A 42,681-nucleotide genomic window follows, 5' to 3' on the forward strand; every position below is an offset into this window, starting at 1 on the left:
CGATGATGACGTCATCGCGCGACAGCCCGAGCGGATTGCCGGGAATCTGCAATGCGATGCGATCGTAGCTGCCGAGGCTGAGCTTGGCGGCGGCGTCGAGCGCGCGCTTCGGAAGCTCCGGCGCGAACTTGATGTTGCCGCTCGCAAGCACGTTGCTCGACACGGTGACGATGGCGGCGCGCGCGGTGATCTTGCCGGAGGGCGTCTCGACCATCACGTCGCGATTGCTCCACAGGATGCGCTGCGCCGGCGTCGACAGCGCCAGCGGCAGTCCCTCGCCGAGCTTTGCGATCAGCGCGCCGAGCCCCTGCCGGCAGGCGATCGCGGTGTTGCGATCCTGCGCGCGCACCTTGTCGACGGCCGAAAGATCCTTCAGATCCTTGCCGCAGAAATTGGGCCCGAGCAGGAATTCCGCGGTGCCGGCCCAATCGCCGAGGTCCTTCGGCATGACCGCGGCGCAGGCGATATCGGCCTTGCGCGCAGCGTCGTCGATGGCGCGGTTGGCGCGCACCAGCGCCGCCAAAAACTCCTCGGTCTCGCCGGGGCGGGCATAGCGCCGGCCGATCCGGATCTTCTGGCCTGCGGGGGCCGTGACGATGTCGAGGCCTGCGGAGCGGGCCAGCCGGATCATCGGGTTGGTTTCGGGATTGTGCATCCAGCGCGCGCCGCGCTCGAACGGCACGCCGAATGTCGATGCGTCGGTCTGGCAGCGACCGCCGAGCTGGCCGGCCGCCTCCACCACGATCACCTTGCGATTTGCGGCAACGATCCGTCGCGCCGCGGCGATGCCTGCGGCACCCGCGCCGATCACGACGATGTCGGCCTCGCGCGGCGGCGGCTGCGCAGCAAGAACCCGGCCGCCCAGCGCAGGCACCAGCGCGAAAGCTGCGGACGCCGACAGGAAATCGCGGCGGGTCACTGTCATGACATAGCTTCTGGCATGGTTTCCGGGGACTTGCGGAGAACGGGAACGCTTCGCGAACTGTGCCGCATCTCACCGACCGCAGCAACCATCATGGTAAATCAATCATGATTGATCCGCCGATGGCATGAACTAAATTGCAACGGCTTGCGACCATGATTAAGTCAGCACAAGCGGTCGTAGAACCGCTGGGGGGAATCCATGGGCGTAATGCTCGATACCGTCGGTAAATGGATCGCGGGGTACCTTCAAAAAGAAGTTCCCGGTTACGAGCCGTTCACGCCGAGCGACCCGGACCATCTGCGGAGCATCATGCAGCCCGGCGATGTGCTGCTGGTCGAAGGCAACAACCGGATTTCCGGCATCATCAAATACCTCACGCAGTCGACCTGGTCGCACGCCGCGCTGTTTGTCGGACCGATCGACGGCGCGTTCGAGCCTGACGGCGAACAGCATGTGCTGATCGAGGCCAATATCGGCGAAGGCGTGACCTCCGCGCCGCTGTCGAAATATCTCGCCTACCACACCCGCCTCTGCCGTCCGGTCGGACTGTCGTTCGAGGACCGCACCACGGTGTGCCGCTACGCCATCAACCGCATCGGCTTCGGCTACGACACCAAGAACATCGTCGATCTCGCGCGCTATCTGTTTCCGCTGCCGATCCCGCAGCGCTGGCGCCGCCGCATGATCGCGTTCGGCTCCGGCGATCCGACCAAGATCATCTGCTCGGCGCTGATCGCGCAGGCGTTCGACGCCGTGCGCTATCCGATCCTGCCCAAGATCACGCGCGCTGCCAGCCGCAAGGCGCGCCGCGACATCCTGCATATCCGCGATTCCTCGCTTTACATGCCGCGCGACTTCGACATCTCGCCCTATTTCGAAGTCGTCAAACCCACCATCGTGCACGGTTTCGACTACACGGCCCTGCACTGGGCCGACAAGCAGAAGCCGCTCCAGGAGGTAGCCGGCGAATTCGGTGTGTTTCCAAAATCGCCGCCGCTCGTTCCTGAAGCGACTGACGAAGAGGCGGCGCTTCCGGCTGCGGAAATGACCGCGGAAGATCGCGCGCCGGTGTGACGATCAGAACGTCGCCGCCAACGTCAGGCGGACGGCGAGCGGCTCGGCGGGATGCACATGGCGGTCGGCGACGCCGTCGATCGGTTCGCCCGGCAGCCGCGACAGATAGTAGTATTCGATCTGGTTGGTTTGCGCGTTGAAGAGATTGAGGACGTCGAGCTGCAGCCGCATCCCGTTGTCGAATTTATAGCCGGCGCGGGCGTTGACGATGAACGACGACAACGAGCGCACGCTGTCGTCCTCGATCAGCGGGCGCGGGCCGAAATAGCGGGCGCGCAGGCTGCCGAACCAGCCGGTGTCGCGGCCGAAGGTGACGCCGCCGCTGGCGACCCAGGCCGGCGCACCCGGAATGAAATTGCCGGCCGGATCGACATCCGTGAAGCGGGCGCGGGTATAGGCGAGATCGAAATCAAAACTCATCCACGGCAGGAGCTTGTACTGGTTGGTCCACTCGACGCCGACGCGCCGGCTCGGGCGGCTCGGCTCGGTGGTGCCGGCATCGCCGACGAACAGCAGCTCGGAATCGAAGTCGAGCACGAACACCGCGAGCGACGAGGTGAGGCCGTCGATCGCCCTGGTGCGGATGCCGAGCTCGGCGCCCTTCGAGCGCACCAGCAGCGGCACGCGATCGAGCGGCGTCATCTTGTCGTTGGGATCGACGGTGATGGTCGCGCCCCTGATGTCGTTGGAATGCAGGCCGAAGCCGGCATTGCCGTAGAACTCGGTCCTGGACCAGGGGCCGAGCACGATGCCGGCCTTCGGGCTCGTCATCGCGGCCTGCGCGTTGCCGGAATTCTGCGGCGTGTCGCTCAGCACGTGGCCGGCGAAATAATCCTCGCGGATGCCGACCGTGGTGCGCAGCCAGTCGGTCCAGCGCGCGGTGGTATCGGCCCATAGCGCGACGCTGCCCTCCTGCACCTGGTCGTTGCGCACGCTGGACAGGATCTCGCGCTGCGCGGTCTTGAACAGGCCGACATTGATATCGTCGTAGCGGGTCTGGACGCCGACCCGGGTCTGCGTATCGACGCCGGCGAAGCGAAGGTCGAAGGCATGGCTGGCGTCGAGGCCGTAGACGGTGCGCTTGTCGGTCTGGCTGAACTGGTCGCCATTGACGGGGTCGTCGAGGAAATAGGTGAAGTCGTTATCAAGCTGCAGCGACGAGCGGATTACATAGGCGTTGAGCTTGCTCTGCCCGTAGTCGCTGGACTGCGCCCAATTGCCGGACAGGCTGAAGCGGCTCGAGGTGCCGCCGTCGGTCGGATCGAGCGACCCGTAACGGTCGATCAATCCCTGGTCGATGGCGCGCTGCGCGACCTGGTCGGTCGAGTTCCAGCCATTGGAATAGGCCATCGCTGTCAGCGAGAAGCCGTCGGTCGCGGTGCCCTGGCTATAGCGCAGCACGCCGTTGAGCTTGCGGATATCGTCGGGCACGTCCCACGGGCCGTTGTATTTGTTGGCCTCGAAGGCCGCGAGCAGCGTTCCATCGCCGGCCTTGGCCGAGCTAGCTGCCATCGCGCGCTGATAGCCGAAGCTGCCAACCGTCAGCTCGACGATGTTCTTCGGCAGGCCGTTCAGATAATTGATGTCGACCGCGCCGGCGGAGGCGAAGTCGCCCTTGTCCGCGTAGTACGGGCCCTTGCGGACATCCATCGACCGGATCAGCTCCGGGATCAGGAAGTTGATGTCGGCATAGCCTTGGCCGTGACCATGGGTCGGCATGTTGACCGGCATGCCGTCGACGGTGATGGCCAGATCAGTGCCGTGATCGAGATTGAAGCCGCGCAGAAAATATTGATTGGCTTTGCCCTCGCCGGAATGCTGGGTGACGATCAGGCCCGGCACCGCCTCCAGAACTTCGCCGACGCGCGAAACCGGCCGCGCATTCACTTCGTCGCCGCTGATCTGCCGCGCGCTGGCGGCGGTCGGTTGCAGATCGGACGCGGACACGGTCGCCGAGCCGCCGGTGATGCCGTCGCTCGCAGCGGTGGGCCGGGTCGGTTGGAGCGCAGCGGGCTTGCGGCCGCCGGCGACATGGCGTGGACGCTGGGACGGTTTGGCGCGCTTGGTCGGCGCCTCATCCGGCGACGTCACCGTCACCGGCGGCAACTGGCCGGTCGCGGTAGCGACCGTCTGCGCTTCGGCGACCGGCGCGAACGCTGCAATGGATGCGGCGGCGGGAAACATCCGCCATGCAGTACGACGCAACGCACATGCCCCCGCATGATACCTGTTACAGTCACGCGACGACCGCACCAGTCCAACCAACCCCGGCAAAGCGACGCTAGCAAGCACGGTATGACGTTACAATAGAAATATCATACTGCCAGGCAGTCGAGCCACCACGGATAATCCATGCAACGCATCACCATCACCATCGAGGATGATCTGCTCGCGGAGATCGACGCCGCCGCCGAGGCGCGCGGCTATCAGAACCGCTCCGAGATCATCCGCGATCTCGCACGCGCCGGCTTGCAGCAGAGCGCGGAGAACGCGCCGTCAGGACAATGCGTCGCCGCATTGGTCTATGTCTACGACCACGCCGCGCGCGATTTGTCGAAGCGGCTGGTGCAGAATTTCCACGGCCATCACGACCTGTCGCTGGCGACGCTGCACGTCCATCTCGACGACGACAGCTGCATGGAGGTGACAGCGCTGAAGGGTGCCAGCAGCGAGGTCCGGCATCTCGCCGATCATGTCATCGCCGAACGCGGCGTGCGTTACGGCCGCGTCGTGATGATCCCGACCGCCCCGGACAAGAAGCCGCGCAAGCGCGGGCATGGGCACAGGCATGATTGAGAGCGTGTCGTTTTCGTAGCCCGGATGGAGCGCAGCGCAATCCGGGGCCTCGCACCCGCGGACAGGGCTTCCCGGATTTCGCTTCGCTCCATCCGGGCTACGCAGTGAATACGCTACGCCGCCCTCGCCTTGGTGCCGCGCGGCAGGCCGGCGCGGGCGAGGCCGCCATAGAGCGCCTCGTTCGGCATCTCGGATTTCAGGATCGCGCGCACCTCGACCAGGCGATCGAGATCGATGCCGGTCGGAAATCCCTTGCTTTCGCAGAGGAAGACGAGGTCCTCGAACACGACATTGCCGGTGGCGCCCGGCGCGAACGGGCAGCCGCCGAGGCCGCCGAGCGAGCCGTCGAGCACGCGGGCGCCCTCATCGAGCGCGGCGGAAGCATTCGCGATGCCCATGCCGCGGGTGTCGTGCAGGTGGACGCAGACCGGCTTCGATCCCGCGATCTTCACCGCGCCCCGCGTGAGCTCGCCGACCTGCTTCGGCCCGGCATAACCGACCGTGTCCGCAATCGCGACCATGTCGACGCCGACCTCATAGAGCTTCTCGGTGAGGCGCAGCACCTCGTTCGGATCGACCGCACCCACGATCGAGCAGCCCAGTCCCATCGAGATCGCGGCATTGACCAGCGGCTTGTGCGCGCTGGCGTCGCGCAGCTCGCAGAGCCGCTTGATGTTCTCGATCGCTGACTCGCGCGAGCGGTTGGCATTGGCCTGGCTGTGCTCCTCGGTCGCCGACACCACCGAAGCGATCTCGGCGACGCCGGAGGCCAGCGCCTCGTTGACGCCGCGCTCATTCAGCGCCAGCGCGACGCCGTGCGCGCCGGGCAGCGCGGCGATGGTGGCGACGACGTCGCGGACATCGACGAACTGCGGAAACGTCTTGGCTGGCAGGAACGAGCCGACCTCGAAATGCCGGACGCCGGCGGCATATTCATCGCGCACCCAGCGCTCTTTCGCCGCGGTCGACGGGAACGTCTTCACGAGCTGCAGGCCGTCGCGCAGGCCGACCTCGCGCAGGCTCACCTTGTCGCTGGGATAGATATCGTGGACGCGGGTCATGTCAGCCTCACGCAGCGTTTCCGGTTGATGAAATCTTCTGTTGTGCGAGCTCGGCGCGCACCGCCTCGGTATCGGCGCCCAGTACCGGCACTTTCAGGCCTTCGCCGATATTGCGGCCGTTCCATTCGAGCGGCAGCGCGGGGACGCGGAACGGCTTGCCGTCGGCGTTCACGTTGTTGACCAGACCGCCGGGACGCAGCACATGCGGATCCCCGAGCAGATCCTCCGGCCGGTTGATCGGCGAGAAGCAGATGTTGAGCGCATCGAGCCTCGCCGACAAGTCGGCCACGTTCCAGCCCTTGATCACCTCGGCAACGCGCGGAATGATCCGGTCGCGCGCCATGATGCGGTCCGTGGTCGAGCGCAGTGTCGGATCGTCGGCGAATTCCGTGAGGCCGAACTCGCGGCAGAAGCTCTGCCAATGACCTTCGGTGACGACGCCGATGAAGATGCGATCGCCGCCGGCGGCATCGAAGATGTCGTAGATCGGCCAGGCATGCTCGCGCTCCGGCATCGAGCGCGGCTTGCGCCCGGTCATCTCGTACTCGACCATGTGCTGGGCGACCAGGAACAGGCAGTTCTCGAACAGGCCGATGCGGATGTCGGCGCCGTTCTGGTGGCCGCCGCGCTTCTGATAGAGCGCGGCGAGGATCGAGATCACCCCGAACATGCCGCCCATGATGTCGTTGGCGGAGGAGCCGACGCGCTGCGGCTTGTCGCGCGTGCCGGTCATCGCCGCGAGCCCGGACATCATCTGCACGACCTCGTCGAGCGCCGGCCGATGATCGTAGGGACCGGACAGAAAGCCCTTGTGGCCGGCGATGATCAGCTGCGGATATTTTTGGCGAAGCGCCTCGGCGCCGAGCCCCTGCTTGTCGAGCTGGCCGTCGCGAAAATTCTCCAGGAACACGTCGGCGCTGGCGAGCAGCCGGTGCATGGTGTCGCGGTCCTCGGGCTTGGCGAAGTCAAGCACGATGCTGCGCTTGCCGCGGTTGAACAACGGGAAGAACGAGACCCCCATGCCGCCGAGCGAACGGGTCTTGTCGCCAGCGGGCGGTTCGACCTTGATCACCTCAGCGCCGAGTTGCGCCAGAATCATGCCGCAGGTCGGCCCCATCACCATGTGGGTCATCTCGACGACCCTCACGCCTTCCAGCGGCAGTCCGCTCCCGGTCATCGGTTTCTCCGTGCTCGTTGCGCTCTTGTTCTGACGCGTTTTCTTCATGCGAACCGGTACCCGCTTCGCTCGAAAACGCTTTGTGATCGGCGCAGGTTAGGCTTCCGCACGCTATCTGAAAAATATAATCTGTCGAATAGTGTATTCGTGGTTCTAGAACGCTGAACCCTCATGGATTCGCGCCAGCTTCGCTATTTCATCGCGGTTTACGAGCAGCGCAACCTGTCGCGGGCGGCGGATCAGGCCAATGTCGCGCAATCCGCGCTCAGCCACCACATCGCCAATCTCGAGGCGGAATTCGCCACGCCGCTGTTCGAGCGCAAGCCGCGCGGCATGGAACCGACCGCGGCGGGCGAGCGGCTCTATGAACATGCCCGCATCATCCTGCGCGCGATGGCGGCGGCCGAGCGCGAGATCAAGGAAGGCGCCAGCGTGATCGCCGGCGATATCTCGATCGGCATGGCCAATTCCGGGATGAAGGCGATCGGCGTGCCGCTGATGCGGACCGTGCTGACGAAATATCCGAACCTGAAGCTGTCGCTGACCGAGAGTCTCTCCGGCGCGACGCTGCTGCATCTGCTGAGTTCCGAGGTCGACCTCGCGCTGGTCTACAATCCGCCGTCGGAAAAGGACCTGATCGCCGAGCCGGTGCTGGAGGAGCAGATGTTCTGCGTCGCTACCGAGAAGCTGATCGGCAAGAAAACGCCAATCAGCTTCGAGGAGGTGACGCGGCTGCCTCTGATCCTGTTGCGGTACGGACTGTCGGCGCGCGCGCTGCTGGATGATCCCGTGCTGCTGAAGCGGCTCGAGGCCAATGCGATCATGCACCTCAACTCGACCAGCGGCATGATCGGTGCGCTGACCGCGGGTTTGGGCTGTACGATCGCGACCACCCATTTCGTCAGTGAGCCGTTAAAGGCACGACTGTTGGTCGCGCGTGAAGTCATCGAACCAAAGCTGACCCGCACGCTCTATCTTTGCCGCTTGCGCAACCGCCCGATGACCTACGTCATGGAGGAGATGTGCCGTCTGATCCGCGCGCTGATCGCAGACCAGGTGGGCCGCGGCGCCTGGGAGGCGACGCTTCTGATCTGAATGCATGACTCAGTGGTTGCATAAAAGGTTCAGTGTCGTCCCTGCCTAGTGCGCAATTGCGCACTAGGCAGGGACGACAGTTGAACAAGCCGTTTGACAGGTGAATCAAAGCAACCCTTCTCCCTGAGTTCGAAAATATCGAACGATCCCTTCGATATGTTCGTCTGGATTTCTGGCTTCCGGCTGCCAAACATGCGCGACCGGCACGCCTTCGCAAGAGGGGCGGCCGTTGCACCATTCGGGGAGGACCATCATGAGCGCCGTCGAACTCGGCTCGGTCGCTGATCTCGCCAACACGACAAGCGGACCCGACCAGATTTCGCGACGGCTCGAGGCGCTGCCCACCTCCGGCCTTGTCTGGCGGCTGGTGATCCTGCTCTCGCTCGGCGGCTGCTTCGAAATCTACGATCTGTTCTTCACCGGCTATATCGCGCCCGGCCTCGCCCGCAGCGGGTTGATGACCACGACGACCCAGGCGTTCTTCGGCTTCTCCGGGATCGGCGCCTTCGTCGCGGCGACTTTTGCAGGCCTGTTCATCGGCACCTTCTGCCTCGGCTTCCTTGCCGATCGCTTCGGGCGCAAGGCGGTCTTCACCTGGTCGCTGCTGTTCTACAGCGCGGCGTCCGTGATCATGGCGTGGCAGACCACACCCGGCGGCCTGCTGCTGTGGCGCTTCATCGCCGGGATCGGGATCGGCATCGAGGTCATCACCATCGACGCCTACATCACCGAGCTGGTGCCGAGCTGGATGCGCGGCCGGGCGTTTGCGATCAACCAGGCGGTGATGCTGTCGGCGGTGCCTGTTGTCGCCGCGCTGTCGTGGTGGCTGGTGCCGCTCTCGCCTCACGGCATCGACGGCTGGCGCTGGGTGGTGCTGATCGGCGCCGCCGCCAGCATGATCATCTGGGTGCTGCGGCTCTACGTTCCGGAAAGCCCGCTCTGGCTGGCCCGCCATGGCCGCGCTGCCGAGGCTGAGAGGATCATGCGGACGCTCGAGACCGCAGCGCCGACGGCTGCGCCGCGTCCTGCTCCCGCGGTCGCAACCGCACCAGTTCGCGCGCCGGTCGAGACCGGCTATGCCGACCTGTTCAGGCCGCCCTACGTCTCGCTGGTCGTGCTGTTCATGATCTTCAATCTCTGCCAGGCGTTCGGCGTCTACGGCTTCTCCAACTGGGTGCCGGCGCTGCTGGTGCAAAAGGGCATCAACGTCACCAAGAGCCTGCAATATTCCTTCATCATCGCCTTCGCCTATCCGCTCGCGCCGCTCCTGGCCGCAACCTTCGCCGACCGCTTCGAGCGCAAATGGATCATCTGCGGCGCGGCCGCGGCGATCTCGGTGTTCGGCCTCGCCTTCTCGCAGCTCACCGAGCCGGTGCTGCTGATCGCCAGCGGCGTGCTGGTGACGGGGGCCAACATGACGCTGTCCTACGCCTATCACGCCTACCAGACCGAGGTGTTCCCGACCGCGATCCGGGCGCGCGCCGCGGGTCTCGTCTATTCGATGAGCCGGCTCAGCGCGACTTTCTCCGGCTTCATCGTGGCGTTCATGCTGAAGGAGGCCGGCGTTGGCGGGGTATTCGGCCTGATCACCGCGGCGATGGTCATCGTGATCATTGCTATCGGTGTCTGGGGGCCGAACGTCCGCGGCAGGCCGCTCGACGCCTAAAGCATGATCCGGAAAAGCGCGAAGCGGTTTTCCGAAAAGATCATGCGCAAACAAGGAGCTAAAGCGCGATGGCAATTCAACCTAATCTCATCGCGCTTTAGAGCCTTTCGCTCGAAAACGCTCACACCGCGGCACAAACGGCACTTGCCGAAGCCATATTGGGTGTCTACCTCTCGCGGGTCATTTGTGCAGAGGTAACCCAGTCATGTTAGCCGCCGCCGTCAAGGCGCTTTCGCAAATCCTGTCGCCGCCGATGCGCTCGATCCTGTGGCGCTCGATCGGGCTTGCGCTGGTGCTGATCACCGTGCTGGCGATCGGCCTGCAGCGGCTGCTCAGCTGGTTTGCCGACACTGGCGAGGTCTGGGCCGAAGGCATGCTCGGCCCCAACTTCCATTCCACGCTGCACGTGCTGTCCTGGATCGTCTCGATCTCGGCGGGCCTTGGCGTCGTGCTCGGCGGCATCTTCCTGATGCCCGCGATCACCTCGCTGGTGGCGAGCCTGTTTGTCGACGACGTCGCCGACCATGTCGAGCGCGAGCATTATCCGGCCGACCATCCCGGCGTGGCGCTGCCGGTCACGCTCGCGACGATCGAGGGCGTCAAGACCGCGCTGCTGACGATCCTGGTCTACCTCGTCGCGCTGCCGTTCGTGCTGTTTGCGGGCGCAGGCTTCATCATCTTCTTCATCGCGACCGCCTGGCTGCTCGGCCGCGAATATTTCGAGCTTGCGGCGATGCGGTTCCGCTCGCCTGATGACGCCAAGGCGATGCGCAAGGAGAACGCGGCGACAGTCTTTACCGCGGGCCTGTTCATCGCGGCCTTCGTCTCGATCCCGATCGTCAACCTTGCGACGCCGCTGTTCGGCATGGCGTTCATGGTGCACATGTACAAGCGGCTGTCGGGCCCGCGCCGCGAGCTGATCGAGCCGGCGCGGCGAACCAACGTGTCCTCGGTCTAGGTGGTATCCGTGAGCACCGGCAGCGTTGCCGGTGCCCGATCGCTTGCGAATGGCACGAGCAGCAGTCCGACGATCGCCACGCAGGCGAGCATCGCCCATGCCTCGTTGACGGTGAGTGCGAGCGACGCCCGTTCGACCAACGGCCGGATGAACGCCACCGTCGCGTCGTCCGGCAGACCCGGCGGACGGTCGATCAGCAACTTCGGATCGAGCCCGATCGCCTGCGCCGCAGTGACATCCCCCGCCAGCAGGCGCACGCGGAAATCCTCGCCATAGATTGGGCTTCGCCCGTAGAGGATGGTATCGATCAGGGCGATCCCGATCGCGCCGCCCAGATTGCGCATCAGGTTGAACAGTCCGCTGGCGTCGGCAATTTCCGCCTCCGGAAGGGCACCCAGCGCAATGCGCGTCGGTGGCAGCAGGCAGAACATGATCGCGACTCCGCGCACGACCTGCGGCCAGAACATCTCGCCAAAATCCGCCGTGCGCGGCTGAATGGCGCTCCAGCCGAGGCCGAGCGCGAACAAGGCGAAGCCCGCGCCGGTCAGCCGCCGCGCGCCGACGCGGCTTTCGAGGATTGCCGCAAGCGGCGCGGCGACGAGCTGCGCAACCCCCGTGACCAGCATGATGGTGCCGATCTCGAAGGCGTCATGGCGGCGGACGAAACCGAGGAACACCGGCATCAGATAGGTCGATCCATACAGGCCAATGCCGAGGCAAAAGCTCAGTGCGCAACCGATCGCGAACGGACGCCGCTTGAAAAGCGTCAATTGCGCGATCGGATAGGCCGCGCGGAGGGTGCGCCGGATCAGCAGCGCCATTCCGGCAATGCTTCCGATCAGCAGACCGAGGCAGGGCGTCGACGCCCAACCGCGTTGCGGCGCTTCCTTCAGACCAATCATGAAGCTTGCGAGCGTCGCTGCGAGCAGGACAAGCGACCATTTATCCAGTCTGGAGAACGCGCGAAGCTGCACGCCTTCCTTCGGAAGCAGCAACGGCGTGACCGAGGCTGCCACCGTTCCCGGAACCACATTGATCAGGAATAGCCATGGCCAGGACCAGGTCTGCGTGATCCAGCCGCCGACGACCGGTCCGACGGTCGGCGCGAGCACCGCGACGACGCCGCCGATCGTTGTGGCCACCGCATGGAGCCGCGCCGGGAACAGCGTGAACACAGCAGAGAACACTGCGGGGATCAGGACGCCGCCGGAAAATCCCTGCAGCACGCGAAATGCCAGCAGCGCGGCAAAGCCGTCGCTGAGGGCGCAGCCGACCGACGCGACGGTGAACAGGCTCACGGCAAGCGCGAACAGCCATCGCAACGACAGCGCATGCGTGAACAGGCCGGTCAGTGGGATCGCGATCACTTCGGCGATCAGATAGGCGGTCTGGATCCAGCTCATCGCCGCCGGCGAGATCGCAAGCGCGCGCTGGATCGTCGGCAACGAGGTTGCGACGACCTGGATATCGAGAATCGCCATGAACATGCCGAAGCACATCAGGAGGAAGCCGGCCCAGGTCGCAGCCGATGGGCTGTCGGTTCGGTGATCCGCCCCCTTGCTCATGGCATGCTTGTGCGTGGCCATTCGGAAACGGAGAGCGCGCGGTTCTCGACCCGAATCCGGAGCGCAAGCACCGCGAGATTGAGGAGGGTAAAGATCAGCGCCAATCGCGGCAGGTACAGCGCGAGCGGTAGCAGCGCGATTTCACCGACGACGACCGCGTAGTTTGGATGCGGGAAATATCGGTACGGCCCGGATGCGACCAGCGGCGCGCCCGGCAGCACGACGATTCGCGTGGTCCATCGCGGCCCGAGCGCGGCGAGGATCCACACCCGCAAGCCTTGCAGCAGCAGAAAACCCGCCAGCGCGGCCAGATTGACGTCCTGGTCGCGGCCCCAGATCCACAGCGCGGTCAGCCAGCCGGCGTGAACCAGGACAATGAGCGGATAGTGATTGGCGCCGACCTCGACCGCGCCTCGTGCGAGAAGCCGCTCCGTGTTGCGACATGACAGCACGAGCTCGCCGAGACGCTGCAGCGTAACCAGCGCGAGGATGACCGACGCGAAGCTCACGCGGCGTGCCTGAGCGCAACGCAGCTGAGCGTGAAGCCCGGGCCGAGCGCCGTGAGCAGCGAGCGCGGCGGCAACCCCTTGGCGCAGGCGCGTTCGAGAACAAAGAGAACCGTCGGGCCCGACATGTTGCCGCAAGCCGCGATGACGTCGCGTTCGTGATCGAGCGTGCCCTGATCGAGCGCGAGTGCCCGCTCCAGCGCGGCGATGACCTTGGCGCCGCCGGGATGGCAGAGGAAGCGGTCAACGTCATCGGCCGTCAGCTGCATCCGCGCGAGGATCTCGGCAACGGCCGGCCCAACATGGTCGCGGACGAAATCCGGAATGGTTCGCTGAAAGACCACGCCGAATCCTTCCGGATCGACCGTCCAGCCCATGATGTCGAGCGTATCCGGCCACAGCTTTTCACCCGTCGCCTCGATCCGCGTCGCACCACCGTCCCCGGCGCGCAGCACGATCGCGGCCGCGCCATCGCCGAACAGGCTGGCCGCAACGATATTTGCCTTGGTGAGCTCGTCGTGCCGGACCGCGAGCGTGCAGAGTTCGAGCGCAACCAGCAGCACATTCGCTCCCGGCCGCGCTTCGGCCAGCCGCGCCGCGATCGACAGGCCAGACACACCGCCCGCGCAGCCGAGGCCGAACACCGGCACGCGCGACACATCCGTCCGCAGAGCGAGCTTGCCGGCGACGCGCGCCTCCAACGACGGCGTGGCTATGCCGGTCGAGCAGACCGTGACCACGATATCGATATCCCTGCCGGTCAGGTCGGCGCGCGCAATCGCCTTGCGGGCCACGTCGACGTACAGCGTCTCCGCGCCTTCGAGGAACGCCAGCGTTCGCTCCGGCCAGCCGCGCCGTTCGAGATACCATTCGATCGGCTTGACGCCGTAGCGATGCTGTATGCCGGTGTTGGCGAACAGGCTGGAGAGCGTCTCGAATTCGGCATAGCGGTCGGCGAGGAGGTTACGCGCGGCCTGCAGGACCTGTCCCTGATGGAATAGATGCGGTGGAACCGCCGTCGCCAGGGAAACAAGCGCGGCCGTCTGCTTCATCTCGATCATCGTGGCTCCATTTCCCCCGCTCTTGGAACCGCGCGATGAGCAAAATATTTCAACACGCCTGCGACATAGCGCGAGCGCCGCATTCACTATAAATTGACCCGGCGCCGATATCCGCGCCGCCGCTTCGCAAATCAGGAAGCGGTGGCGCCCAGCCTGCGCATCGCGCTCTTCACCAAGCCGAGCGGCGCCGGCGACAACGGGCCCTGCGGCGCGCGCGTGATGAAGGCGACCAGGACCAGCGCCAGGATCGCGAGCCAGAAGCACAGCCAGAAGCCGTCGATATAGGCGAGCGTGTTGGCCTCGCGCTGGACCAGCGCCGCCAGCGTGCCGACGGCGCGCCCCGTCGCGGTCCCGATGCCGTCGCCGGAAAATTCACCTGCCAGCCGCTTGAGCAGGTTCACGACGTCGATATTGCCGTTCTGCACATGCTGTCCGAGATAGTTGGAATGGATCTGCTCGCGGACGCGCAGCCAGGTCCCCATCAGCGCGACGCCGATCTCGGCGCCGCCGAGGCGCATGATCTGGATATAGGCCGCGAACGCCGTCGCCCGCGACGGATCGGAATTCGACAGCGCCATGATGATGATCGGCAGCAGCGTGAACGCCTGACCGATCGACGTGAGCAGGACGATGCCGACAAAGTCCTCGCGCGCCCAGACATGGCTCAGCTGCGTGCCCCAGAGATTGGCGGCCGCGAACGCCGAGAAGCCGAGCACCACGACGATGCGCGGATCGAGGTGGCGCAGCAGCAGAATCGAGATCGGCACCAGCACGAACATCGGCAGCGCGCCGTAGGTGAACAGCAGCACGCCCGACTGCTCCGGCCGCAGCGCGCCGACGGTGCCGAGGAAGTTCGGCACCAGCGACGAATTCGACAGGCTGGTCAGCGTGTACAGCAGGATGACGACCAGCGAGAGCCCGATGTTGCGCGAGAACAGCACGTTGAAATGCGCCCACGGCCGGCGCGCGACCATTTCGTTGATCATGAAGGCGACGATCAACAGCCCGCCGCCGATCAAGAGCGCCATCACCGTGCCTGACGAGAGCCAGTCCAGCCGGTTGCCCTGATCGAGCCCGGCATAGACCATCGACACCCCGGCGCCGAGCAGCAGCATGCCGCCCCAATCGGCATGGTGCAGCAGGTCGCGATTGACGGGTTCTTTCGGCGTGCCGAGATACACCATCAGCCCCATCAGCGGCGCGATCACCACGCCCTGCCAATACAGCCACTGCCAGCCGAGATGCTCGACATAGAAACCGACCAGCGAGCTCGACGAGTCGAGCGCGAAGCCGACGCGGATCGAGTACATCGCGATCGCCGGCAGCCACCATCGGATGGGCAAATTGCGCAGGATGATCATCAGCGTCGCCGGCACGAAGGTGCCGAGCAGCATGCCGTGGGCAATGCTGAGCGCGATCAGCGTCGTGTAGTCGCGCACGAACGGGATGGTCAGCGAGACCACCGCATAGACCAGGCTCGGAATGCCGAGCACACGGCGCAGGCCGAACACGGTGGCAAGCCAGGCCACCGCTGGCGCGACGAAGATCTGCGAGCCGATCGCAGCCGTCGAGAGCCAGGCGCCCTCGTCGAAGCTGAGCGAGAACGCACCGCGCAAATCGGGCAGGCCGACCGAGGTCAGGCGGCTGTCGAAATTCGCCAGGAACGCGCCGAGCAGCACGGCGACGACCGCGAACAGCGGATAGCGCGCGACATCGCCGCGCGAGACCGGACCACGGTCGCGGTCGTCACTTTCCGCCATTGGCGACCGCCTCGCCGGTGTCGATCCGCGTGACGACCGACATGCCCGGCAGCAGGCGCTCGAGCAATGGCTGGCCCTTGTCGAACTGGATACGCACCGGAATGCGCTGCACCACCTTGGTGAAATTGCCGGTGGCGTTGTCGGGCGGCAGCAGCGCGAATTGCGATCCGCTCGCCGGCGCGATGCGCTCGACGACGCCGCGCAGCTTCTGGCCGGCGAATGTGTCCACGGTGACCTCGACCGGCTGGCCCGGCTTGACGTTGGTCAGCTGGGTTTCCTTGTAGTTGGCGATCACATAGACGTTGGGCAGCGGCACGACGTTGATCAGATTGGCGCCGACGTTGACGTAGTCGCCCGGCTGCACCTGGCGCTCGCCGGTGACGCCGTCGAACGGCGCGACGATCTTCGTATATCCAAGCTTGAGCTTGGCCGATGCCAGCAACGCCTTGGCGGCGTCGAGGTCGGCGGCACGCTGCTTCTTGGTACCCTGCAAGACCTCGAGCTGATGGCGCTGCGCCGCAATCACAGCGCGGCTGGCGCGCACGTCGGCCTCCGCCTTGGCGTAGGATGCGGTCGCCTGCTCGAGTCGCTGCCGCGTGCCGGCGTCGGTTTGCGACAACGACTGCTGACGCTCTTCCTCCTGGCGTGCCAGAGTCTGCTGCGCCTCCGCGGACAACCGCGCAGCCTCGGCCTGCGCGATGGTCGCATATTGCAGCTCGACCTGGTTGTTGAGGTTGTCGAGCACGGCCTGGGCACCGACCACGCCGGCCTCGGCCTGCGCCACCTGCGCCTGATAATCGGCCGGATCGATCTGCACCAGGAGATCGCCGGCCTTGACGCGCTGGAAATCGGAGACGGCGACGGTGAGCACCTCGCCGGACACGCGGCTGGAGAGCTGGGTCAATTCGGCGCGCACATAGGCATCATTGGTGGTCTGGATCGTGGCGCTGCCGACCCAGGCATCCCAGCGACTGGTCGCCACCGCGACGAACACCAGCGCGACGAGCACGGCAAACAGCGGAATCGCGAAACGGCCCCAGAAGCCGCTTGCTACTGATTGCGGCTTGGCAGGCGCCGGAACAGGCGCGGTCTGGCTGGCGGGCGACGGACCATCTTGAACCTGCTCGGCCACACCAAACTCCTCAAGCACGCGCCCAAACGCCGGACGAACCTATTAGCACATGATGACGATCATGCCTCAGACGGTCTTCTCCGGCCACCGGCAGAGATCATTGATCAGACATACGTCGCAACGTGGACCGCGGGCGAGGCAGGTATAGCGGCCATGCAGGATCAGCCAGTGATGGGCGTGCAGCATGAACTCGGTCGGGATCACCTTCTCCAATCCCAGCTCGACCTCGAGCGGCGTCTTGCCGGGCGCGAGCCCGGTGCGATTGCCGACGCGAAACACATGGGTGTCGACCGCCATCGTGTGCTCGCCGAATGCCATGTTGAGCACGACGTTCGCGGTCTTGCGGCCGGCGCCGGGCAGCGATTCGATCTCGGCGCGCGTGCGTGGCACCTCGCCGCCGAACTCGGCAATCAGCTTCTGCGAGAGCGCGATGACGTTCTTCGCCTTGTTGCGATAGAGCCCGATGGTCTTGATGTAGTCGCGCACCCTGTCTTCGCCGAGCTCAAGCATCTTCTCCGGCGTGTCGGCGACCGCGAACAGCGCTCGCGTCGCCTTGTTGACGCCGGCGTCGGTCGCCTGCGCCGACAGCACCACCGCAACCAGCAGCGTGTAGGGGTTGAGGTGCTCGAGTTCGCCCTTGGGCTCGGGATTGGCTTTACGGAACCGGTCGAACGCCTCGTAGACCTCCTCCGATGTCCATGGCTTCGGCTTTACGGTTCGCTTGGCGGCCTTCTTGGCCGGCTTCTTTGCCCCGCGTTTGGGCAGCAGCCTTGCCGCTTTTGCGGCTTTCTTCTTCGGTGCGGAGCGAACGCTTGACGTGCTGGCGCGTTGAGGGCGAATGATTTTGGCCATGAACCGGATATACTGATACGTCATGACCGCAGGCAACGACTTTGATCCGGGCGAAGACCTCAGGGCCGATGACCTCGCGGCTGATGCTGCGGAGGCCGAGCCCAAACTGTTCTCGGCATTGCTGACGCCGCACCGCTCGCTGAATCGCACCGGCTTTATCGTGCTGATGTCGTTCGTCACCGCGGTCAGCTTCATCGCCGGCGCGGTGTTCTGGTGGCTCGGCGCCTGGCCGATCTTCGGCTTCTTCTGCCTCGACGCGCTGGTGATCTATTGGGCATTCAAGGTCAATTTCCGCACCGCCAAGGCGAGCGAGGAAATCACCGTCACGCCGTCGGAACTGCGGGTGCGCAGGATCAGCCATCGCGGCCATGTGGTGGAATGGGTGCTCAATCCGCTCTGGGTGCGGTTCGAACAGATCTCGCATGAGGAGTTCGGCATCGAGCGGCTCTATCTGGTCTCCCGGGGCCGCCGGGTCAGCGTTGGCAGCTTCCTGGGCCCGGACGAAAAGGCAAGCTTCTCCAAGGCCTTGACGGCGGCGCTCAACGCCGCGAAACGCGGCCCGACCTACAACCCCATCCGCTAGGTCTTGTTTGAGCATGATCTTTTCGGAAAACCGGTCTCCACTTTTCCGGATCATGCTTGTCAGAAATCGGGTGGTTTGGACGCGCCATGGCTCCTAAATCAGACACCATGATGACACTCGCCATACACGATCAGCGCCTGGCCAAGCCTGGCCTCCAGAGCGCCGCGCTGCGCGACTATGACTCGGTTCGGCGCGCCATCGCGTTCATCTCGGAGCACTGGCGCACGCAGCCGACCATCGAAGCGATGGCCGATGCCGCCGCCGTCACCCCGGATGAACTGCACCATCTGTTCCGGCGCTGGGCCGGGCTGACGCCGAAGGCCTTCATGCAGGCGCTGACCCTTGACCACGCCAAGAACCTCTTGCGCGATTCCGCCAGCGTGCTCGATGCGGCACTCGACTCCGGCCTGTCAGGGCCGGGACGACTGCACGACCTGTTCGTCACGCATGAGGCGATGTCGCCGGGCGAATGGAAGACCGGCGGCGGCGGCATGACGCTGCGCTACGGCTTCCATCCCTCGCCGTTCGGCACCGCGATCGTGATCGCAACGGATCGCGGACTTGCGGGGCTTGCCTTCGCCGATCACGGCGACGAGCAGACCGCATTCGCCGACATGAAGCGACGCTGGCCGAACGCGACCTATGTCGAGGACACCAGCGGCACCACCGCATTGGCGCAGCGCGTGTTCGATACAAGATTGTGGCGGGCGGACCAGCCGCTGCGTGTCGTCTTGATCGGCACCGACTTCGAGGTGCGGGTGTGGGAGACGCTGCTCAAGGTCCCGATGGGCCGCGCGGTCAGCTATTCCGACATCGCCTGCAAGATCAACAGCCCGAAGGCCTCGCGCGCGGTCGGCGCCGCGGTCGGCCGCAATCCGGTGTCGTTCGTGGTGCCCTGCCATCGCGCACTCGGCAAGAGCGGCGCGCTGACCGGCTATCACTGGGGCATCACCCGCAAGCAGGCGATGCTGGGCTGGGAAGCCGGCCAGGTGGGATTGCACTGATCGTCTGCAAGCGACAAACGAAGCGTGCGGTCTCTTACCGTCACCCTGAGGAGCGCGCTCTTGCGCGCGTCTCGAAGGGTCGACGGCCACCAGCGGGGCCAATTCATCCTTCGAGGCTCGCTCCGCTCGCGCCTCCAGCGACAAAGGCGAAGCCTTTGCGCGGGGATGACGGGTTGAGCGGAGTGATCGTCTGAGCCTACCCCGCCAGATCGACCTTGGACGCAACGGTGGAATCGGCATTGAGCCGATAGACCACCGGCGCGCCGGTCGCGAGCTCGCGCTTGAGGATCTGCTCCGGCGTCAGCTTCTCCAGCACCATGATCAGCGCGCGCAGCGAATTGCCGTGGGCGGCGATCAGCGTGCGCTGGCCGCGCAGTACGCCGGGCAGGATCTCCTGCACGTAATAGGGCAGCGTCCGCGCCAGCGTATCCTTCAGGCTTTCGCCGCCGGGCGGCGGCACGTCGTAGGAACGGCGCCAGATCAGGACCTGGTCCTCGCCCCACTTCTTGCGGGCGTCGTCCTTGTTGAGGCCGGAGAGATCGCCGTAATCGCGTTCGTTGAGCGCGAGATTCTTCGTGGTCGGCAATCCGGTCTGGCCGATCTGCTCCAGCATCAGCTTCAACGTGTGCTGCGCACGGGTGAGATCGGAGGTGAACGCGACATCAAACGACAGGCCCTGCGCCTTCAGCTTGCGGCCGGCCTCGTTGGCTTCGTTGACGCCTTGCTCGGTGAGATCAGGGTCCTTCCACCCGGTGAAGAGGTTCTTCAGATTCCAGTCGCTCTGACCGTGACGAACGAGCACAAGAAGACGATCACTCATTTCAGATTCCGTTTTCGCTTAGCTGGATTTCATTCCGTCGAGCGGCGTCAGTCGCTCAACCCGAGGACGTCGGCCATCGAATACATGCCGGGCTTCTTGCCATGCGCCCACAGCGCTGCCTTCAGCGCGCCCTGCGCGAACAGCGCGCGATCTTCTGCATGGTGCGAGAGCGTGATGCGCTCGGAGGGGCCGGCAAAGATCACGCTGTGATCGCCGGCCGCGGTGCCGCCGCGCAACGAGGCAAAGCCGATATCGCCCGCGCGCCGCGCGCCGGTGAGACCATCGCGACCGCGCGCCGAATGCTGGTCGAGCGCGATCTTGCGTCCCGCGGCCGCAGCTTCACCGAGCATCAAGGCGGTGCCCGACGGGGCATCGATCTTGGACTTGTGGTGCATCTCGAGAATTTCGATGTCAAAACTCTGGTCGAGCGATTGCGCGACGCGCTTGACGAGCGCGGCGAGCAGATTGACACCGAGGCTCATATTGCCGGATTTCACCACGATGGCGCGGTTGGTCACGCTGCGGATCACCGCATCGTCGGACGGCGACATCCCGGTGGTGCCGATGACGTGAACGAGGCCGCGCTCGGCCGCGATCGCGACATTGGCGATGGTCGCGGCCGGCACGGTGAAATCCAGGATGCCGTCGGCGGCGGCCGACATCGACCACAGATCGGCCGACAGCTTGACGTCATTGGCGGGGAGGCCGGCGAGCACGCCGGCGTCCTTGCCGAGCAGCTCCGAGCCCGGCGCTTCCAGCGCACCGACCAGCACCGCCCCCGGGGTCTCGGAAATCACCCGCGTCAGCGTGCGGCCCATCCGGCCGCCGGCTCCCGCAACAATCAGACGCATGTCAGCCATGGCTCACCTCTCCACGCGATATAGCGAGCCATGGCTGTTCCGGCAACCGAACCGGCCACCCGCGATCAGGGCTGCGGGCCGTCATAGCCCTCGATGATGATGAGGTCGGCGATCGAATGCGGCTGCCGCACCTTGATGTTGGCCTGGTATTCCGGGGAGTTGTAGCAGGCCATCGCGGTTGCGTAGTCGGGGAATTCGATCACGACATTGCGGGAGCGGCTCTCTCCCTCGACGCAGTTGAGCTGGCCGCCGCGCACCACATAACGGCCGCCGAACTTCTTGAAGATCGCAAGGTTGGCCACCGCGTAGGGCTTGTAGCCCTCGTCATTATGAACGTCGACGCGTCCAATCCAGTATCCCTTCGCCATCTCTGTTCTCCCTCTTGTTGTTCAGGCGAGCGCCTGGGCGATTTCGGCGTGAATGGCTTCGGCTGAAGCCTTCGGATCGGCGGCTTCCATCACCGGACGTCCGACCACCAGATAGTCGGCGCCGGCGGCAATGGCGCGGGCCGGCGTCATGATCCGTTTCTGGTCGCCGGTCGCCGAGCCCGCGGGGCGGATGCCCGGCGTCACCAGGTTCATCTGATCGCCGACGATCTTGCGCAAGGCGGCGGCCTCCTCGGGCGAGCTGACGAGGCCGTCGACACCAAGCGCCTGCGCCTGTTTGGCGCGCGCTTCGACGAGATCGGAGACGTTGAGGCGATAGCCCGCCGCGTGCAGGTCGGTATCGTCGTAGGAGGTCAGCACCGTCACCGCGAGGATCTTCAGGCCGGAGCCGGCGCGGGCCTCGACCGCTGCCTTCATGGTCTGCGGGTAGGCATGCACGGTGAGAAAGGTCGCGCCGAGTCCGGCGACGCTTTCGACCCCGCGCGCCACGGTGTTGCCGATGTCGTGCAGCTTCAGATCGAGGAAGACCTTCTTGCCGCTGCCTGCAAGCTGTTTCGCCAGGATGAGGCCGCCGGCATAACCGAGCTGATAGCCGATCTTGTAGAAGGTGACGGCATCGCCGAGCCGGTCGATCATCGCCTCGGCGCTGGCGACCGACGGCAGATCGAGCGCCACGATCAACCGGTCTCTTGGAGCGATCCTGGTCGGCTGCATGTCACCTCACATCATGCGTTGGGATTGGTCGATCAGCTGCCGCACCAGCGCCCGCATCGCGTCGATGTCGGCCTGGTGCTTCAGATGATCCATATCGTCATAGGCCTGCTCGGCGAATGACAGCGCGAGCTGGTTCGGGATCACGGTGGCGTGGCACGCCGTCAGGATCAGGCGCAGCGCGGCCAGCGCGCGCGTGCCGCCGAGCCGGTTGCCGGATGCGGCTGAAATCGCGAACGCGCGGCCATGGAACACTTGACCTCGCACCTCGTGCGGATCCTGCACGCGGCTCACCCAGTCGATCGTGTTCTTCACCAGCGCCGGCACCGAGGAATTGTATTCCGGCGTCACGATCAGCACGCCATGATGGGCGCCGATCATCCGCTTCAGATTCACGGCATGCTGCGGCACGCCGGATTTCGCCTGCAGATCGCCGTCATAGATCGGCAGCGGAAAATCGCCGAGCGAGATGCGGGTGACGTCGGCGCCGGATTGCGCCAGTTCGTACGCCAGCACGGCGGCCAACTTCGCATTGAGCGAGCCTGACCGAAGCGATCCGGGGATCACGAGGATTTTCAGCGCGGACATCTTGAAATCGCAGGTATTGGGCGCAGGCCCGGCGCGACGGGCGCTGGGTGGTCAGCCCTTGCGATACACCCAGACCCGCGCGGGCGGAAGGTTCATCCAGATCCGCTCGGAGGCCTCTGTGGACACGCCCGGCAGCGACTTCGGAATCGGAGGCACCACCGAATAGGTGAACTGAATGAACGGCGCGCCGGGTGCGAGCGCCAGGAAGGCGTCACGGACCAGCCTCAGGCGGGTCAGCATCGGCTTGGTGACGAGCGGCAGGCCGGAGACCACGGCCGAGGCGGGGGATTTCAGCACCTCCCACACAGTATCGCGCAGCGTGTAGGCGTCTCCCTGGACGACCCTGGCCTGCGGATAGCGTTCGCGCAGCAACGCGCAGAAGCCGGGATTGTATTCGACCAGGACGAGACGCTTTTGATCGACGCCGTGCTCGATCAGCGCGTTGGTGATCGCCCCGGTGCCGGGTCCAAGTTCGATGACCGGCCCTTCGGCGTCGCGATCGACATATTGCGCCATGGTGCGGGCGAGCAGCCGTCCGGACGGCATCACCGCGCCCATATGCAGCGGCTTCTCCATCCATGAACGGAGAAATCGAACCTCGTCGTCGAGACGGAGGGGCTTCTTCGACGCACGCACGGACGATTGCAAAGGCATGTCGCTACCAGGCGGGGACCGCACAATCGAGCGGTTGTCAGAAAACAGTCACAAACACGTATAGATCGAAGTCGTTACGGTCAAGCATAACGACTGCGGCTAGACGGAGCGATTGCCAAAGAAGTCCTTGACCTTAGAGAAGAAACCCGCCGCCTCCGGCTGGGTTGCGCCGGACGAGAGTTTTTCGAACTCCATCAGCAGTTCTTGCTGCTTCTTGGTCAGATTTTGCGGCGTTTCGACCACGACCTGCACATACATGTCGCCGGTCTGGCGCGAACGCAGCACCGGCATACCCTTTGATGCGATGCGGAATCGCCGGCTGGACTGGGTGCCGGCCGGCACCTTCACCTTGGTCTTGCCCTTGTCGATGGTCGGCACCTCGAATTCGCCGCCGAGCGCTGCGGTCACCATCGAGATCGGCACGCGGCAGTGCAGGTCGGCGCCGTCGCGCTGGAAGAACTGGTGCGTGGTCAGCGACAGGAAGATGTAGAGGTCGCCGGGCGGTCCGCCGCGGACACCGGCCTCGCCTTCGCCGGCGAGACGAATCCGGGTGCCGTCCTCGACGCCCGGGGGAATGTTGACCGACAGCGTGCGGTCGCGCGTCACCCGGCCGGAACCGGCGCAGGAGGTGCAGGCATCCTCGATCATCTGGCCGCGGCCCTGACAGCCGGGACAGGTCCGCTCCAGCGTGAAGAAGCCCTGGGCCTGTCGGATACGGCCGGCGCCGCCGCAATGCGAGCAGGTCTTCGGCTTGGTGCCGGCCTTGGCGCCGGTGCCCGAGCAGGATTCGCAGGTGACCGAGACCGGGATCTCGATCTGCGCGGTCTTGCCCTGGAAGGCCTCCTCGAGCGTGATCTCCATGTTGTAGCGCAGGTCGGCGCCGCGCTCGCGGCCGCCGCCGCGGCGCTGCCCGGCCATGCCGAACAGATCCTCGAAGATGTCGGAGAAGGATGAGGCGAAGCCGGCGCCGAAGCCGGGGCCGCCGCCGCCCATGCCCTGCTCGAAAGCGGCATGGCCGAAGCGGTCATAGGCGGCGCGCTTGTCGCCGTCCTTCAGCACCTCATAGGCTTCGTTGATTTCCTTGAACCGGACTTCGCTGGTGGCGTCGCCCGGATTCTTGTCCGGATGCCATTTCATCGCGAGCTTGCGGAAAGCCGATTTCAGCTTGGTCTCGTCCGCGTTCCGCTCAACCTCGAGGGTCTCGTAATAGCAGCGCTTGGTGGACATCCTTCAATTCCGTCCGAAGTTCATCGCGATCGCCGAAGCTTGCGCTCAGGATCGCGTCAAGGATTGCGCCTGTCTGGAAGATGCAGCGATCGCCTTAAAGAAAAATGACCCCCACTCCTCCGAGCCGCGGCGCGTACTCATTGGTGTGAGGGTCATGATCGCAAATCCGCTTAAGCAGACTTCTTGCTGTTCTTGTCGTCATCGACCTCGGTGAATTCCGCGTCGACAACGTCATCCTTGGCAGCGTCCTTGGCCGCATCGGCCTCGGCCTGCTGCTTGTACATGGCCTCGCCGAGCTTCATCGAAGCCTGCGCCAACGTATTGGTCTTGGCCTTGATCGCCTCGGCGTCGTCGCCCTTCAGCGCTTCCTTGAGGTCGCTGACGGCGTCTTCGATCGCGCGGCGCTCGGTGTCGGCGATCTTCGAACCGTGTTCGGCCAGAGCCTTCTCGGTCGAGTGAACCAGACCGTCGGCATGGTTCTTGGCGTCGACAGCCTCGCGGCGCTTCTTGTCCTCGGCCGCGTTGACCTCGGCGTCCTTGACCATCTTGTCGATGTCGGCCTCGGACAGACCGCCGGATGCCTGGATCCGGATCTGCTGTTCCTTGCCGGTCGCCTTGTCCTTGGCCGAGACGTTGACGATGCCGTTGGCGTCGATGTCGAAGGTCACCTCGATCTGCGGCATGCCGCGCGGAGCCGGCGGAATGCCCATCAGGTCGAACTGGCCGAGCATCTTGTTGTCGGCCGCCATTTCACGCTCGCCCTGGAAGACGCGGATGGTGACGGCGCCCTGATTGTCTTCGGCGGTCGAGAACACCTGGCTCTTCTTGGTCGGGATCGTGGTGTTGCGGTCGATGATGCGGGTGAACACGCCGCCCAGCGTCTCGATGCCCAGCGACAACGGGGTCACGTCGAGCAGCAGCACGTCCTTGACATCGCCCTGCAGCACGCCGGCCTGGATCGCAGCGCCGATCGCGACGACCTCGTCGGGATTGACGCCCTTGTGCGGCTCCTTGCCGAAGAACTGCTTCACGACTTCCTGGATCTTCGGCATGCGGGTCATGCCGCCGACCAGCACCACTTCGCCGATCTCGCCGGCGGTCAGGCCGGCATCCTTCAGCGCCTTGCGGCACGGCTCGATGGTCTTCTCGACGAGGTCGGCCACCAGCGCCTCGAACTTGGCGCGGGTCAGCTTCATCGTCAGATGCTTCGGACCGGTCTGGTCAGCCGTGATGAACGGCAGGTTGATTTCGGTCTGCGTGGTCGACGACAGCTCGATCTTGGCCTTCTCCGCAGCCTCCTTCAGGCGCTGCAAGGCAAGCTTGTCGTTGCGCAGGTTGATGCCCTGCTCCTTCTGGAATTCGTCGGCGAGATAGCCGACCAGGCGCATGTCGAAATCTTCACCGCCGAGGAAGGTGTCGCCGTTGGTCGACTTCACCTCGAACACGCCGTCGCCGATCTCGAGGATCGAGACGTCGAAGGTGCCGCCGCCGAGGTCGTACACGGCGATCGTGCCGGACTTCGACTTGTCGAGACCGTAGGCGAGCGCGGCAGCCGTCGGCTCGTTGATGATGCGCAGCACTTCGAGGCCGGCGATCTTGCCGGCGTCCTTGGTGGCCTGACGCTGCGCGTCGTTGAAATAGGCGGGAACCGTGATGACAGCCTGCTCGACCTTCTGGCCGAGATGCGCCTCAGCGGTCTCCTTCATCTTCTGCAGGATGAAGGCCGAGACCTGCGAGGGCGAATAGGTCTTGCCATCGGCTTCGACCCAGGCGTCGCCGTTCGATGCCTTGACGATCTTGTAGGGAACGAGCTTCTTGTCCTTCTCGACCATCGGGTCGTCATAGCGGCGGCCAATGAGGCGCTTCACCGCAAAGAACGTACGCTCGGGATTGGTCACCGCCTGGCGCTTCGCCGGCTGTCCGACGAGGCGCTCGTCATCGTCAGTGAAGGCAACGATCGACGGCGTCGTCCGCATGCCCTCGGCATTCTCGATCACCTTGGCGTTCTTGCCATCCATTACGGCGACGCACGAATTCGTGGTGCCGAGGTCGATCCCAATGACCTTACCCATGGTTTTCATATCCTCTTTGCTACGGCAGGTTGGTTGGGCCCTGACGGCGCTCCGTACCGAACCCCCAGACGTTCACATACTCGCGATATTGCGACGGTGAGCCTGATATAGGAGAGAGGGTCCTGCCCGCAAGGACTGGACGCAACGTTGAGGCCTGAAAAGACTGACGTTTGAAAGATTGTGTCAGCCCGACTGCGGCGCCGGTTCAAGCCCGATCCAAGTTAACAAATCGGCAATGATGCGGCCCGCCGTCGACCGCGAACATCCGCTACACGACGTCGGCGCTGTTGAGTGAACACTCACAAACGTCGTATGCGGAAGCGGGCGCAGGCCAAGGGCGCGCTGTTTGGCCGCTGGCGGCCGATCGTCGGAAACGTCGGGAAACTGGAAAGTGCCAGCCAATCGGGACGAAAAGCCCATGGAATCGGGCCTGCAGGCCCGGAGCGCGGCTTTGGCGGCCTGTTGCAGGGTCATCAAAACCGCTAAAAGCGGTCCGACTGAAAGAGGCCATCCAGCCCTGCACCGGCCCCGTTGCGCGGCCACCAAGCAAAACCGGTAGATCCCCCATGACGCCTTTTCGACTTCTCGTTGCGGTTGCCTTGCTGCTTGCTGCCACCTGTCGTGGCTTTGCCGCCGACGTGGTGTTTCCGCCGGGCGCGCATGTCGGGATGAAGCCGCTGGTGGGCCTCAACCGCGCCAAGTCGTTCATCGGCTTCGAGACCGAGGATCAGGGCGTGAAGGTCTTGATCGCCGATCTGCCCGCGGACGCCTACAACGAGGTCGTGAGCGCCTTCAAGGCCAACCCGGCCGGTAGCGGAAACATCAAGCCGGAGAGCCTCGAGACGCCGGCCGGCCTTGCCTATTACACCGTGGAGAGCGCGCGCGACGGCACCACCAATGTGCGGCGCTATTCCATGATCCTGCCGGGACCGACCTTCTCCGGCTATGTCGCGGTGCAGGTGCCGGAGAACGCGAGCAAGATCTACACCGACGACGCCGTGCGGCAGATGTTCGCCACCGCCCAGATCCGCAACGAGGTGCCGGTCGACGAACAGCTCGGCATGATGCCGTTCAAGGTCACCGAGCTCAGCAGCTTCAAGAATGTCCGCATGCTGGCGCCGGGCGCGGCGCTGCTGATGGCCGACGGCGACGACAAGGGCCTTGAGACCAAGCCCTTCATGCTGCTTGGCATCATCGGCTCGGCCCCGGCCACACCAGATGATCGCGGTCGCTTCGCCCAGCAGATCGCCACCACGATCCCCGGCGTGCGCGACGGGCGGATCACCATGTCCGAACCGATCCGGATCGACGGCCAGCCCGGCTTCGAGACGCGCATCGACGCCGTCAGCGGCAAGGACAACACCCCGGTGACCATCGTGCAGTGGCTGCGGTTCGGCGCGCAAACATCGATGCGCATCATCGGCAGCTCCCCGCGCACCGATTGGGAGAAGGCCTTCCCGCGCTTCCGCGCGGTGCGCGACGGCATCCAGCCGCGCGGCTGACAGGCCCGCCGAAAAATCGGACTTTCGCAGCTCTACGAACGGAACTAGCCTCCTCGCGCGGCTACCAAAGCGAGGAGGGCGCGATGTTGGATCGACGACAGGTCGTTGCAGGGCTCGGTACGCTGGTGCTTGCGGCGCTGGTTCCAAAACATCTCTGGGCGGCTGCGATCAAGCCCGACGACGGCTCCGCGCTGCTCGTGATCGACGTCCAGAACTGCTTCCTGCCCGGCGGCAGCCTTGCGGTGAAGGACGGCGAGCAGGTGGTGCCGGTGATCAACCGGATCGCCACGAGCTTCGCCAATGTGGTGATGACGCAGGACTGGCACACACCCGGACACATCTCCTTTGCCTCGACCCATTCCGGCAAGAAGCCGTTCGAGACCGTCGACCTTGCCTATGGCAAGCAGGTGCTGTGGCCCGACCACTGCGTCCAGGGCACCGATGGCGCCTCGCTGTCGAAGGAACTCGCGATCCCGCAGGCCGGGCTGATCATCCGCAAGGGTTTTCACAAGGACGTCGACAGCTACTCCGCCTTCACCGAGGCCGACGGCAAGACCACCACGGGGCTCGCCGCCTATCTCAAGGCACGCAACGTCGAGCGGGTTTTCGTGGCCGGGCTCGCCACCGATTTCTGCGTGGCATGGACCGCGCTCGATGCGCGCAAGGCCGGCTTCGAGACCTATGTGGTGGAAGACGCCTGTCGCGGCATCGACACACAGGGATCGCTCGCCAAGGCCTGGGACGACATGGCCAAGGCCGGCGTCAAGCGCATCCAATCCTCGGATATCGCGTAAAACGCAGCCTCGCGAGATCCGCATGGCCGAGTCTGCGTCACCCCTTGCATTCGATCTCGCGCAGCGCCTGCCATCGCCGCGCCTGGCGGGCCTGATCGCCCGGATCACCGGTTATCGCGAGACCGCGACGGGCCGGTTCGCACAACGGCAGACCGCGCCGCTCATCGTCCCGCTGATCATCAGTTTCGGCTCACCATTCCTGATCGCACTGTCGCGCGAGCCCGGCGCGGCCGATCGTCAGCTCAGCTTCGCCGCCGGCCTGCATGCCGGGCCTGTCTACATCCAGTCCGACGGCCACGCTGCCTGCGTCCAGGTCGATTTCACCCCGCTCGGCGCCTACAGCTTCTTCGGCGGCGCCGTGACCGACCTGGTCGGGCGCATGGTCGATATCGACGATGTGCTCGGCCATGATGGCCGTCGTCTGCGCGAACAACTCGGCGCCGTGACGTGCTGGCAGCGCCGCTTCGACCTGATCGAGGCGTTCGTGCTGCGCCGCGCCGGCCACATGCCGTCTTTCGAAGTCGCGTTCGCCTATCGAAAACTGGCGCGCTCGGCCGGCGCTATCAGCATCACGGCACTGGCCGATGAGATCGGCTGGAGCCGCAAGCATCTGGCCGGCCGGTTTCGGTCCGAGCTCGGCCTCTCCCCCAAATCGCTGGCGCGCATGATGCGGTTTCACTGGGCGAGCAGGCTGGCACAAAGCGGCGCTGCGCTTGGCTGGGCGGGGATCGCGGCGGAAAGCGGCTATGCCGACCAGGCCCATCTCGCCCGCGAGTTCGTCGAATTCGCGGGCGAACCGCCAACCGCCTGGGCGCGCCGCCAGGCGCTGACCGACCGCCGGCTGGTTCACGCCGACGATGGGCTGGCGGACTGGTAACAAACCTTCAAGCCGACGCCGCGTTGCCTCGTGCAGGATGGCGCCGTCAGCCAAGGAGGTGAGCGACCATGACGCACGACATCGAACCGCCCCGCATCTATCCGACCCTGCGCTGCAAGGACGCCGAGGCGATGACCAACTGGCTCACGACGGTGCTTGGGTTCACCGAACACGTCGTCTACCGCGATGGCGGCGTGATCCATCACGCCGAGCTCGCCTATGGTTCCTCGATGCTGATGCTGGGCCAGAGCCGTGACGACGCATATGGCAGGCTGGTCGGCGACCTCGACAACCGCCGCACCGAATCGATCTATATCGCCGTCGACGATCCCGACGCGCTGCACGCGAAGGTCAAGGCTGCCGGCGCCAAGATCGAGATGGAACTGCGAGACACCGACTATGGCAGCCGCGACTTCGCCTGCCGCGATCCGGAAGGAAATCTCTGGAGCTTCGGCACCTATTGGCCGAAGGCACACGAGAAGCCGCGACCGTGAGCCCGCGCAATCCGCGCGCTCACAAACGGGCAGCCGGGATCGGATGGATCAGGCGGTGATGTCCGCGGTCGGGGCGGCCTTGGCGCCGCCCTTGGAGACGCCGACCAGGGCCGGACGCAGGATGCGCTCGCCGATCATGTAACCGGCCTGCACGACCTGCACCACGGTGCCCGACGGCACCGACGGATCGGGCACCTCGAACATCGCCTGCTGGAAGTTCGGATCGAACTTCTCGCCGATCGGGTCGAACTTCTTGACGCCGTTCTTCTCCAGCGCGTTGAGCAGCGAACGTTCGGTCAGCTCGACGCCTTCGATCAGCGCCTTCAGGCCGGGATCGGCGGCTTCCTTGGTCTCGGCCGGCACCGCATCGAGCGCGCGCTGCAGGTTGTCGGCGATATCGAGCACGTCGCGGGCAAAGCCTGTGATGCCGTAGGTCTTGGCGTCGGCGACCTCGCGGCGGGTGCGCTGGCGGAGATTCTCCATCTCGGCCAGCGTGCGCAGCGTCCGGTCGCGCGCCTCGGCGAGTTCCTTGGTCAGCGCCTCGGCCGATCCGGCCTCGGGCTCGTCAGGCATGATGTAGGGCTTCGAGACCACGGGCTCACCCGTCGGCGCCGAATTCTCGGTGTTGTCATTGGCCCGGTTCGGATCGGTCATGGCTTGCCTTCTCGAAAACTCGCGTCGGTTCAAATCTTGGGGATTGCTTGCCGGGATATCGTGCTTTGGGCGGCGAAAATCAAGCGCAACATACCGGTCTCGGGAACTGGGATCTCCGGCCTGGGTGAAGAAAACCCGTCAAATGAAAGCGAAATCGCCCTCCGGTCAGCCGCCGAGCATCTTGCTGACGATGCGCGCGGCATAGTCCACCGTCGGTATCACCCGCGCATAGTTCAGCCGCGTCGGTCCGATCACGCCGAGGACGCCCACGATCCGCCCCTGGGCGTCACCGTAGGGTGCGATGATGGTCGAGGAACCCGACAGCGAGAACAGCTTGTTCTCCGAGCCGATGAAGATCCGCACGCCCTCGCCGCGTTCGGCGCGGCCGAGCAGATCGATCACGCCGCGCTTGGTTTCGAGATCGTCGAACAGCGACTTGATGCGCTCGAGATCGTCGAGCGCATGCAGGTCCTCGAGCAGATTGGCGTGACCGCGCACGATCAGCTGGCGGTCCTCGTTCTCGCCGCCGGACCAGCTCGCGATGCCCGCCGCGACCACCTTTTGCGTGAGCTGATCGAGCTCGGCGCGGTTTTGCGTCAATGCCGTCTCGAGCTCGAGCCGCGCTTCAGCCAGCGTCCGGCCGCGGATCCGCGCATTGAGGAAGTTGGTCGCCTCGGTCAGGGCCGAGGATGGAACACCCGGCGGCAGCGCCAGCACGCGGTTTTCGACCTGGCCGTCTTCGCCGACCAGCACGACCAGCGCCTTCTCCGGCTCCAGCCGGACGAACTCGATGTGCTTCAGCCGCGCATTCGACTTTTGCGTCAGCACCACCGCCGCGGCGCGGGTCAGCCCCGACAGCCGCGTCAAGGCTTCGCCAAGCGCGGCCTCGACGGATTGCGCGCGGCCGACGGCCGCAAGCTGGGTCTGGATCGATTGACGCTCGGCCTCGGTGAGGTCGCCGACCTGCATCAGCGCGTCGACGAAGAAGCGCAGCCCGAGTTCGGTCGGTAACCGGCCGGCGGAGGTGTGCGGCGCATAGATCAGGCCGAGCTGCTCGAGATCCGACATCACGTTGCGGACCGAGGCCGGCGACAGCGGTAATGCGATCAGGCGCGAAATGTTGCGCGAACCGACCGGCTCGCCGGTCGCAAGATAGCTTTCGACGATTTGACGAAAAATGTCGCGCGAACGCTCGTTGAGCTGGGCGAGCCCGGCATGCGGCGCGATCAGGCCAATCGGATCGTGGTGAGTCACACTCCAGTCCCTCACAATTACTGCATAATTTGTCGATCCGGGAGGCCGATGACAAGCATGCATTCGGCCCCGTGGTACCGGACCCTGCCGGGGCCGAAAACCCTTGCCGCTGCCCCTTCCCCCTCCTACAAGCACGGCCAGCCAATTTTCTCGGATTTCTGGAGGATTTCATGCGGCCAAGCCGCCGTGCACCCGATGAACTGCGTCCCGTGTCGCTGGAACGCGGCGTTGTCAAATATGCCGAAGGTTCCTGCATGGTGAGGTTCGGCGACACCCATGTGCTGGTGACCGCCACGCTGGAAGAGCGGTTGCCGCCGTGGCTGAAGGGCCAGGGCCGCGGCTGGGTCACCGCCGAATACGGCATGCTGCCGCGCGCCACCCTGGAACGCACCCGCCGCGAGGCCTCGGCCGGCAAGCAGGGCGGCCGGACGGTCGAGATCCAGCGGCTGATCGGCCGCTCGCTGCGCGCGGCCGTCGATCTGGAGGCGCTCGGCGAGCGCCAGATCACGGTCGATTGCGACGTCATCCAGGCCGACGGCGGCACCCGCACCGCCTCGATCACCGGTGCCTGGGTGGCGCTGGCCGACTGCATCAACTGGATGAAGACCCGCAACATGCTGAAGACCAACGTGTTGCGCGACAATGTGGCGGCGATCTCCTGCGGCATCTACCAGGGCACGCCGGTGCTCGATCTCGACTATGCCGAGGATTCCGAAGCCGACACCGACGCCAATTTCGTCATGACCGGCGACGGCCGGATCATCGAGGTGCAAGGCACCGCCGAGAAGACGCCGTTCTCGGAAGGCGAGTTCCTGGGGCTGATGGCGCTGGCGCGCAAAGGTGTCGCGCGTCTGGTCGACTTGCAAAAGATCGCGGTGGCGTAGTCAGATTGGTCATGCACCGCCGAATCACCGGAAGGCTCGTCATCGCCACCCATAATCCCGGCAAGCTTGCCGAGATGCGGGAACTTCTGGAGCCGCATGGCGTGGAGGTGGTGTCGGCGGGCGAGCTCGACCTCGCCGAGCCCGAGGAGACCGGCGACAATTTTCGCGCCAACGCGGCGATCAAGGCGATCGCGGCAGCGAAGGCGACCGGACTGCCCGCCTTCGCCGACGATTCCGGCATCGTGGTCGACGCACTCGACGGCGCGCCCGGGATCTACTCGGCGCGTTGGGCCGGCGAGGGCAAGGACTTCATGGCGGCGATGACGCGGATCGAGCGGCTGCTGCAGGAACGCGGCGCCACCGCACCGGACCGGCGCAAGGCCCACTTCGTCTCGGCGTTGTGCGTGGCCTGGCCCGACGATCATCTCGAGGAGGTCGAGGCCCGCGTCGACGGAACCCTGGTCTGGCCGCCGCGCGGCACCGCCGGATTCGGCTATGATCCGGCGTTCCTGCCCGACGGCTACACACGGACCTTCGGCGAGATGACCAGCATCGAGAAGCACGGCCTGCCGCCGCTCGGGCTCGGCCTGTCGCATCGCGCCCGCGCCTTCGTGAAGCTCGCGGAGATCTGCCTTGAGCCACGCTGACCGAGAAGCCTTCGGCGTCTACGTGCACTGGCCGTTCTGCCTGTCGAAATGCCCGTATTGTGATTTCAACAGCCACGTGCGGCATGCGCCCGTCGACGAGGAGCGCTTCGTGCGCGCGTTCGCCCGCGAGATCGAGACGACGGCTGCGCGCGTGCCGGGGCGTCAGGTGTCCTCGATCTTCCTCGGCGGCGGCACGCCGTCGTTGATGCAGCCGCAGACCGTCGGTGCCGTGCTCGATGCGATCGGCAAGCACTGGCAGGTCTCGCGCGATGTCGAGGTCACGCTCGAGGCCAATCCGACCAGCGTCGAGGCGACGCGCTTTCGCGGCTATCGCGCAGCCGGCGTCAACCGCGTCTCGCTCGGCGTGCAGGCGCTCGATGACGCCTCGCTGAAGGCACTGGGCCGCCTGCACACCGCGCGCGAGGCGCTCGACGCGGTCGCGATCGCGCGCTCTGCATTCGACCGTTACTCGTTCGATTTGATCTACGCGCGCCCCGACCAGACGCCGCGGATGTGGGCCGATGAATTGAAGCAGGCGATCTCGGAAGCGGCCGAGCATCTGTCGCTCTACCAGCTCACGATCGAGGAAGGCACGCCGTTCTTCGGGCTGCATGCCGCCGGCAAACTGCAAACGCCGGATGAGGCGACCGCGCGCGCTCTCTACGACGTGACGCAGGAGGTCTGCGCCCGCGAGGGATTGCCGGCCTACGAGATCTCCAATCACGCCCGCGCCGGCGCCGAGTGCAAGCACAACCTCGTCTACTGGCGCGGTGAGGAATATGCCGGCATCGGCCCCGGCGCGCACGGCCGGCTCGACATCGATGGCGTCAGGCACGCGACCGCAACCGAGCGGCGCCCCGAGGCCTGGCTGTTGAACGTCGAGGAGCGCGGCCACGGCGTCGTCAGCGATGACAGCCTCAACAGCGAAGAGCGCGCCGACGAGTTTCTCTTGATGGGGCTGCGGCTCGCCGAGGGCATCGATCCCAAGCGCTATGCGAAGCTCTCCGGCCGCCAGCTCGATCCGCACCGGATCGCGATGCTGCGCGAGGAGGGCGCGATCGCCGTCGATGCCGACGGACGGCTGCGGGTGACCAAGTCGGGATTCCCGGTGCTCGACGCCGTCGTCGCGGATCTCGCGGCCTAGCTGCACGGCGCCAAAATATCGAAAACAACCCCATGCACAGTAGCTGGCGGGTGCTTTAGCGCGATTTCAGGCCGCCGCCTGACGAAAATTAAGCCCCAAAACTCTTCGGCGAACCTGCAACCGCAGTAGCGCCGCCCGAGGCCACCTTCATGACCGCAAGGCCGCGCTCATTGGTGCCGTCGGAGCGGAAGCGGAACAGGCCGTCGATGCCGGCGAAGCCGGACGGATTGGTCAGCGTCTCCGGCGCAAAGCGCTGCGCGCCTTGCGTGCGCGCGAGCGCCGCCATCAACGCCACGGCATCATAGGCAAGCGTCGCGGTGCGCACCGGCTCGCCACCGTATTTGGTGCGGTAACGGCCGGCGAAGCTGCGGAAGCCGGACGGATCAGGCGCGGCGTAGAGGCCGCCCTGCAAGACGGGGCTCGCGAACACCCGCGGATTGTCCCACAGCCCGGTGCCGAGCAGCTGGATGTTGCGCAGATTGGCGCCCGCCGCGGTCAAGGCATCGGCGGTCGCGACGACCGAATCACCATCGTCGGCGATCAGCAGCGCATCGGCCTGGCCGAGCGCCTGCGCCACGGTTCGCGCCGGCGTCGCGCGATCGGCGCCATATTTCTCGAATGCGACGACGCGGCCGTTCTTGCGGCCGACCGCCTGCTTGAAGGCGGCCTCGACGACGTTGCCATAGGCATTGTCCGGCACCATCGCGGCGAACGAGCGCTTTCCGATCCCCGCCGAGTAGTCGACGATGCGATTGATGTCGGACTCCGGCAGGAAGCTCAGCAGATAGACGCCGCGCCCGGCCACGCTCGAATCAGTGGAGAACGCGATCACCGAGGTTCCGCGCGGCCGCGTCAGTTGCGCGACGGCCGGCACCGAGCCTGCGAACAGCGGTCCCAGAATGATCTCGGCGCCTTCGGACAGTGCCTGCTGGGCACCCTGCGATGCGCCCTGCGGGCTGCCGCCATCGTCCTTGATCAGGAGCTGGATGTTCGGGTTCTGAAATTCCGCCAGCGCCATTTCGGCCGCGTTCCGCATCGACTGGGCGGCAAGTCCGGCATTGCCGGAAGCCGACAGCGGCAGGATCAGCCCGATCTTGACCTGCCCGGTGCCGACCGCCTGCGGCTGCTGCTGCGGGCCGGCGGGACCGCCTTCCTGGTTGCCGCCGAGCGGGCTGGAAAACTGGCTCAAGCTTTGCTGCACGCCGGAACAGGCCGTCAGCAGCGGCGCGCCCACGAGGAGGCCGAGCGCGGTCCGCCGGGTGGTGCCCGACGGCGTGGACTTGCGGTGATGCGGGCCTTCCATCGTCTCTCTTCTCTTGGCCGACCGTGATCAGCCAGGACTCCATCCAGCTCTGATGAGGCGGGTGGATTCAGGCATATTCTCGGCGAATAGTTAACTAAAACAAAAGGATTATGGCCCCGCGGCGCCCTTGCCGCGGCCTCCATTTCCCCCGTCAGGCAGCGTTCCGTCACCGCCGTTTGCGGATATGGCGCTAGCGCCGCCATCCCTCTAGAGCTTATCCCGTTCCGATTGAATCGGAACGGGGCTCTAGATTCTCGGTTTGGCGCGTTTTCTTCACCTGAACCGGTACCCACTTCGCTCGAAAACGCTCTAGATTGGCATTATGCGCGCAAAAGCCAGTTCCCTCCACCATTCGGATGCCACGACAGGCGCTGCGGCCAGAACCTTTTCGATCGGCGGCCAGCAATTGGCCGCGCCAAGGGCCGCACCCGGGCTCCATCTGGTCGCGACCCCAATCGGAAATCTCGCCGACATCACCCTGCGCGCGCTGGAGACGCTGGCCGGTGTCGACGTCATCGCCTGCGAGGACACAAGGATCACCCGCCGGCTGACCGAACGTTATGCCATCGCCGCCGAACTCGCGCTCTACCACGAGCACAACGCGGCCCAGGCCCGGCCCAAGATCCTCGAACGCCTGGCGGAGGGCGCCGCGATCGCGCTGGTTTCCGACGCCGGCACGCCGCTGATCTCCGATCCCGGCTTCAAGCTGGTGCGCGAGGTCTGCGCCGCCGGGCATGCCGTCATCGCGGTGCCGGGGCCATCATCGGTGCTGACGGCGCTGTCGGTCGCGGCTCTGCCGACCGACCGGTTTTTCTTCGAGGGATTTTTGCCCGCGAAGGAGCACGCACGCCGGGCGCGGCTCAACGAGCTGGCGAGGGTCGATTCGACGCTCGTGATGTTCGAATCGGGCAACCGCGTACAGGACACGCTGCGCGATCTCGCCGCGATCATGGCCGGACGCGATGCCGCGATCTGCCGCGAGCTGACCAAGCTGCACGAAGAGATCACGCGCGCGCCGGTCGCCGAGCTGGCGGCAAGCGCGGACGCGCTGGAAACGCGCGGCGAGTTCGTGCTGGTCATCGGACCGCCGGCCGATGATGCCGGGGTGATGGACCAGGATATGCTCGACGATCTGCTGCGGGCGCAGCTCGCCCGCGGCAGCGTCAAGGATGCGGTCGCCCATGCGGTCGAGCTGTCGGGCCGGCCGCGCCGCGAGGTCTATGCCCGCGCCCTCGAGCTTGCGAAGACCACCGGGGACGGCAATGGCGAAGACTGACAGCGCCTCGCCGGAGCGCGTCGCGGCGTTCCGGACCGGCATCTCGGCGGAGAGCCGCGCCGCAGCGCTTCTGATCGCCAAGGGCTATCGCATCCTGGCGCGACGCTTCCGTACCCCCTTCGGCGAGATCGACCTCGTGGTGCGCCGGCGCAACTTGCTGGCCTTCGTCGAGGTCAAGGCCCGTGCCAGCCTCGACGACGCCGCCTATGCGGTGACGCCGCGGCAGCAGCTGCGCATCATCAATGCCGCCCAGGCCTGGCTGATGGCGCATCCCGAACATGCCGAATTCGATCTCAGATTCGACGCCGTGCTGATTGCGCCGAAGAGCCTGCCGCGCCATCTGTTAGCGGCATTCGACGCCAGCCCTAATTAACCTCAAGACCTCGCGGGACACGCTTATGAAATTGAAGATCGCCGTCCAGATGGATCCCATCGCGCGCATCAATATCCGCGGCGATTCGACCTTTGCGCTGCTGCTCGAGGCGCAGAAGCGCGGCCACGGCATTTCCTACTACACGCCCGACAAGCTGTCGCTGCGCGGCGAGGAGCTGGTAGCGCCGGTGCAGCCTCTCACCGTGCGCGACGAGGTCGGCAATCACTTCACGCTGGGCGAGGCGAAGCGCGAGCCGCTCAACGGCTTCGACGTCGTGCTGCTGCGCCAGGATCCGCCGTTCGACCTCGCCTACATCACCTCGACCCATTTGCTCGAGCGCATCCATCCGAAGACGCTGGTCGTCAACGACCCGGCCAGCGTGCGCAACGCGCCGGAAAAGCTGTTCGTGATGAATTTCCCGCAGCTGATGCCGCCAACCCTGATCTCGCGCGATCTCGACGAGATCAACGCATTCCGCGACCAGCATGGCGCCGTCGTCATGAAGCCGTTGCACGGCCATGGCGGCGCCGCCGTGTTCCGCGTGATGCCGCAGGACATGAACTTCGGCTCGCTGTTCGACATGTTCTCCGTCACGTTCAAAGAGCCCTGGGTGATCCAGCGCTTCCTCCCCGAGGTGAAGCATGGCGACAAGCGCATCATCCTGGTCGATGGCGAGTTCGCCGGCGCCGTCAACCGCGTGCCGGCAGCGGACGATCTGCGCTCCAACATGGTGCGCGGCGGCGCGGCCAAGGCGACCGAGCTCTCGGATCGCGAGCGCGAAATCTGCGCCACCGTTGGGCCCTCGTTGCGCGAACTTGGTCTGATGTTCGTCGGCCTCGACGTGATCGACGGCAATTTGACCGAGATCAACGTCACTTCGCCGACCGGCATCCGCGCAATCCAACGGCTCAATGGCCCCGACGTCGCGGCGATGATCTGGGATACCATCGAGAAGAAGCGCGCCGCCAGATAACCCTCCCTTGTGCGCCGCACAGCTGGCTGAAATTTAGCCAGCGTTCGATCGCGCATGCGTTCTCCTTATTCTTCTTGCCAGCTTGCGCGGGCGAGGGCAGCATCCGCTCGCCTGCGTCAGGTCAAGCGGCGGGTCAACGCGCGGGCAACAACGCGAAAATCTCATAAAAAATGTGGAGGAAGACGTTATGACGCTCAATGTCTCACGACGATCCTTGCTCGCGCTCGGTGCCGGTCTCGGCGCCAGCACCCTGCTCGGGGGCACCGCACAGGCACGCGCGCCGAAGCTCGGCACGCAGACACCCTACTGGCACCGCTTCATGCTCGGCGAAGCCGAAGTGACCGTCGTATCCGACGGGCCGCTTCCGCTCGGCGATCCCTCCGGCACTTTCACCGGTGTGCCGAAGGAGGAGGTGAAGAAGATGCTCTCCGACAACTTCCTCTCGCCCGACAATGTCGTGCTCGAGCAGAATTCGCCGATCGTCAACACCGGCGACAAGTTGATCCTGTTCGATACCGGCATGGGCACCTCGCAACTGTTCGGCAAGACCACCGGCCGGCAGCAGAAGAGCATGAAGGAAGCCGGCATCAAGCCAGAAGACATCGACGCCGTCGTGCTGTCGCACGCGCATATCGATCATATCGGCGGCATTGTCGGCGCCGACGACAAGCCGCTGTTCCCGAATGCGCAATACTACATCGCGCAGAGCGATCTCGAGTTCTGGACCGACGAAGGCAAGATGGGCAGTCCGTTGAAGGATTTCATCGTGCATGCCCGCAAGAACCTGCTGCCGGTGCGCGACCGCATCGTGTTCTTCAAGGACGGCCAGGAATTCCTGCCCGGCGTGACGGCAATCGCAGCGCCCGGCCACACCGTGGGCCACACCATCTTCATGGTGAGCTCGGGCGGCAAATCCTTCGCGTTCCTCGGCGACCTCTCGCATCACGCGGTGCTGCTGCTGGAGCGTCCGCGGATGGAGTTCTCCTACGACACCGATCCGAAGCAGGCGGCGAACTCGCGGGTCAAGCTGCTGGAGATGCTGGCCGCGAACAAGACCGCCGTGATGTCCTATCACTTCGCCTGGCCGGGCTACGGCCACGTCGCCAAGGTCGGCGAAGGCTTCCACTACTATCCAGAGCCGATGCAGATGAACCTGTGACGGACTGATTGCGAAGACGGACTAATTCGGGAGCGGCCGCCGCCGCTCCCGAATGCATTTGCCGCCCGGTGCAAGGAGCCCACGGGGTGTCCGGCCTATTCCGCCGGCGCAAGACGGCTCTCGGGGCGTGTGCGCGTCGTCTCTCGCGCGCCAATCCGCGCACGACGTTTGCGCCACCAGATCACGACGCCCGTCGCCGACAGCGCCGCAACCACCAATCCCATCAGCGAGATCAGGATGCGCCCGGGCAAGCCGGCGATCCGGCCGGAATGCAACGGAAACTGCATCTGCACGAACACGTCGGCCGCGGTGCCGACCCATGGCAGCCGCTCGCCGAGCGGACGGCCGTCCTCGCTGTCGTAGTAAAGCTGCGCCGGCCCGACGCCCGCGGCGCCATGTTCGTCGCCCGGCTCGAAGAATGCGACCGCATAGACGCCATGGGCCGGACCATAATTGATCGAACCGATCGGCGTGGTCCAGCCGCGCGCCTTGCCGTCGGCCGCGGCCCGCGCGGCGATCTCCGCATAGGCCATCCTTGGCTCGATCGGGTCGTCGAGATGACGGTATGGTCGCTGCTCGTAAGGTGTCGGCGTGTAGTTGGACACGGTCTTCATCAACGGCGAGAACACCTCGAAATAGAGGTTCAGCGAGAATGCCGTGAACGCGATCACAAACAGCAACGCCCAGGTCCACAGGCTGAAGGCGCGATGAATGTCGAAATTGATTCGATAGGCGCTGCCTGAGATCTTGATCTTCCAGGCCGGCGCCCAGCGGGTCCAGAAACCCTTGCCGCGCGGGCCCGATATCGCCGACGCCTGCTCCGCCCTTGCGCGCCGCCGCGACGGCAGGGTCAGGTAGAAGCCGACGAAACAATCGATCGTCCAGATGACGGCGATGACGCCGAGGAAGCGCATGCACCAGCGATCGCTGCCCCAGAATTCGGGGATATGCATCGTGTAGTGCAGCTTGTAGAGGAACGAGACGAAGTTTTCGCGGGTCACCGGCCAGACCGCGCCCCAATAGCGGCGTCCGAGCTCGACGCCGGTGTTGGGATCAAGAAAGACCTGGTTGTAGTCGAGCGTGTAACGTTTGCCGGTCGCCGGATCGATCCGCGGCAGCACGAAGAACCACAGCGACTCGCCTTTCTCCGCGGTCATGAACATGTGGACGACGCGGGCACGATGATCGCGCTGCTCGATCAGCCGGGCGAGTTCGACCGACGGGATCGCGGGTCCGGAGCTCGTCACCTCGAACAGCCTCCTGTTGAGCACATCGTCGATCTCGTGATCCCACGAGATGATCGCGCCGGTCACACCCGAGAAGAACAGGAAGGCCGCGGTGAGAAGTCCCGCCCAGCGATGCAGTCGTCCGAAGGTGGGTCTCATGGGCATTTCAGCAGGTTGTTCGGGGGTGATCACCAGCGATAGGTCAGCTTCGCGATCGCCTTGCGACCCTCCGCGTAGAAGCAGCTGGTGTTGCCGTAGCAGGCTGCCACATAGCGCGTGTCGGCGAGGTTGGTGACGTTGAGCGAGAGGCGATAATTGTCCCTGGTGTAGGCGACGAGCGCATCGACGACCGTCGACGCCGGCACCTTGAAGGTGTTGGCGTCGTCGCCGAACGTCGATCCGACATAGCGGACGCCGGCCCCGAACTGGACGCCGGCAAGCGGGCCACCCTGGACGGTGTAATCGCCCCACAGCGAGAAGCGGTTGAGCGGGACCGTGGTCGGCGCCTTGCCGACGTTGACGGGATCCTTGGTGACGACCGCGTCGACATAGGCGTAGCCGCCGCGGATATTGACGCCCTCGACAAGCGTCGCGGTGCCTTCGAGCTCGATCCCGCGCGACCTGACCTCGCCGGTCTGCTCGGCGAAATAGAACGGCGGGGCGTAGGTGACGACGTTGGATCGGGTGAGGTCGAAGGCGGCCAGCGTGATCAGCGCATTGATGCCGACCGGCTGGTACTTGACGCCGACTTCGTACTGGACGCCGGACTCCGGCTTCAGCAGCTCGCCGGCGGCGTTGATGCTCAGCACCGGCAGGAATGATTCCGAATAGCTGAAATAGGGCGCGATGCCGTTGTCGAAATTGTACATGACGGCGGCCCGGCCGGTGAATGCCGAGGCATCGGTCGAGGTCGACGTCCTCGCGAGATTGTTGTCGAGATCGGTGGTGACGAAATCCTGCCGCCCGCCAAGCAGGAATGACAGCCGGCCGAGCCTGATCTGGTCCTGCAGATAGAGGCCGGCCTGCGACTGCTTGATGCCGGTGTCGTCATACGGCCCGTTGTTGGTCCAGCTGTTGGTGTAGACCGGCGCGAAGACGTTGAGCTTGCCGGTGCTGTAGCTCGAGGCCATGTCGCGGAACGAGGTGTTGCGGTAATCGACGCCGAACAGCGTCGTGTGGCTCAGCATGCCGGTGACGAACTTGCCCTGCAGCTGGTTGTCGACCGCGAAGGAATCGATCGTCGAGCTGCCACCGGCGCCGCCGCGCGACAATAGGCCCGCAGCCTCGTCGGCGGCCGACGCATAGCCGGTGCCGTAGAAGCTCTTCTGCTCGTTTTGCATCCACGAATAGCGCAGGTTCTGGCGGAAGGTCAGCGCCTCGTTGAAGTCGTGCGACAGCATGTAACCGACCGAGGATTGCTCGGTGTCGAACTGGTTGAAGCCGGGCTCGCCGACGAAGCGCGTGTTCGGAATGTAGCGGCCGTTGTTGGCCCAGACGGTGCCGGACGGCGGCAGGAATTGCAGGCCCCAGCCGGTGCGTTCCTTCTGGTAATTCGCAAGGAAGGTGATCGTGGTGTCCTCGTTCGGCT

The 42,681-nt window shown here is 65.2% G+C and carries 41 protein-coding genes (1 of these 41 running past the window's edge); 18 read left to right on the plus strand and 23 right to left on the minus strand.

The window, feature by feature from the left end; all coding sequences use genetic code 11:
- On the minus strand, positions 1-925 hold the 5' portion of the coding sequence (locus tag PMN64_RS04295; protein ID WP_411779833.1) for a flavin monoamine oxidase family protein. The gene continues 488 nt to the left of window position 1, outside the view; 925 of the gene's 1,413 nt are visible here — the first part of the coding sequence; it begins with the start codon at positions 923-925; its stop codon lies off the left edge, out of view.
- 198 nt (positions 926-1,123) lie between these two features.
- Between PMN64_RS04295 and PMN64_RS04300 the strand changes: the two genes are divergently transcribed.
- Entirely contained in the window at positions 1,124-1,999 is an 876-nt protein-coding gene (locus tag PMN64_RS04300) for a YiiX/YebB-like N1pC/P60 family cysteine hydrolase (RefSeq protein ID WP_411779834.1), read from the plus strand.
- Between the two features lie 3 nt (positions 2,000-2,002).
- Here PMN64_RS04300 and PMN64_RS04305 read toward each other — a convergent pair whose 3' ends face one another.
- A complete protein-coding gene (locus tag PMN64_RS04305; protein ID WP_411779859.1) occupies positions 2,003-4,183 on the minus strand; it encodes a TonB-dependent receptor in 2,181 nt (726 codons plus the stop codon).
- Between the two features lie 168 nt (positions 4,184-4,351).
- Here PMN64_RS04305 and nikR point away from each other — a divergent pair, with 168 nt between their 5' ends.
- Positions 4,352-4,795 carry a nickel-responsive transcriptional regulator NikR gene (gene nikR / locus PMN64_RS04310; protein WP_038382678.1) on the plus strand — a complete coding sequence of 148 codons (444 nt, stop codon included), beginning with the start codon at positions 4,352-4,354 and terminating at the stop codon, positions 4,793-4,795.
- Between the two features lie 113 nt (positions 4,796-4,908).
- On the opposite strand, the gene PMN64_RS04315 is transcribed toward nikR, so the two are convergent.
- A complete protein-coding gene (locus tag PMN64_RS04315; protein ID WP_411779835.1) occupies positions 4,909-5,856 on the minus strand; it encodes a hydroxymethylglutaryl-CoA lyase in 948 nt (315 codons plus the stop codon).
- A gap of 7 nt (positions 5,857-5,863) precedes the next feature.
- Positions 5,864-7,033: a CaiB/BaiF CoA transferase family protein gene (locus PMN64_RS04320; RefSeq protein ID WP_411779836.1), complete on the minus strand. Its 1,170-nt coding sequence runs from the start codon at positions 7,031-7,033 to the stop codon at positions 5,864-5,866.
- Between the two features lie 171 nt (positions 7,034-7,204).
- On the opposite strand from PMN64_RS04320, the gene PMN64_RS04325 reads away from it, so the two are divergent.
- The 3 genes from PMN64_RS04325 to PMN64_RS04335 all read left to right on the plus strand — a co-directional run bounded on the left by PMN64_RS04325 (position 7,205) and on the right by PMN64_RS04335 (position 10,752).
- Positions 7,205-8,128: a LysR family transcriptional regulator gene (locus PMN64_RS04325; protein WP_411779837.1), complete on the plus strand. Its 924-nt coding sequence runs from the start codon at positions 7,205-7,207 to the stop codon at positions 8,126-8,128.
- A gap of 253 nt (positions 8,129-8,381) precedes the next feature.
- A complete protein-coding gene (locus tag PMN64_RS04330) occupies positions 8,382-9,794 on the plus strand; it encodes an MFS transporter (protein ID WP_411779838.1) in 1,413 nt (470 codons plus the stop codon).
- A gap of 205 nt (positions 9,795-9,999) precedes the next feature.
- Complete coding sequence (locus PMN64_RS04335; protein ID WP_016841521.1) at positions 10,000-10,752, plus strand: sulfate transporter family protein; 753 nt, start codon at positions 10,000-10,002, stop codon at positions 10,750-10,752.
- On the opposite strand, the gene PMN64_RS04340 is transcribed toward PMN64_RS04335, so the two are convergent.
- The 6 genes from PMN64_RS04340 to nth all read right to left on the minus strand — a co-directional run bounded on the left by PMN64_RS04340 (position 10,749) and on the right by nth (position 17,628).
- Positions 10,749-12,251 carry a DHA2 family efflux MFS transporter permease subunit gene (locus tag PMN64_RS04340; RefSeq protein ID WP_411779860.1) on the minus strand — a complete coding sequence of 501 codons (1,503 nt, stop codon included), beginning with the start codon at positions 12,249-12,251 and terminating at the stop codon, positions 10,749-10,751. The genes PMN64_RS04335 and PMN64_RS04340 overlap by 4 nt on opposite strands.
- A 62-nt stretch (positions 12,252-12,313) precedes the next feature.
- A complete protein-coding gene (locus PMN64_RS04345) occupies positions 12,314-12,826 on the minus strand; it encodes an isoprenylcysteine carboxyl methyltransferase family protein (protein ID WP_411779839.1) in 513 nt (170 codons plus the stop codon).
- A complete protein-coding gene (locus tag PMN64_RS04350) occupies positions 12,823-13,875 on the minus strand; it encodes a type III polyketide synthase (RefSeq protein WP_411779861.1) in 1,053 nt (350 codons plus the stop codon). The genes PMN64_RS04345 and PMN64_RS04350 overlap by 4 nt, the downstream gene beginning before the upstream one ends.
- Before the next feature lie 140 nt (positions 13,876-14,015).
- Complete coding sequence (locus PMN64_RS04355) at positions 14,016-15,644, minus strand: MFS transporter (protein WP_411779840.1); 1,629 nt, start codon at positions 15,642-15,644, stop codon at positions 14,016-14,018.
- Complete coding sequence (locus PMN64_RS04360; protein WP_411779841.1) at positions 15,631-16,776, minus strand: HlyD family secretion protein; 1,146 nt, start codon at positions 16,774-16,776, stop codon at positions 15,631-15,633. The genes PMN64_RS04355 and PMN64_RS04360 overlap by 14 nt, the downstream gene beginning before the upstream one ends.
- Before the next feature lie 66 nt (positions 16,777-16,842).
- Complete coding sequence (gene nth, locus PMN64_RS04365) at positions 16,843-17,628, minus strand: endonuclease III (RefSeq protein ID WP_411779842.1); 786 nt, start codon at positions 17,626-17,628, stop codon at positions 16,843-16,845.
- Positions 17,629-17,650: 22 nt separating this feature from the next.
- On the opposite strand from nth, the gene PMN64_RS04370 reads away from it, so the two are divergent.
- The gene (locus PMN64_RS04370) at positions 17,651-18,211 is read left to right on the plus strand and encodes a DUF2244 domain-containing protein (protein WP_028341751.1); all 561 of its coding nucleotides are present in this window, start codon (positions 17,651-17,653) and stop codon (positions 18,209-18,211) included.
- A 107-nt stretch (positions 18,212-18,318) separates the two neighbouring features.
- Positions 18,319-19,215, plus strand: coding sequence for a methylated-DNA--[protein]-cysteine S-methyltransferase (locus tag PMN64_RS04375; RefSeq protein ID WP_411779862.1), 897 nt, complete (start codon positions 18,319-18,321; stop codon positions 19,213-19,215).
- A 196-nt stretch (positions 19,216-19,411) separates the two neighbouring features.
- Here the strand turns inward: PMN64_RS04375 and PMN64_RS04380 are convergent, their stop codons facing one another.
- The 8 genes from PMN64_RS04380 to dnaK all read right to left on the minus strand — a co-directional run bounded on the left by PMN64_RS04380 (position 19,412) and on the right by dnaK (position 26,533).
- Positions 19,412-20,035 carry a 2,3-bisphosphoglycerate-dependent phosphoglycerate mutase gene (locus tag PMN64_RS04380; protein WP_028341753.1) on the minus strand — a complete coding sequence of 208 codons (624 nt, stop codon included), beginning with the start codon at positions 20,033-20,035 and terminating at the stop codon, positions 19,412-19,414.
- A gap of 47 nt (positions 20,036-20,082) precedes the next feature.
- The gene (dapB, locus tag PMN64_RS04385) at positions 20,083-20,895 is read right to left on the minus strand and encodes a 4-hydroxy-tetrahydrodipicolinate reductase (protein ID WP_411779843.1); all 813 of its coding nucleotides are present in this window, start codon (positions 20,893-20,895) and stop codon (positions 20,083-20,085) included.
- A 65-nt stretch (positions 20,896-20,960) separates the two neighbouring features.
- The gene (locus PMN64_RS04390; RefSeq protein WP_028335765.1) at positions 20,961-21,263 is read right to left on the minus strand and encodes a DUF1330 domain-containing protein; all 303 of its coding nucleotides are present in this window, start codon (positions 21,261-21,263) and stop codon (positions 20,961-20,963) included.
- A gap of 21 nt (positions 21,264-21,284) precedes the next feature.
- Positions 21,285-21,995: an orotidine-5'-phosphate decarboxylase gene (gene pyrF / locus PMN64_RS04395; RefSeq protein WP_411779844.1), complete on the minus strand. Its 711-nt coding sequence runs from the start codon at positions 21,993-21,995 to the stop codon at positions 21,285-21,287.
- Between the two features lie 6 nt (positions 21,996-22,001).
- Positions 22,002-22,580, minus strand: a complete 579-nt coding sequence (locus PMN64_RS04400; protein ID WP_028341756.1) for an NADPH-dependent FMN reductase — start codon at positions 22,578-22,580, stop codon at positions 22,002-22,004.
- 51 nt (positions 22,581-22,631) lie between these two features.
- The gene (locus tag PMN64_RS04405; RefSeq protein ID WP_028341757.1) at positions 22,632-23,234 is read right to left on the minus strand and encodes a class I SAM-dependent methyltransferase; all 603 of its coding nucleotides are present in this window, start codon (positions 23,232-23,234) and stop codon (positions 22,632-22,634) included.
- Between the two features lie 99 nt (positions 23,235-23,333).
- A complete protein-coding gene (gene dnaJ, locus PMN64_RS04410) occupies positions 23,334-24,461 on the minus strand; it encodes a molecular chaperone DnaJ (protein WP_028341758.1) in 1,128 nt (375 codons plus the stop codon).
- Positions 24,462-24,631: 170 nt separating this feature from the next.
- Positions 24,632-26,533: a molecular chaperone DnaK gene (gene dnaK / locus PMN64_RS04415; RefSeq protein ID WP_411779845.1), complete on the minus strand. Its 1,902-nt coding sequence runs from the start codon at positions 26,531-26,533 to the stop codon at positions 24,632-24,634.
- Between the two features lie 566 nt (positions 26,534-27,099).
- Here dnaK and PMN64_RS04420 point away from each other — a divergent pair.
- The 4 genes from PMN64_RS04420 (at position 27,100) to PMN64_RS04435 (ending at position 30,200) form a co-directional block, all read left to right on the plus strand.
- On the plus strand, positions 27,100-28,035 hold the full coding sequence (locus PMN64_RS04420) for a hypothetical protein (protein ID WP_028341759.1): 936 nt from the start codon (positions 27,100-27,102) through the stop codon (positions 28,033-28,035).
- Between the two features lie 83 nt (positions 28,036-28,118).
- Positions 28,119-28,829 (plus strand): bifunctional nicotinamidase/pyrazinamidase, encoded by a 711-nt coding sequence (gene pncA / locus PMN64_RS04425; protein ID WP_411779846.1) that lies wholly within the window; start codon positions 28,119-28,121, stop codon positions 28,827-28,829.
- A 22-nt stretch (positions 28,830-28,851) separates the two neighbouring features.
- Positions 28,852-29,706 (plus strand): helix-turn-helix domain-containing protein, encoded by an 855-nt coding sequence (locus PMN64_RS04430; RefSeq protein ID WP_411779847.1) that lies wholly within the window; start codon positions 28,852-28,854, stop codon positions 29,704-29,706.
- A gap of 68 nt (positions 29,707-29,774) precedes the next feature.
- Complete coding sequence (locus tag PMN64_RS04435) at positions 29,775-30,200, plus strand: VOC family protein (RefSeq protein ID WP_411779848.1); 426 nt, start codon at positions 29,775-29,777, stop codon at positions 30,198-30,200.
- 48 nt (positions 30,201-30,248) lie between these two features.
- On the opposite strand, the gene grpE is transcribed toward PMN64_RS04435, so the two are convergent.
- Together grpE and hrcA are read right to left on the minus strand one after the other, a co-directional pair.
- The gene (gene grpE, locus PMN64_RS04440) at positions 30,249-30,854 is read right to left on the minus strand and encodes a nucleotide exchange factor GrpE (RefSeq protein WP_028341763.1); all 606 of its coding nucleotides are present in this window, start codon (positions 30,852-30,854) and stop codon (positions 30,249-30,251) included.
- 165 nt (positions 30,855-31,019) lie between these two features.
- On the minus strand, positions 31,020-32,108 hold the full coding sequence (hrcA, locus tag PMN64_RS04445) for a heat-inducible transcriptional repressor HrcA (RefSeq protein WP_016841498.1): 1,089 nt from the start codon (positions 32,106-32,108) through the stop codon (positions 31,020-31,022).
- A gap of 170 nt (positions 32,109-32,278) precedes the next feature.
- Here hrcA and rph point away from each other — a divergent pair, with 170 nt between their 5' ends.
- The 3 genes from rph to hemW are packed head-to-tail and all read left to right on the plus strand — an operon-like array spanning position 32,279 to position 34,783.
- A complete protein-coding gene (gene rph, locus PMN64_RS04450; RefSeq protein ID WP_411779849.1) occupies positions 32,279-32,992 on the plus strand; it encodes a ribonuclease PH in 714 nt (237 codons plus the stop codon).
- Positions 32,993-33,003: 11 nt separating this feature from the next.
- Positions 33,004-33,639, plus strand: coding sequence for an RdgB/HAM1 family non-canonical purine NTP pyrophosphatase (rdgB, locus tag PMN64_RS04455; RefSeq protein ID WP_411779850.1), 636 nt, complete (start codon positions 33,004-33,006; stop codon positions 33,637-33,639).
- A complete protein-coding gene (hemW, locus tag PMN64_RS04460) occupies positions 33,626-34,783 on the plus strand; it encodes a radical SAM family heme chaperone HemW (protein ID WP_304497961.1) in 1,158 nt (385 codons plus the stop codon). Before rdgB ends, hemW begins: the two co-directional genes overlap by 14 nt.
- Positions 34,784-34,871: 88 nt before the next feature.
- Here hemW and PMN64_RS04465 read toward each other — a convergent pair whose 3' ends face one another.
- Positions 34,872-36,086, minus strand: coding sequence for a penicillin-binding protein activator (locus tag PMN64_RS04465; protein ID WP_411779851.1), 1,215 nt, complete (start codon positions 36,084-36,086; stop codon positions 34,872-34,874).
- Positions 36,087-36,408: 322 nt separating this feature from the next.
- Between PMN64_RS04465 and rsmI the strand changes: the two genes are divergently transcribed.
- The 4 genes from rsmI to PMN64_RS04485 all read left to right on the plus strand — a co-directional run bounded on the left by rsmI (position 36,409) and on the right by PMN64_RS04485 (position 39,867).
- Positions 36,409-37,362 (plus strand): 16S rRNA (cytidine(1402)-2'-O)-methyltransferase, encoded by a 954-nt coding sequence (gene rsmI / locus PMN64_RS04470; RefSeq protein ID WP_411779852.1) that lies wholly within the window; start codon positions 36,409-36,411, stop codon positions 37,360-37,362.
- A complete protein-coding gene (locus PMN64_RS04475) occupies positions 37,349-37,735 on the plus strand; it encodes a YraN family protein (protein ID WP_038382707.1) in 387 nt (128 codons plus the stop codon). Before rsmI ends, PMN64_RS04475 begins: the two co-directional genes overlap by 14 nt.
- Before the next feature lie 25 nt (positions 37,736-37,760).
- A complete protein-coding gene (gene gshB / locus PMN64_RS04480) occupies positions 37,761-38,708 on the plus strand; it encodes a glutathione synthase (RefSeq protein WP_411779853.1) in 948 nt (315 codons plus the stop codon).
- Between the two features lie 187 nt (positions 38,709-38,895).
- Positions 38,896-39,867, plus strand: coding sequence for an MBL fold metallo-hydrolase (locus PMN64_RS04485; protein WP_028341770.1), 972 nt, complete (start codon positions 38,896-38,898; stop codon positions 39,865-39,867).
- Positions 39,868-39,962: 95 nt separating this feature from the next.
- On the opposite strand, the gene fsrB is transcribed toward PMN64_RS04485, so the two are convergent.
- Both fsrB and PMN64_RS04495 read right to left on the minus strand, forming a co-directional pair.
- A complete protein-coding gene (fsrB, locus tag PMN64_RS04490) occupies positions 39,963-41,252 on the minus strand; it encodes a siderophore utilization protein FsrB (protein ID WP_411779854.1) in 1,290 nt (429 codons plus the stop codon).
- Positions 41,253-41,281: 29 nt separating this feature from the next.
- On the minus strand, positions 41,282-42,681 hold a 1,400-nt coding region (locus tag PMN64_RS04495; protein ID WP_411779855.1), incomplete at its 5' end, for a TonB-dependent siderophore receptor.

The organism is Bradyrhizobium sp. UFLA01-814, assembly GCF_046718885.1.
Taxonomy (GTDB): domain Bacteria; phylum Pseudomonadota; class Alphaproteobacteria; order Rhizobiales; family Xanthobacteraceae; genus Bradyrhizobium; species Bradyrhizobium elkanii.

Coding starts and splice junctions, on each gene's coding strand:
- pncA (WP_411779846.1), top strand. CDS start 28,119: ATGTTGGATCGACGACAGGTCGTTGCAGGGCTCGGTACGCTGGTGCTT.
- PMN64_RS04340 (WP_411779860.1), bottom strand. CDS start 12,251: ATGTGCTTCGGCATGTTCATGGCGATTCTCGATATCCAGGTCGTCGCA.
- PMN64_RS04375 (WP_411779862.1), top strand. CDS start 18,319: ATGATGACACTCGCCATACACGATCAGCGCCTGGCCAAGCCTGGCCTC.
- rdgB (WP_411779850.1), top strand. CDS start 33,004: ATGCACCGCCGAATCACCGGAAGGCTCGTCATCGCCACCCATAATCCC.
- PMN64_RS04370 (WP_028341751.1), top strand. CDS start 17,651: ATGACCGCAGGCAACGACTTTGATCCGGGCGAAGACCTCAGGGCCGAT.
- dnaK (WP_411779845.1), bottom strand. CDS start 26,533: ATGGGTAAGGTCATTGGGATCGACCTCGGCACCACGAATTCGTGCGTC.
- PMN64_RS04405 (WP_028341757.1), bottom strand. CDS start 23,234: ATGCCTTTGCAATCGTCCGTGCGTGCGTCGAAGAAGCCCCTCCGTCTC.
- nikR (WP_038382678.1), top strand. CDS start 4,352: ATGCAACGCATCACCATCACCATCGAGGATGATCTGCTCGCGGAGATC.
- PMN64_RS04390 (WP_028335765.1), bottom strand. CDS start 21,263: ATGGCGAAGGGATACTGGATTGGACGCGTCGACGTTCATAATGACGAG.
- pyrF (WP_411779844.1), bottom strand. CDS start 21,995: ATGCAGCCGACCAGGATCGCTCCAAGAGACCGGTTGATCGTGGCGCTC.
- nth (WP_411779842.1), bottom strand. CDS start 17,628: ATGGCCAAAATCATTCGCCCTCAACGCGCCAGCACGTCAAGCGTTCGC.
- PMN64_RS04420 (WP_028341759.1), top strand. CDS start 27,100: ATGACGCCTTTTCGACTTCTCGTTGCGGTTGCCTTGCTGCTTGCTGCC.
- rph (WP_411779849.1), top strand. CDS start 32,279: ATGCGGCCAAGCCGCCGTGCACCCGATGAACTGCGTCCCGTGTCGCTG.
- PMN64_RS04305 (WP_411779859.1), bottom strand. CDS start 4,183: ATGTTTCCCGCCGCCGCATCCATTGCAGCGTTCGCGCCGGTCGCCGAA.
- PMN64_RS04300 (WP_411779834.1), top strand. CDS start 1,124: ATGGGCGTAATGCTCGATACCGTCGGTAAATGGATCGCGGGGTACCTT.
- dapB (WP_411779843.1), bottom strand. CDS start 20,895: ATGGCTGACATGCGTCTGATTGTTGCGGGAGCCGGCGGCCGGATGGGC.
- PMN64_RS04315 (WP_411779835.1), bottom strand. CDS start 5,856: ATGACCCGCGTCCACGATATCTATCCCAGCGACAAGGTGAGCCTGCGC.
- PMN64_RS04320 (WP_411779836.1), bottom strand. CDS start 7,033: ATGACCGGGAGCGGACTGCCGCTGGAAGGCGTGAGGGTCGTCGAGATG.
- grpE (WP_028341763.1), bottom strand. CDS start 30,854: ATGACCGATCCGAACCGGGCCAATGACAACACCGAGAATTCGGCGCCG.
- PMN64_RS04430 (WP_411779847.1), top strand. CDS start 28,852: ATGGCCGAGTCTGCGTCACCCCTTGCATTCGATCTCGCGCAGCGCCTG.
- PMN64_RS04400 (WP_028341756.1), bottom strand. CDS start 22,580: ATGTCCGCGCTGAAAATCCTCGTGATCCCCGGATCGCTTCGGTCAGGC.
- PMN64_RS04380 (WP_028341753.1), bottom strand. CDS start 20,035: ATGAGTGATCGTCTTCTTGTGCTCGTTCGTCACGGTCAGAGCGACTGG.
- PMN64_RS04475 (WP_038382707.1), top strand. CDS start 37,349: ATGGCGAAGACTGACAGCGCCTCGCCGGAGCGCGTCGCGGCGTTCCGG.
- PMN64_RS04355 (WP_411779840.1), bottom strand. CDS start 15,644: ATGGCGGAAAGTGACGACCGCGACCGTGGTCCGGTCTCGCGCGGCGAT.
- gshB (WP_411779853.1), top strand. CDS start 37,761: ATGAAATTGAAGATCGCCGTCCAGATGGATCCCATCGCGCGCATCAAT.
- PMN64_RS04350 (WP_411779861.1), bottom strand. CDS start 13,875: ATGAAGCAGACGGCCGCGCTTGTTTCCCTGGCGACGGCGGTTCCACCG.
- PMN64_RS04330 (WP_411779838.1), top strand. CDS start 8,382: ATGAGCGCCGTCGAACTCGGCTCGGTCGCTGATCTCGCCAACACGACA.
- PMN64_RS04465 (WP_411779851.1), bottom strand. CDS start 36,086: ATGGAAGGCCCGCATCACCGCAAGTCCACGCCGTCGGGCACCACCCGG.
- PMN64_RS04435 (WP_411779848.1), top strand. CDS start 29,775: ATGACGCACGACATCGAACCGCCCCGCATCTATCCGACCCTGCGCTGC.
- PMN64_RS04335 (WP_016841521.1), top strand. CDS start 10,000: ATGTTAGCCGCCGCCGTCAAGGCGCTTTCGCAAATCCTGTCGCCGCCG.
- dnaJ (WP_028341758.1), bottom strand. CDS start 24,461: ATGTCCACCAAGCGCTGCTATTACGAGACCCTCGAGGTTGAGCGGAAC.
- rsmI (WP_411779852.1), top strand. CDS start 36,409: ATGCGCGCAAAAGCCAGTTCCCTCCACCATTCGGATGCCACGACAGGC.
- PMN64_RS04485 (WP_028341770.1), top strand. CDS start 38,896: ATGACGCTCAATGTCTCACGACGATCCTTGCTCGCGCTCGGTGCCGGT.
- PMN64_RS04325 (WP_411779837.1), top strand. CDS start 7,205: ATGGATTCGCGCCAGCTTCGCTATTTCATCGCGGTTTACGAGCAGCGC.
- fsrB (WP_411779854.1), bottom strand. CDS start 41,252: ATGAGACCCACCTTCGGACGACTGCATCGCTGGGCGGGACTTCTCACC.